Source organism: Streptomyces regalis (genome assembly GCF_001509475.1).
Lineage (GTDB): Bacteria > Actinomycetota > Actinomycetes > Streptomycetales > Streptomycetaceae > Streptomyces > Streptomyces regalis.
The window spans coordinates 1-57,671 of record NZ_LLZG01000312.1; the positions used below are offsets into that span (position 1 = coordinate 1).

The 57,671-nt window shown below is 70.8% G+C and carries 42 protein-coding genes, 1 other RNA gene and 1 pseudogene; 21 read left to right on the forward strand and 23 right to left on the reverse strand.

The features are described from left to right. Positions 1–224: 224 nt before the first annotated feature. From ADL12_RS27355 to ADL12_RS27370, 4 genes are all read right to left on the reverse strand, one after another. Complete coding sequence (locus ADL12_RS27355) at positions 225–1,886, reverse strand: glycosyltransferase family 2 protein (protein WP_062706366.1); 1,662 nt, start codon at positions 1,884–1,886, stop codon at positions 225–227. Then, the gene (locus ADL12_RS27360; RefSeq protein WP_062706370.1) at positions 1,883–4,102 is read right to left on the reverse strand and encodes a CDP-glycerol glycerophosphotransferase family protein; all 2,220 of its coding nucleotides are present in this window, start codon (positions 4,100–4,102) and stop codon (positions 1,883–1,885) included. Before ADL12_RS27360 ends, ADL12_RS27355 begins: the two co-directional genes overlap by 4 nt. A 107-nt stretch (positions 4,103–4,209) precedes the next feature. Beyond that, complete coding sequence (locus ADL12_RS27365) at positions 4,210–5,061, reverse strand: ABC transporter ATP-binding protein (RefSeq protein ID WP_244188071.1); 852 nt, start codon at positions 5,059–5,061, stop codon at positions 4,210–4,212. Continuing rightward, positions 5,054–5,974: an ABC transporter permease gene (locus tag ADL12_RS27370; protein WP_062706373.1), complete on the reverse strand. Its 921-nt coding sequence runs from the start codon at positions 5,972–5,974 to the stop codon at positions 5,054–5,056. The genes ADL12_RS27365 and ADL12_RS27370 overlap by 8 nt, the downstream gene beginning before the upstream one ends. Positions 5,975–6,203: 229 nt before the next feature. On the opposite strand from ADL12_RS27370, the gene ADL12_RS27375 reads away from it, so the two are divergent. From ADL12_RS27375 to ADL12_RS54280, 3 genes are all read left to right on the forward strand, one after another. Continuing rightward, entirely contained in the window at positions 6,204–6,842 is a 639-nt protein-coding gene (locus ADL12_RS27375) for a TetR/AcrR family transcriptional regulator (RefSeq protein ID WP_063806741.1), read from the forward strand. Between the two features lie 82 nt (positions 6,843–6,924). Then, entirely contained in the window at positions 6,925–7,569 is a 645-nt protein-coding gene (locus ADL12_RS27380; RefSeq protein ID WP_062706376.1) for a response regulator, read from the forward strand. 150 nt (positions 7,570–7,719) lie between these two features. Further along, positions 7,720–8,004, forward strand: a complete 285-nt coding sequence (locus ADL12_RS54280; protein ID WP_159053314.1) for a hypothetical protein — start codon at positions 7,720–7,722, stop codon at positions 8,002–8,004. 342 nt (positions 8,005–8,346) lie between these two features. Here ADL12_RS54280 and ADL12_RS51070 read toward each other — a convergent pair. The 3 genes and pseudogenes from ADL12_RS51070 to ADL12_RS27390 form a co-directional block, all read right to left on the reverse strand. Next, positions 8,347–8,779: pseudogene (locus ADL12_RS51070) on the reverse strand (ADP-ribosylglycohydrolase family protein); the annotation flags it as partial. Further along, entirely contained in the window at positions 8,776–8,982 is a 207-nt protein-coding gene (locus tag ADL12_RS27385) for a DUF397 domain-containing protein (RefSeq protein WP_062706379.1), read from the reverse strand. The pseudogene ADL12_RS51070 and the gene ADL12_RS27385, both read right to left, overlap by 4 nt. A gap of 12 nt (positions 8,983–8,994) precedes the next feature. Beyond that, a complete protein-coding gene (locus ADL12_RS27390; protein ID WP_062706382.1) occupies positions 8,995–9,846 on the reverse strand; it encodes a DUF5753 domain-containing protein in 852 nt (283 codons plus the stop codon). Between the two features lie 206 nt (positions 9,847–10,052). Here ADL12_RS27390 and ADL12_RS27395 point away from each other — a divergent pair, with 206 nt between their 5' ends. Together ADL12_RS27395 and ADL12_RS27400 are read left to right on the forward strand one after the other, a co-directional pair. Further along, positions 10,053–10,481, forward strand: coding sequence for an ATP-binding protein (locus ADL12_RS27395; protein ID WP_062706452.1), 429 nt, complete (start codon positions 10,053–10,055; stop codon positions 10,479–10,481). An 86-nt stretch (positions 10,482–10,567) separates the two neighbouring features. Then, positions 10,568–11,020: a GNAT family N-acetyltransferase gene (locus ADL12_RS27400; RefSeq protein WP_062706454.1), complete on the forward strand. Its 453-nt coding sequence runs from the start codon at positions 10,568–10,570 to the stop codon at positions 11,018–11,020. Positions 11,021–11,054: 34 nt separating this feature from the next. Here ADL12_RS27400 and galE read toward each other — a convergent pair whose 3' ends face one another. The 3 genes from galE to ADL12_RS27415 form a co-directional block, all read right to left on the reverse strand. Continuing rightward, positions 11,055–12,035 carry a UDP-glucose 4-epimerase GalE gene (galE, locus tag ADL12_RS27405; RefSeq protein WP_062706385.1) on the reverse strand — a complete coding sequence of 327 codons (981 nt, stop codon included), beginning with the start codon at positions 12,033–12,035 and terminating at the stop codon, positions 11,055–11,057. A 25-nt stretch (positions 12,036–12,060) separates the two neighbouring features. Beyond that, a complete protein-coding gene (locus tag ADL12_RS27410) occupies positions 12,061–13,680 on the reverse strand; it encodes a glycosyltransferase family 2 protein (RefSeq protein WP_425265156.1) in 1,620 nt (539 codons plus the stop codon). A 497-nt stretch (positions 13,681–14,177) separates the two neighbouring features. Continuing rightward, a complete protein-coding gene (locus ADL12_RS27415; RefSeq protein ID WP_062706390.1) occupies positions 14,178–14,678 on the reverse strand; it encodes a MarR family winged helix-turn-helix transcriptional regulator in 501 nt (166 codons plus the stop codon). A 121-nt stretch (positions 14,679–14,799) separates the two neighbouring features. Here ADL12_RS27415 and ADL12_RS27420 point away from each other — a divergent pair, with 121 nt between their 5' ends. Further along, positions 14,800–15,213, forward strand: coding sequence for an organic hydroperoxide resistance protein (locus ADL12_RS27420; RefSeq protein ID WP_062706392.1), 414 nt, complete (start codon positions 14,800–14,802; stop codon positions 15,211–15,213). A 10-nt stretch (positions 15,214–15,223) separates the two neighbouring features. Here the strand turns inward: ADL12_RS27420 and ADL12_RS27425 are convergent, their stop codons facing one another. The 8 genes from ADL12_RS27425 to ADL12_RS27460 form a co-directional block, all read right to left on the reverse strand. Then, entirely contained in the window at positions 15,224–16,819 is a 1,596-nt protein-coding gene (locus tag ADL12_RS27425) for a hypothetical protein (RefSeq protein WP_062706394.1), read from the reverse strand. Positions 16,820–16,869: 50 nt separating this feature from the next. Continuing rightward, positions 16,870–19,101, reverse strand: coding sequence for a bifunctional glycosyltransferase/CDP-glycerol:glycerophosphate glycerophosphotransferase (locus tag ADL12_RS27430; RefSeq protein WP_062706396.1), 2,232 nt, complete (start codon positions 19,099–19,101; stop codon positions 16,870–16,872). 1 nt (position 19,102) lies between these two features. After that, on the reverse strand, positions 19,103–21,304 hold the full coding sequence (locus ADL12_RS27435) for a CDP-glycerol glycerophosphotransferase family protein (protein WP_062706397.1): 2,202 nt from the start codon (positions 21,302–21,304) through the stop codon (positions 19,103–19,105). Positions 21,305–21,493: 189 nt separating this feature from the next. After that, complete coding sequence (locus ADL12_RS27440; RefSeq protein ID WP_062706398.1) at positions 21,494–23,755, reverse strand: bifunctional glycosyltransferase/CDP-glycerol:glycerophosphate glycerophosphotransferase; 2,262 nt, start codon at positions 23,753–23,755, stop codon at positions 21,494–21,496. 203 nt (positions 23,756–23,958) lie between these two features. Further along, positions 23,959–24,873, reverse strand: coding sequence for a carbohydrate ABC transporter permease (locus ADL12_RS27445; RefSeq protein WP_062706399.1), 915 nt, complete (start codon positions 24,871–24,873; stop codon positions 23,959–23,961). Then, a complete protein-coding gene (locus ADL12_RS27450) occupies positions 24,870–26,216 on the reverse strand; it encodes a carbohydrate ABC transporter permease (protein ID WP_425265157.1) in 1,347 nt (448 codons plus the stop codon). The genes ADL12_RS27445 and ADL12_RS27450 overlap by 4 nt, the downstream gene beginning before the upstream one ends. A gap of 4 nt (positions 26,217–26,220) precedes the next feature. After that, positions 26,221–27,597 (reverse strand): ABC transporter substrate-binding protein, encoded by a 1,377-nt coding sequence (locus ADL12_RS27455; protein WP_062706401.1) that lies wholly within the window; start codon positions 27,595–27,597, stop codon positions 26,221–26,223. Between the two features lie 284 nt (positions 27,598–27,881). Next, complete coding sequence (locus ADL12_RS27460) at positions 27,882–31,514, reverse strand: FHA domain-containing protein (RefSeq protein ID WP_062706403.1); 3,633 nt, start codon at positions 31,512–31,514, stop codon at positions 27,882–27,884. A gap of 360 nt (positions 31,515–31,874) precedes the next feature. Between ADL12_RS27460 and ADL12_RS27465 the strand changes: the two genes are divergently transcribed. From ADL12_RS27465 to ADL12_RS27480, 4 genes are all read left to right on the forward strand, one after another. Next, on the forward strand, positions 31,875–33,509 hold the full coding sequence (locus ADL12_RS27465) for a serine/threonine-protein kinase (protein ID WP_062706406.1): 1,635 nt from the start codon (positions 31,875–31,877) through the stop codon (positions 33,507–33,509). Positions 33,510–33,725: 216 nt separating this feature from the next. After that, positions 33,726–34,967, forward strand: a complete 1,242-nt coding sequence (locus tag ADL12_RS27470; protein ID WP_062706409.1) for a serine/threonine-protein kinase — start codon at positions 33,726–33,728, stop codon at positions 34,965–34,967. 105 nt (positions 34,968–35,072) lie between these two features. Beyond that, on the forward strand, positions 35,073–36,179 hold the full coding sequence (gene prfB, locus ADL12_RS27475) for a peptide chain release factor 2 (protein WP_062706412.1): 1,107 nt from the start codon (positions 35,073–35,075) through the stop codon (positions 36,177–36,179). Positions 36,180–36,478: 299 nt separating this feature from the next. Further along, positions 36,479–37,117 carry an LPXTG cell wall anchor domain-containing protein gene (locus ADL12_RS27480; protein WP_062706414.1) on the forward strand — a complete coding sequence of 213 codons (639 nt, stop codon included), beginning with the start codon at positions 36,479–36,481 and terminating at the stop codon, positions 37,115–37,117. A gap of 108 nt (positions 37,118–37,225) precedes the next feature. On the opposite strand, the gene ADL12_RS27485 is transcribed toward ADL12_RS27480, so the two are convergent. Further along, positions 37,226–37,417 carry a hypothetical protein gene (locus ADL12_RS27485; protein WP_062706416.1) on the reverse strand — a complete coding sequence of 64 codons (192 nt, stop codon included), beginning with the start codon at positions 37,415–37,417 and terminating at the stop codon, positions 37,226–37,228. A 337-nt stretch (positions 37,418–37,754) separates the two neighbouring features. On the opposite strand from ADL12_RS27485, the gene ftsE reads away from it, so the two are divergent. From ftsE to dacB, 9 genes are all read left to right on the forward strand, one after another. Beyond that, positions 37,755–38,444 (forward strand): cell division ATP-binding protein FtsE, encoded by a 690-nt coding sequence (gene ftsE / locus ADL12_RS27490; RefSeq protein ID WP_062706418.1) that lies wholly within the window; start codon positions 37,755–37,757, stop codon positions 38,442–38,444. A 36-nt stretch (positions 38,445–38,480) separates the two neighbouring features. After that, positions 38,481–39,398 (forward strand): permease-like cell division protein FtsX, encoded by a 918-nt coding sequence (ftsX, locus tag ADL12_RS27495; protein ID WP_062706420.1) that lies wholly within the window; start codon positions 38,481–38,483, stop codon positions 39,396–39,398. Positions 39,399–39,465: 67 nt separating this feature from the next. Beyond that, a complete protein-coding gene (locus ADL12_RS27500) occupies positions 39,466–40,632 on the forward strand; it encodes a S41 family peptidase (protein ID WP_079052313.1) in 1,167 nt (388 codons plus the stop codon). Positions 40,633–40,691: 59 nt separating this feature from the next. After that, positions 40,692–41,234 (forward strand): SsrA-binding protein SmpB, encoded by a 543-nt coding sequence (gene smpB / locus ADL12_RS27505; protein WP_062706426.1) that lies wholly within the window; start codon positions 40,692–40,694, stop codon positions 41,232–41,234. 118 nt (positions 41,235–41,352) lie between these two features. Beyond that, positions 41,353–41,721, forward strand: a transfer-messenger RNA (tmRNA) gene (gene ssrA / locus ADL12_RS27510). 154 nt (positions 41,722–41,875) lie between these two features. After that, positions 41,876–42,910 (forward strand): DUF4232 domain-containing protein, encoded by a 1,035-nt coding sequence (locus tag ADL12_RS27515; RefSeq protein ID WP_062706428.1) that lies wholly within the window; start codon positions 41,876–41,878, stop codon positions 42,908–42,910. Next, a complete protein-coding gene (locus ADL12_RS27520; protein WP_062706430.1) occupies positions 42,907–43,473 on the forward strand; it encodes a hypothetical protein in 567 nt (188 codons plus the stop codon). Before ADL12_RS27515 ends, ADL12_RS27520 begins: the two co-directional genes overlap by 4 nt. A 77-nt stretch (positions 43,474–43,550) precedes the next feature. Continuing rightward, positions 43,551–44,573 (forward strand): extracellular catalytic domain type 1 short-chain-length polyhydroxyalkanoate depolymerase, encoded by a 1,023-nt coding sequence (locus ADL12_RS27525; RefSeq protein ID WP_244188072.1) that lies wholly within the window; start codon positions 43,551–43,553, stop codon positions 44,571–44,573. Between the two features lie 49 nt (positions 44,574–44,622). Further along, on the forward strand, positions 44,623–46,215 hold the full coding sequence (dacB, locus tag ADL12_RS27530; protein WP_062706432.1) for a D-alanyl-D-alanine carboxypeptidase/D-alanyl-D-alanine endopeptidase: 1,593 nt from the start codon (positions 44,623–44,625) through the stop codon (positions 46,213–46,215). 538 nt (positions 46,216–46,753) lie between these two features. Here dacB and ADL12_RS27535 read toward each other — a convergent pair. Continuing rightward, the gene (locus ADL12_RS27535) at positions 46,754–47,764 is read right to left on the reverse strand and encodes a LacI family DNA-binding transcriptional regulator (protein WP_062706434.1); all 1,011 of its coding nucleotides are present in this window, start codon (positions 47,762–47,764) and stop codon (positions 46,754–46,756) included. Further along, entirely contained in the window at positions 47,764–50,016 is a 2,253-nt protein-coding gene (gene yicI, locus ADL12_RS27540; protein ID WP_062706436.1) for an alpha-xylosidase, read from the reverse strand. Before yicI ends, ADL12_RS27535 begins: the two co-directional genes overlap by 1 nt. Positions 50,017–50,168: 152 nt before the next feature. Between yicI and ADL12_RS27545 the strand changes: the two genes are divergently transcribed. After that, the gene (locus tag ADL12_RS27545; RefSeq protein ID WP_341846383.1) at positions 50,169–51,104 is read left to right on the forward strand and encodes a cytochrome P450; all 936 of its coding nucleotides are present in this window, start codon (positions 50,169–50,171) and stop codon (positions 51,102–51,104) included. A gap of 353 nt (positions 51,105–51,457) precedes the next feature. On the opposite strand, the gene ADL12_RS27550 is transcribed toward ADL12_RS27545, so the two are convergent. After that, entirely contained in the window at positions 51,458–52,810 is a 1,353-nt protein-coding gene (locus ADL12_RS27550) for an MFS transporter (protein ID WP_244188073.1), read from the reverse strand. 83 nt (positions 52,811–52,893) lie between these two features. Between ADL12_RS27550 and ADL12_RS27555 the strand changes: the two genes are divergently transcribed. Further along, a complete protein-coding gene (locus ADL12_RS27555) occupies positions 52,894–53,868 on the forward strand; it encodes a LysR family transcriptional regulator (protein WP_062706438.1) in 975 nt (324 codons plus the stop codon). Positions 53,869–53,948: 80 nt separating this feature from the next. Here the strand turns inward: ADL12_RS27555 and ADL12_RS27560 are convergent, their stop codons facing one another. Next, positions 53,949–57,437: a DNRLRE domain-containing protein gene (locus ADL12_RS27560; RefSeq protein WP_062706440.1), complete on the reverse strand. Its 3,489-nt coding sequence runs from the start codon at positions 57,435–57,437 to the stop codon at positions 53,949–53,951. Positions 57,438–57,671: the final 234 nt, after the last annotated feature.

Genomic DNA, 57,671 nt, shown 5'->3' on the forward strand with positions numbered 1-57,671 from the left:
GGGCACGCCGGGGGGCGTGCGCCGGGGGATCGTGGAGGCGTATCGGGTGCGGTGTGTGGTGGATCGGGCCGTGGCAGTGGGCGGCGGGGCGGGGGAGTCGGGGTTGCGGGTGGTGGCTCGGGGGCCGGGTGGGCAGGTGCTGTACGAGGTGGTGCGGTGAGGATTCCTCAGCCCCCGCTCGGCATGCCGCCAGGCTCTTGCTAGAAGTGACCGTCGGCGCGCGCCTACCGCATCGCGCTCCTCAGCAGCCGGGCCGCTCTTCTCACCCTCCGGCCCGCCACGCGCCGTACCACCGGCCGTACCAACCTCGCCGTCACGCCCACCGGCTCCCACCGCACCTGCAGGCGGCCCGGGCCGCGGCCCTCCGGTTCGATCGTGACCCGGTGCGGCGCCGTGCCGGTGTGGTAGTCGATGCGGGCCGTCAGGGGCGGGAAGGACAGGGGCGCCAGGAGTACGGCCGTATGGGACAGGCCCTGGTGCTCGATGCGCAGGAGCGGGTGGCGGACGCCGGCGAAACCGTGGTGGGGGACGGGGGCCGACGACAGGTCCAGGTGGACGTGGCCTTCGAAGATGCCGGGGCGGACGGGGGAGAGACGGAAGGCGGTCGTGAGGCGGTGTCGGCCCGGGCGGATGAGGAGGCTCGCGCGGTGGGGACCCACCGGGAGGCGCAGGCCGGGGTCGTAGGTCCGGATGGTGAGGTCGACCGAGGCGCCCGGGCCGCGCGTGAGCTCCGTGATCTCGTGCCGGAACTGGGCGCTGCGGAACGGCCGGGTGTCCAGCTCCAGGTCGGCGACGTCCAGTTCGCTGCGGGCCCAGTCCGTGGTGGGGAGGCTGTCGCCCCAGTACGTGTGGCCGTCGGCGTCCGGTGTCACCTGCCTCGGCGCCACCCCGTGGCCCAGCCCCCGCGCCGCCAGCCGGGCCTCGGCGAAACGGCGTTCGCGGATCAGCTGCAGGACCACTCGTTCCGGGCGGGGCAGGCGGGCGTAGGCCGTGGGGGACAGGGTTTCCAGATAGGGGGTCATGATGTCCGCGAAGCCGGTCAGCCACTCCTCTTCGCGGTACGGCAGGTCCCCGGCGTACATCCGGAAGTCGTGCTTGAGGAACTTGTAGTCCTTGTCCTCGCGCAGCACCCCGTGCCCGCTCTCGGCGAGGAAGCCGTCGATGAGGCGCTGGACCTCGACGCGGTCGCGGACGTTGTCGAGCCGGTGGCGCTGGTTGGAGATCGATGCGGCGTCCGTGGCCGCGTACGGCGCGATGTACCAGCGGTACACCGGCTCGGGGATGATCGTGAACTCCTTGGCCAGACAGTACGCCTGCGTCGTGAACAGCTGGTCCTCGTAGTGGATGCCCTCCGGGAACCGCAGGTCGTGCCGGTCCAGGAACGCGCGGGCGTACATCTTGCTCGTCGACAGGTGCTCGAAGAGCAGCCGGGGTTCGGACTCGATGCCGACCACGGTGCGGCGCTCGGCGACCAGGTGCGGCATCCACTTCGTACGGCGTCCGCTGTCCTCCCGGATCCGCACCACCGCGCCCATCGCGAAGTCGATCTCCCGCTCACGGTGGGCGGCGAGCAGCAACTCCACGGCGTCGTCGGGAAGCTCGTCGTCGCTGTCCAGGAACATCACGTACGGCGCCCGGGCGATCTCCAGGGCACGGTTGCGCGGGGCGCTGCAGCCGCCGCTGTTCTCCGGCAGTCGGAGGTGGCGGATGCGGGGATCCTGGGCCGCCAACTCCCTTGCCACGTCCGGTGTTTCGTCCGTCGAGTGGTCGTCGCTGATGATGATCTCGATGTTGGCGTGGGTCTGCCGGCGTACCGATTCCACGGCACGGGGGAGGCGTGCCGGGTCGTTGTAGACGATCACAGTGACCGTGACGTCCGGTTTCATACCGCCTCCCGGGGGCTCGGCGCCGGCGTGCGTTCCTCCAGCGGGATCACCGGCGGCAGGGCGTCTTCGCTCTCGCCCAGGAACACGCGGCGTACGACCCGTTCGGCGGCACGTCCGTCGTCGTACTCGCAGAAGCGGCGCCGAAAGGCCGCCCGGGCCTTCGTTGCGCCCTCGTCCTGCCATGCCTCGGTGGTGAGGATGTCCGCCAGTTCCCGCTGGGTGCGGGCCACCTGGCCGGGTGGCTCGGCCGGCAGGTCGAAGTAGACGCCGCGGGTGGAGCGGTAGGTCTCCCAGTCGTCGGCGTAGACGACGATCGGACGGTCGAGGTTGGCGTAGTCGAACATGATGGACGAGTAGTCCGTGACCAGCGCGTCGGCGGCCAGGCACAGGTCCTCGACCGGGTCGTAGGCGGAGACGTCGATGATCCGGCCCGTGCGGCGCAGGGCGGTCAGCGGGGACGGCCTGCCGTCGTAGAAGTAGTGGCCGCGGATCAGCAGGACCGTGTCCTCGCCGAGCTGGTCGGCGAGGGTGGCGAGGTCGAGGCGGGGGGTCCAGCCGGCCTCGTAGTCGCGGTGGGTGGGGGCGTAGAGGATCGCGCGGTGGGCCGGGGGGATGCCCAGGCGGTCGCGTACGGCGCGGATGTCGGCGGCGGTGGCCGTGTAGTAGACGTCGTTGCGCGGATAGCCGTAGTCGAGGGAGACGAAGCGGGAGGGATACGCCCGCTCCCACATCCGGGTGGAGTGGCTGTTCGCCGAGACGCTGTAGTCCCACTTGTCGATACGGGCGAGCAGCGCCTGGAAGTCGAGGCCCTTGGCGGCGGCCGGGAACTCCAGCTGGTCCACGCCCATGCGCTTGAGCGGGGTGCCGTGATGGGTCTGGAGATGGACCGCGTCCGGGCGTTTCACCACCGCGTTGGGGAAGTTGACGTTGTTGACCAGGTACTTCGCCGTGGCCAGCACCTCGCGGCAGCGGCGGGTGCCGGGGAGTACATGGTCGGTGTGGGGTGGGAGGAGAGGGGCGTTCTCCGGCGTCACCACCCACACCGGGTGGATCTGCGGGGCGAGTTCGGTGAGCTTGGCGGCGATCGCCGCCGGGTTGCAGGCCACTCCGCGGTTCCAGTACGCCGCGAAGACGGCCAGGTTGGGGTTGACCGGGCGGGACAGGGACGTGCGGTAGTGGTGGTCTCCGAGGGCGGCGGCGACCTGGCGTCCACGGCTTCGTACGGCCGCCTTCGCGGCGCGGCGGGCGCGGTTGGCGGCCTGGAAGGCGCGGTACCTGGTGTACGCGTCCTCTTCGAGGAGGGCGCGGCGGATGGCCTCGGGGCCGGAGGGGGGACGGTGCCCGGGCGGGCGGTGCCGGACGGCCGCTTCGCCGGCTCGGCGGAAGAACTCCCTGGCCACCGCGTCCGGCATAGCGGTGCGGGCGAAGGTGCGCAGGCAGTCCTGGACCATGACGTCGTACAGGACGGCGTCGGGGGCGGGGCCGGCGGTGGGGCGGGCGGCGGGGCGGTTCCGGGCGAGGACGAGGAGCGTTTCGTAGCGGTCGATCAGGGCGTAGCGCTCCTCCGGGGTGACCGGGGGGAGGCTCTCGGGGCGCAGCTCGCGGTGCTCGTACGCCACTTGGTTCAGGGCGGCGATGTGGTCGGCGAGGAGGAGGGACGCGTAGGCGGCGTACGGCTCGTCGGGGGTGGTGAGTTGGTGTTCGTGCGCCTGCCAGAAGGGGGTGCGCAGCGCGCGGTTGCCGAGCAGCGGGGTGATGCGGAGGGCGGTGCGGGCGATGCCGTCGAGGGGGTGGGCGGCGCGGCCCGCGCGGGCCAGGCGGGGGCCATCCTCGGAGGGGAGGCCGGAGGCCTCCCAGGTGGAGCGGACATGGTCGAAGAGGAGGACGTCGACCTCATCCGGCAGATCCGCGACACGCTCGGCGACCGTGCGCGGGGCCCCGGCGGGCAGGCCGTCCTTGGCGTGCACGAAGTGCAGCCAGCGGCCACAGGCCCGGGACGCCCCCGCCGAACGGGCCGCGGCGTCCGCCGTCCCGTCCGGCAGGGGCAACACCAGCATCTCGGAGGCGTACGCCCCAGCCGCCTCCTGCGCCCAGGCGCCGACCGCGGCCACGATCACCTCGACCTCGGGGTGGGGGTGCGCGGCCAGGGAGGCGAGGAGTCCGGTCAGGCGGTCCTGGGTGTTGGGCCCGTGGACGATGACGCTGAGCTCGGGCATCGCGGGGGCTCCTTCACCTTCGTCATCACTCCGGGGACCCTGTGTCCGTCATAGTGGCACCAATAGGATGAAAGGGGCGCCCGGAGTTGCGCCTGACGGGGGAGACCTCAGGCGGGAGCAGGAGCCTTCGGCTTCGGCTTGGCCGGCTTGTCACCCGTGAAGGCCTCGTACTCCTTCAGCACCTCGTCCGTCGGCCCGTCCATGCGCAGCTCGCCGCGCTCCAGCCACAGGACGCGGTCACATGTGTCGCGGATCGACTTGTTGTTGTGGCTGACCAGGAACACCGTGCCCGCATGCTTGCGCAGCTCGCGGATCCGGGCCTCGGAACGCTTCTGGAAGGAACGGTCGCCGGTCGCGAGGGCCTCGTCGATGAGCAGGACGTCGTGGTCCTTGGCGGCGGCGATGGAGAACCGCAGGCGGGCCGCCATGCCGGAGGAGTACGTGCGCATGGGGAGGGTGATGAAGTCGCCCTTCTCGTTGATGCCGGAGAAGTCGACGATCTCCTGGTAGCGCTCCTTGACCTGCTCGCGGGACATGCCCATCGCGAGGCCGCCGAGGTGGACGTTGCGCTCGCCGGTGAGGTCGTTCATCAGGGCCGCGTTCACGCCGAGGAGGGAGGGCTGGCCGTCGGTGTGGATACGGCCGTTCTCGACCGGGAGCAGGCCCGCGACCGCCTTGAGCAGGGTCGACTTGCCGGAGCCGTTGGTGCCGATGAGGCCGATGGCCTCGCCGCGGTAGGCGACGAAGGAGACGTTCTTCACGGCGTGCACCTTGCGCACGCCCGCCGCCTTCTCGGACTGCTTGCGGCGCAGGATGCGGTTGAGGGCGGCGGTGGCGGAGCCGCGGCCGCCGCCCGTGCCGTTGACGCGGTAGACGATGTCGACGCCGTCGGCGACGACGGTGGGGATGCGGTCGTTGTGGTTGTTGCGGTCGTCTGTGATCTTCGCGTTGTCATCCACGGCCGTACGTCTCCTCAGCCTTCCAGAAGTAGATGAAGCCGCCGACGCCGGCGAGCAGCGCCCAGCCCGTCGCGATCGCCCACACGTGCGGCGGGAGCTGTTTCGCGTGGAAGCTGTCGATGAGTGCGAAGCGCATCAGGTCGATGTAGACGGCGGCGGGGTTGACCTGGAGGGCCGAGGTCACCCAGGACGGCGTGTGCGTGTGCTTGCTCATCATGTGGGCGATGCTGAACATCACGCCCGACGCGTACATCCAGGTGCGCAGCACGAACGGCATCAGCTGGGCGATGTCCGGCGTCTTCGCACCCATCCGGGCCACGATCATCGCGACGCCGGCGTTGAAGATGGACTGCAGTACCAGTGCCGGGACCGCCAGCACCCAGGAGGCGGCCACCGGGATGCCGAAGCAGAGCAGGATCACGACCAGGGCCGCCATTGAGAACAGGAGTTGCTGGAGCTGTTGCAGCGCGAAGGAGATCGGCAGCGCGGCCCGCGGGAAGTGCAGGGCCCGGACCAGGCCGAGGTTGCCGGAGATCGCGCGGGTGCCCGCCATGATCGAGCTCTGTGTGAACGTCCAGACGAACACCCCGGTCACCAGGAACGGGACGAAGTCCGGCACGCCGCGGCTGGTGCCCATCAGCTTGCCGAAGATGAAGTAGTACACCGCCGCGTTCAGCAACGGCGTCAGCACCTGCCAGACCTGGCCGAGCTTCGCCTGGCTGTACTGGGCGGTGAGCTTGGCGGTGGAGAACGCGGCGATGAAGTGCCGGCGCGCCCACAGCCGGCGGATGTACTCGGGCAGGGAGGGGCGGGCGCCGCTGACCGAGAGTCCGTGCCGGGCGGCGAGGGCCGCGAGGTCGACCGGGGCCGGGGCGGGTGTCGTCGGGGGCGGTGTGTCGAGGACCTGGCTCACATCCGCTGCTTTCGTTCGTGGGGGATGGGGCGCACGACGTTTTCTTACGTGGCTCTTCACGTCTTCTTACGTCGGGACGGGGCCGTATCGTCGCAACGTGAGCGTAGGTCGAATGGACGTCGGAACGCAACCGTTTCGTCGTGACGTGATGCGTGGGGAATACGTGGGGACGAGACCGTTTCGTCGTGACGGAATGCGTGGGGACGGGACCGTATCGTCGCTACGCCCTATGCTGGTCCGTATGACGACCAACGCCGACCAGCCCCAGACGCGTCCGCGCCGTCGGAGCCCTGCTGGGGCGGCTGTACTCCGGGAGGACGTGACGGAAGCCATCCGGGCAGCCGTCTTCGAAGAGCTCGCGGCCGTCGGCTATGCACGGATGTCGATAGAGGGCATCGCGCGCCGCGCGGGCGTCGGCAAGACCGCGGTGTACCGGCGCTGGCGTTCCAAGCTGCACTTGGTGCTCGACGTGGTGTCCGCGGTCGCGGTGATGGGTCTGCCCGCGCCGGACACGGGCTCTCTGGAGGGCGACCTGCGCTTGCTTTACGAGGTCACCTCCCGCGCCCTGCGCCACCCCGTGGCCTCGCAGATCCTCCCGGACCTCCAGGCCGAGGCGGCCCGCAACCCCGAGATCGCCGAGGCGCTGCAGAAGGCGCTGGAGCAGGGGCAGGAGGGAGTCGCCAGCGGGATCGTGAAGGCTGCGGAGCAGCGCGGCGAGCTGCGCGCAGGCGTCGACGACGAGCTGGCCCTCGACATCATCTCTGGCCCTCTGTACTGGCGCTCGGTGGTGGTCCGCAGCCCGAAGCTACCCAAGGGCTACCTGGACTCCCTGGCGCGGGCCACCGCCGAGGCCCTGAAGGCGCTGTGAGTAGGCTGCGCGCAGCGACCGCCGGTTGAGCGAGGCGGCGTCACCGCGCGCGTGCGGTGACCGGAGTAGAGGCGGAACTGCCGTGAGAGTCGTGATCGCCGAGGACAACGCCCTGCTGCGCGAGGGCCTGGTCCTCCTGCTGACGTCGGCCGGACACGACGTCGTGGCCGTCGCCACCACCGGCCCCGAGATCCTGCCCGCGCTGCTGGAGCACCGCCCCGACGCCGCCGTGCTCGACGTACGGATGCCGCCCGACTTCCGCGATGAGGGCCTGCGCGCCGCACTCGCCGCGCGCAAGGAGATGCCCGGGCTGCCGGTGCTGGTGCTCTCCCAGTACGTCGAGGAGTCGTACGCCGCCGAACTCCTCGCCGGCGGCGCGAGCGGCCTCGGCTACCTGCTGAAGGACCGGGTCGGCCGGGTCGACGAGTTCCTCGACGCGCTGGAACGGATCGCGGCCGGCGGCACGGCGCTGGACCCCGAGGTCGTCACCGAGCTGCTGACCCGCCGCCGCGACTCCCCGCTCGACTCGCTCACCCCGCGCGAGCGCGAGGTCCTGGCGCTGATGGCCGAGGGCCACGACAACGCGACCATCGCCAAGACGCTCGTCGTGACGGAACGCGCCGTCCACAAGCACATCGGCAACGTCTTCCTCAAGCTGGGGCTGCCGCAGAGTGACAGTGGGCATCGGAGGGTGCTGGCTGTGCTGACGTACTTGAACAACGCGTAGCCGGCGCTCAGCGGGTGTTCTGGCGAGCGCTGGCCGGCGCCGGATGGGTGGAGGGGTGAGAAGGTGAGAGTTCGCTATTTGGGTTCTCCGGATTCACCGCCCAATCCCGTCGACGGCAGGTACCACCTCACCCCCGGCCGGGAGTACGTCGTGCTCGAACTGCATGTGAGTAGCGACGGTTCTTCCTCGCTGCGAATTGAGGACTCGCCGGGTGAACTCGCTGGCCTGTACAGTGGGAAGTGCTTTGATCAAGTGTCGGACGTCATCCCTTCCCAGTGGAGTGTGGAGATCAACCGCCGAGGTGGTTTGATCCTCGGGCCGAGGGAATGGATTGCAGGCGACTTCTGGGAACGCATGATGGAACGTGACCCAGAAGCGGAGTCCAGTTTCGAAGTAATTCGAGACGCGATTCTGGCAGAGGATCCCGGCACGTAATCGCTGCCCTCATAACTCCTGTCACAGTCGGCCACCACCCAGACTGAACACCCCCGACACGGGATTCTCGGAGGACATTCTTGGCAACAAGTTCTCCCGGCCCGGCGGCACCGCCATCATGAGCGACGGCCGGTTCTTCTGGCGGCTCGACGCGGCTGACTACGTAGAGCACTACGGGATTGAACTGCCAGCCGAGTTCATTGCTCGCGGAAATTTTCGGCAGTGGATTTCCCTGGTCCTTTCCCGGGAAGATGTGGCAGCCGTTGACCATCACGAAGATGTGGCAGCCGTTGACCATCACCTCGGCCACCTGAGGAAGACCGGGGCCCTCTGAGGCCTCCCTTTGTGGCCGTGGCGGGCGAAGTGGACGGCCGACGTGGCTGCGCGCATCAATGCGCCGTTCCCCGCTGCCCGTTGGCTGATCCGCGGCCGTGTCCCAGGAGTCGCCGCTGGCTAGTACGGCTTCCGTCTGCAGGCCGATGTCCTTCGGGTCGGCCGCTGCCCAGCGCTGGAAGCGCCGGAAGACGTCCGGGAGTTCGAGCCCGCCGCACTCCAGCAGCGACTCGCCGACGAGTACGGCCATCTGCGTGTCGTCGGTCGCCTCGCCGGGGTCCCAGCCGCCGCCCCCGCACATCTCGCCGCCGTGGCCGGGTTTGGGGAAGCGGGCGGAGAAGGCGCCTTCGGGCCCGAACTCGAAGGGAGCGCCCAGGGCGTCGCCGACAGCAGAACCGATGACGGTGCCGAGGACGCGGTTCGTTCGGGAGGGGGTGCTCATCCGGGCAGGTCGTTGCCGTTCTTGAGTGTGGCCAGGAGGGCGTGCAGGGCGGTGGGGGTGGTGGTGAGGACGGTGGCGGGGGTGTCGCCTTCGCGGAGGTGTATGGAGGTGGGGGATGTGGTGCGGGCGGCGAGTTCGACGCAGCTGTCGCCTGTGCCGCCGCCTGAGAAGGACGACTTCTGCCAAGTGAGGGGTGTGATCACGGAGGGTGCCTTTCAAAGTTCCTGGAGCATATGGACGATGAAGTCCCGGGATTCGACCGGGTTCAGGGCTGAGCCTGCCACCCTGTCGTACCGCTTGCGGTATTGCTTGAGTAGCGGCTCGGCATCGAAGAAGACGCTGCTGTGACCGGTCTCGGTCAGCGCGGTGTCCAGTTGGGGAGCGGGGCCGTGCAGATAGTCCATCGAGTGCCCGGCGCCGGCGAAGTCCTCGGCGGCGAACGGCAGGACGCGTAGGGTCACATGGTCCAGCTCCGAGCGCTCAAGGATGCGCTCCAACTGTGCGTGGGCTGTTTTGCGGCCGCCGACGAGGATGCGCAGGGCAGCCTCGTGGATGATGGCTTCATACGGCGTCGCCGGTGACTCCGTGATGACGTGCTGGCGGCGGAGGCGGAACGCCACATACGCTTCCAGGTCCTGAGGCGTCAGCTCCGGCGATGCGTACCGGAACGCGGCTCGCATGTGATCCTCGGTCTGCAACAGGCCTGGAATGTGCGGCATTTGAAATGTCTGGATGCGCACAGCGCGGTGCTCCAGCTCCGCCAGGTCGAGCCCGACAGGGACGACAATGCCGCGGTACTCCTCCCACCAACCCTTGCCCCGCTCCAGAGCCATGCCCACCAGTGCGTCGACGTACGCGGAGTCGTCACAGGCACAGTGCCTGGCCAGGCGTCGGATGCGGTCCTCGCTGATGCCGCTGCGGCCGTTCTCGATGTGGCTTTGGCGCATGGGACTTGAACTGAGCAGCGCGGCGGCGGCTCGGGCGGTGATGCCCGCACGTTCGCGCATCTTGCGCAGCTCGACCCCCAACCGCTGCTGGCGATAAGTGGGGTTGCTCCTGAGCGGCATCTCTGACGTCCCTCTGGTCTTCCAGCGTGCAAGTGTGCCGAGCAAGCATGGCACGGGTCACACGGAGGGCTGGCATGTTCCGTGTATAGGTTGCCCCGGCTATAGCTTGCCCCCTACCTTCAGTGATGCAGGCGGCACCCTCCGTTGTGCACGGCCTCCCGCCTGCTCAACTCACCTCTGCCTACGGCGACTTGGAGCTGACCCCCATGCCCGAATACAGCCTCCGCATCCCCTCCCACGTCACCTCCCCCCACATCGCCCGCGACTTCGTCACCTCCGTCCTGCAAGCGCAGCGACTCGGCGGCATCGTGGACGACGCGGCGCTCTGCGTCTCGGAGCTGGTCACCAACTCCTGCGTCCACGCAGCCGGAACCGGAACCGGCGCCGGGCTCCTCCTCGTCACCAACCCGGCCGGCATGCGCGCGACGGTCTTCGACACGGACGTAACCCTGCCCGTCATGAAGGAGGGGTACGACGCCGAGAGTGGGCGTGGGCTGTGGATCCTCGACTCGCTCACCGAGGGGCGATGGGGAGCCGAGCGGGGTGGGTGGCGGACGGGGCAAAGGGGCGGTGAGGGCGGGAAAGGGGTCTGGTTCGAACTTGGAGCGCCGGACCCGTCCCGGCCTGGACGATGACCGCTTGGCTGCGCTCCCGCACTTCTCGACATCGCCCTCGGGAAAAGAACTTGGCCCAGGCTGGGGCGCCTTGAAGAATGACGGCCATGCGGATTCGACAGGCGCGGCCTGATGACGCATCAGCCGTCGCTGGTGTCCATGTGTGCTCCTGGCAGGCGGCCTTCGCCGGTCTTGTTCCGCAGCCCTACCTCGACGCCATGGATCCAGTCCGTGTACTGGTGGCCGAGACCGAGGTGGGAATCGTCGGATTCACCAGTTTCGGCCCGTCACAGGAGAGCCCCGGCATCGCCGAGATCGGCACTCTCTATGCGGTGCCGGAGGTCTGGAGCACTGGGGTCGGCAAGCAGTTGATGTCGGCCACGTGGGCGGCTCTGAGGCAGGCCGACTACGCGCTCGCCACCTTGTGGGTGCTGGAGGACAATGAACGCGCCAGGCGCTTCTACGAGGCCCACGGCTGGCGCGCAGACGGTACTGCCGTGGAAGACACCACCGGCGGGGCCTCGCTCAACAAGTTGCGTTACCGCCGTTCTCTTGGCTGACCCGCTGACCCGCTGACCCACTGACGGCGGAGGCTCAACTCCGCGCCGCCCCCGGATGCATCCGCACCCACCCCTCCCAAGCCGAAGCGATCATGTCCCGCACATCGTGCTTGGCCTTCCAGCCCAGTTCGGCGGTGATGCGGTCGGCGGAGGCGACGACTCGGGCCGGGTCGCCGGGGCGGCGGGGGGTGGTGGTCGGGGGGCGGTCGTAGCCGGTGATGGTGTTGATGAGGTCGATCATCTCGCGGACCGATACGCCCTCGCCGCGGCCGATGTTGAGGGTGAGGTCGCGGCCGGGGGAGGACCGCAGGGCGCGGGCGGCGGCCACGTGGGCCTCGGCCAGGTCCACGACGTGGATGTAGTCGCGCACGCACGTCCCGTCCGGCGTCGGGTAGTCGTCGCCGAAGATGCGCGGGGGCGCGTCCTCCGTCAGCTTCTCGAAGACCATGGGGACGAGGTTGAAAACGCCGACGTCGGCGAGCTCCGGGGCTGCCGCGCCGGCCACGTTGAAGTAGCGCAGCGATGCCGTGGACAGGCCCGTGGCGCGGCCCGTCGCGCGGACCAGCCACTCGCCCGCCAGCTTGGTCTCGCCGTACGGCGACATCGGCACGCACGGCGTCTCCTCCGTCACCAGGTCCACGTCCGGCATGCCGTACACCGCGGCCGAGGAGGAGAAGACGAAGGACGGAACGTCCGCCGCCGTCACGGCTTCCAGGAGGACGCGCAGGCCCTCGACGTTCTCCCGGTAGTAGTGCAGGGGGAGGTCGACCGACTCGCCGACCTGTTTCTTCGCCGCGAGATGGACGACACCGGTGATCCGGTGGGCCGCGATGGCGAGGGCGACGCGATCGCGGTCCAGCGTCGAGCCGACGACCAGCGGGACGTTGTCCGGCACGCGGTCGGGGATCCCGGTGGACAGGTCGTCGTACACCACCGCGTGCTCGCCCGCCTCGGTCATCGCCCGTACGACGTGCGCTCCGATGTAACCGGCGCCGCCGGTGATCAGCCAGGTCATGTGCGGCCGTCCCCTCGTCAGTGTGTCAGTGACAGTGAAGCAGGCGGCGGAGTCTGCCGTGGACCACTGACATGGCCGCGCGTAAGCCGGGGGCTACGCGTAGTGCCAGCGCTCCGGAGTGGGTGGCGTACGGGTGTGCGAGTACGACGACGTGGCGGGCGCTGACCACGGCGCGACGGCTACGGCGCAGCAGCCCGGCGCTCGTGAGGGCGTGCGCCGTGACCTCGCGGTACGCGCCGCCCTGGAAGCGCACGCGCAGCCGCAGATCCCACGTGCCCGCCCCCCGACTGCCCGGGTTCCCGAACGCCGCCCAGTGGATCACCGTCTCGGCCGACCAGACGCCGTCGCCCGAGGGCGTCAGCGTCACCGTCGTACGCGTCCCCGCCGCACGCCCCGTCTCCCGGCACCGCCACTCCACCTCCAGCGCTTCCGGCCCGGCCTGTGCCACCCGGCCGTACAGCTCGTGCAGGCGCAGCCGGAGGAGGGCGGTACGCGCGCGTGGGCGCAGTTCCGCGTCGACGGCGAGGGGGAGGAGGCGGACGGGGCGGGTCAGTAGCGGCTCCAGGGTGACCTCGGGCAGGTCGGCCGACCAGACGGGGGTGCCGTCGGGGGAGTGGGCGTACGGAGGGAGAAGGCGGGCCGGGCGGGAGGCCAGGTCCCTCAGACGGGGCAGGTCGCGGGGGTCGGGGGAGGCCAGGACGACGCGGCCGATCAGGCGGCCGGGCGCGGTGGGGTTGTGGGCCCAGTCGGACGCGTCGTACTCCGCGAGGTACGCGCGCGTGTGCGTCCACCACGCACGCTGGTAGTGCGCGTCGTGCAACCCCAACTCGCGTCCGTATATCCGCAGCTCGTGGTCGAGGAACTTGGCGCGCGCCGCCCGCGCGAGCTCCTTCTGCCCGGCGCCCAGCAGGATCTCGTACGCCAGCCGGCTCGCCTCCGTGCGCGCCCGCCAGTTGGCGATGTCGGCTCGGTCCAGGGAGATCGACAGCCGGTCGGCCGAGCGGCGTACGTGCCAGACGTACACCCGGTCGGGGACGAGGGCGATGCGCGGCCGGGCGGCGAGCACGCGCGCGGTGAAGACGAAGTCCTCGTAGGGGAAGCGTCCTTCGGGGAAGCGGATGCCGTGGTCGCGCAGGAAGTCCGTGCGGTAGAGCTTGTTCACGCAGAGCGTGTCGTGGACCAGGCGCGGGCGCTGAGCGGGGCGCTCGAACACGGCGTGTGTGGAGTAGAGAGGCGCCTGCCACGGCACCTCGCGCCGTCCCGGCAGCTCCCGCCGCACACACAGACCGCCCGCCACCTCCGCGCCCGCCCCCGTCGCCGCCGCGAGCAGCGCGTCCACCGCACCCGGCGGCAGTACGTCGTCGCTGTCCAGGAACATCACATAGGGCGAGGTCACCCGGTCGAGTCCGGTGTTGCGCGGACTGCCGCAGCCGCCGCTGTTCACTCGGCGCCGCACCACCTTCAGGCGCGGTTCGGTCGCGGCGAGGCGGGCCAGCAGATCCGCACTGTCGTCCGTCGAGTAGTCGTCGACGGCGACGACCTCACGGACGGCGGGGCCCTGCGCCAGCGCCGAGCGGACCGCGGTCGTCACGTGGGCGGCGTCGTTGTAGCCGATGACGATGACGCCGACCTGTGGGCAGCGCATGGTGTGGGGAGCGTGAGGGGGCATGGGGGGGCCACGATCCGGAATCGCAGGAATGAGGGGTAATCACTCGTGAAGCGGGACTTGGGCCCGTTCCGCAAGACGGCCGGAGCATGAGACCGGTTCACTCACGGGCAGCGGCATTTCAGGGGGTGCACGGGCCGATCGTATGCCGGGTGAATGCCGTATTAGCGGTGATACGCCGTCAATAACCAGTAAGTATCTGTTAATAGCACAAACTCGGCCCTGTGCTGAACGGGGAACGGGAGCCGAGGAGCTGCGGCGCAGGCTCGACTCGGTCGACCGGCTCCGGGTCGTCGCCGAACCGTAGGCGCTGAACTCGCCCTGGTATCCGCGCAGCCCCACCGAGCGCGCCAAGCTCGATATCGTGGGCGAGGAATTCCAGCCCCATCCCGCCCGGCAGCCCCAGGGCCCGCTACGGCTGTACGTCCGCCGCCCGCCTGTCCGGCAACCCCACCCGCCTGTGCGCCCCGCCCCGCCTAAGCACCCCGCCCCGGCGACTCCGCCGCCGCGTTCACCGCCGCCTCCTCCACCGCCGCCGCGTCCAGCGCCTCGGTGAGCTGATCCAGCCGGGCCCGCAGCGCGCGGATCTCGTCCACGTCGAAGCCCGTCGCCGTGGCGATCCGGCGCGGCACCTGCAGGGCCCGTTCGCGCATCGCGGCGCCCTCCTCCGTCAGCCGCACCTCCACCGAGCGCTCGTCGCGCGCGCTGCGCTCCCGGCGTACCAGACCGGCCGCCTCCAGCCGCTTGAGCAGCGGCGACAGCGTGCCGGAGTCGAGGCGCAGGTGTTCGCCGAGCTTCTTCACGGGCAGGTCGCCGTGCTCCCACAGCACCAGCATCACCAGGTACTGCGGATACGTGAGCCCCAGGTCCTTCAGCACCACGCGGTACACGCCGCCGAAGGCGCGCGACGCGGCGTTCAGGGAGAAGCAGATCTGCTGGTCGAGGCGGAGCCAGTCGGCCGTGGGCGTGGTCGTCATGCCTCCAGGGTAACTCGTGCCCGTCATTTAGTTGTAGGCAATTGAATTGTGTGCTCTACTTGTGGTCGTGCGGCGGCCGCCATCAGAGCCGCCGGAACATGACTTGAGAGGGATGGTTCCCATGGACGCGCTCTACACCGCTGTCGCCACCGCCACCCACGGCCGCGAGGGCCGCACCGTCAGCAACGACGGCAAGATCGACCTCGAGCTGGCCATGCCGGTGGAGCTCGGCGGCAACGGCCAGGGCACGAACCCGGAGCAGCTGTTCGCCGCCGGCTACGCCGCCTGCTTCGGCAGCGCCCTCGGCCTCGTCGGCCGCCAGGCGAAGGTCGACGTCAGCGAGGCCGCCGTCACCGCCGAGGTCGGCATAGGCAAGCAGGGCGAGGGCTTCGCTCTGAAGGTGACGCTGCGCGTGGAGCTCCCCGACACCCTGGACGATGCGACCGGCCGCAAGCTCGTCGAGCAGGCCCACCAGGTCTGCCCCTACTCCAACGCCACCCGCGGCAACATCGACGTCGACCTCGTCGTCGAGTAACCGGCACAGGTCACCCGATCCGCGCCAGCACCTCCCCCGTCCGTCGGCTCCACGCCACCACCACCGCCTCCTCCGGCACCTTCTTCCACCGCGTCAGCAGCAGCCAGCGCGCGTGGTACCGCCGGGCGACGGCCGTGCGTTCGGCGCGGGCCGACCTGTCGGAGAGATAGGCGCGGACATCGGCGAGCCGGCGCTCCCGCTCCCGCTCGTCCAGGGCGGGGTCGGGCCAGATCGGCGCGGCGAGGTTCGGCCCGTACCCGGGGATCGAGCGGGGTGCGAAGTGCCCGTCGGAGATCACCACCTCGCCCTTCCCGACGTGCCGTGCCGCCCAGACGTACGACGGCCAGCGCGATGGCTGCTCGAGGCCGATCGGATCCAGTGCGCGCGGCACCACCGCCCCGCCCTGCACGGTGAGGAACCCGACGCAGGCCCCGACGGCCGCCGCCCCGCCCAGCACCTGCCGCGCCCTGCGCCACGGCCGGGGCGCCGCCAGCTCCACCGCGAGCGCGAACTGCAGCGGGACCAGGGTGAGCCCGAGGATCCTGCCGTAGGTGTAGCGGCCGCTGACCCAGCCGTACGCCACGAACAGGCAGTCGAGGGCGAACAGCAGCACCAGCGGATCCCGCCAGGAACCCCGCCGCCACCGCAGCCACAGCGCCGGCAGCCCCAGCAGCGCCAGCCAGAACTGGCCGCCGAGATGCTCGTACAGCCGCCGGTGCATCCAGTCCACGCTCTCGTCCCCGGCCAGCGCGAACACGTCGAAGAACGGCCACCACCCGGCGACCAGCCCCGCCCCCCCCGCCGTCACCCCCCACCGCACGACCACGGCGGCCCTCCACCCCCGCTGCCACCCGGCGACGAACGCCACCGCCCCCAGCACCGCCGCCGCCGCGCTGATCGGATGGATCAGCAGGATCAGCCCGTACAGCGCGCCGAGCCCCGCATGCCCGGCGAACCCCGGCAGCCCGCTCGGCCCGACGTACCGGACGAGCCCCTCCCCGCGCGCCCGCGCCCCCGTGAGCGCCCACGCCCAGAACGTGAGCCCGATGGCGAAGGCCGACGGATAGCCGAGGTTCCCCGTCATCGACATCAGGCTCAGGTATCCGCTCCACCAGGCCCGCTCGGTCCCCCACAGCAGGGTCATCGCCCCCAGCGCGAGCACCGGCGCCCACGGCCTCGGCGTCAGCACTCGCACGAAGCGGCCGAGGCCGGTCAGCAGCACCAGCAGGTTCAGCGGCCCGGCCAGCCGCACCACCTCCCAGCCGCCCAGCCCGGTCAGCCGGGCGAACGCGCCCTGCGCGACCGCGTACGGCGAGTAGTACGGGCTGCCCGCGCCCGGCAGGTCCGCCATCGGATGACGGGGGTGGAGCAGGTTCGCCTTGAGGCGTTCTACGACCGCCGCATGCTGGCCCGCGTCGCAGCACAGCGGCACGGCCCAGTACGCCAGCAGCATCACCAGGAAAAACAGAAAGCCGAAGACCTGATACGGCGTCGGACGCCAACTGCGGCCGCCGCGCAGGGCACTCGCGCCGCGCACGGTCCTCCGGACGAGGACACCTACAGCGCCGGCAGTGCTGGTCGTTGAGGTTGTGTGGGTTTGAGGCATTTGCCGTATGTTCCCGATCGAGCCGGTCGGGTAATCGGCTTTACCTCACGTCACCTCATCGAGTGAGCCCTCGGGTCCGCCGGAGCCGGCACCCTCACCCCGCTCGCACGCTCCGGCATCGACTCACCCAGCAGCAACGTCCGTACGACCCGTTCCGCGGCCAACCCGTCGTCGAACTCGCAGAACCGCTCCCGGAACCCGGCCCGCAACCGCGCCGACTCCTCGTCCTGCCACGTCCCGGACGCGAACAGCCACGCCAACTCCCGGTAGGAACGGGACACATGACCCGGCGCGTCGGCCGTGATGTCGAAGTAGGTGCCCCGGCTCGCCGCGTACGCCCCCCAGTCGTCGGCGTGGATCACGATCGGCCGGTCCAGGTTGGTGTAGTCGAACATCAGGGCCGAGTAGTCGGTGACCAGCACATCGGCGGCGAGCAGCACATCCTCGACGTGCGGCTCGTCCGTCGCGTCGATCAGCACGCCCCGCCGGTGCAGATCGGCCAGGCCCATCCCGCGTGCCGTGCCCTGCGCCAGCGACGGATGCAGGCGTACGACGAGCGTGTGGCCCGCGCCGAGATCCTCGGCGAACCGGGCGAGATCGATCCGGTCGACATGGCCGCCCCGGCGGTACTCGCGGCGGGTCGGCGCGTACAGCACGACGGTGTCACCGGCGGGCACGCCGAGCCGCGCACGGGCGGCCGCACCGGCCTCCGGCCCCGCGTTGACCAGCACGTCATTGCGCGGACTCCCCGTCCGCAGCGAAGTGAAGTGACACGGATACGCCCGCTCCCACGCCAGCTCCGAGTGCCGGTTGGCCACCAGGCTGTAGTCCCAGCGGTCGGCCCGCCACAGCATCTTCGGCACGTCGACGCCGTGCCGCGCGCCGGGCTTGGTCAGCAGGTCGGCCGCCATGTACTTGAGCGGGGTGCCCTGGTGGGTCTGCACGTGCACGCTGCCGGGGCGCTTGGCCAGGGTGCCGGGCCAGTTGACGTTGTTCACCCAGAACGTGGCCCGCGCCATGACCTCGTGATAGCGCCGCGAGCCCGGCGTCACGAAGTCGGTGCCGGGCGGCAGCGCGTCCACCGCGTCCTCCTGCACCACCCACACGCCCCTGATGTGCGGGGCGATCTCGCGGGCCTTGGCGTGGATCGCCGCCGGATCACCCAGCACCCCGCGATGCGAGAACGCCGAGTAGACGGCCAGGTGCGGATCGAGCGGGAGCTTCGACTGGGCCGCGTACCAGACCCGTTGGGCCCGCTGCGACGCCGCCTGCGCCACCCGCCGCTTGCCGTTCCCCGCCCCCCTGCGCAGGTCACGCAGGCCGCGTGCCACGGCATACGACGCATACGGCGCCGTCGCCAGCAGCCGCATCTCCTTGCCGCGCCAGCCGTCGGGCGGGGTGAAGCCCTCCGGGACGTGGCGGGCGTGGAAGGAGCGGATCCGGCGGTAGAAGTCCGGGCGGTCCTTCGGCATCACCCGGTCCTCCCGGGCGAGCACGAACAGCATGTGATCCAGAGCCCGTTCGAACAGCAGCGGGCGCGCCCACGCCAGGTCCGGGCGCGATTCGAGGAACGCGAACAGGCCCTCGTACTGCGGGAAGATGTCGAAGTGCCGCCGCCCCGGCGTCTTGGTGATCGCGCCCTGCCTGCGCTGCCGGTACTCGACCCCGATCCGCTCCAGGCAGGCGATGCGGTCGGCCAGCACCATCGAGCGGTAGGTGACGGGCGCGTCCTCGTACAGGCCCGGCGCGTAGCGCAGCTCGTGCTTGAGGAAGAAGTCACGCCGGTAGGCCTTGTTCCAGGCGACCAGGAACAGGTGCAGGTACTCCGGGCTCTCACGGACGCTGAACGTGTCCGTGCCGGCCGCGGCCAGCAGGTCCGCCGCCGTGCTCCGGCCGCCGCGTCCCCACCAGTGGGTGCGCACGTGGTCGAAGACCAGGATGTCCGGCTCCTCGGCCTCCTCCAGACGTGCGGCGACGGCGGCCAGCAGGCCGGGCGTGTAGTGGTCGTCGCTGTCGAGGAAGAGGACGTAGTCGCCGCTCGCCTGCTCCAGACCGGCGTTGCGGGCCCGGCCGAGGCCCACGTTCTCCGGCAGGTGCAGCACACGCACGCGTGCGTCGCGTTCGGCGTAGGCGTCCAGGATGGCGGGGCAGCCGTCGGGGGAGCGGTCGTCGACGGCGATCACCTCGAAGTCGGTGTACGACTGCCCGAGCACCGAGTCCAGGCACTCCCGCAGAAAGCCCTGCACCTTGAAGACGGGGACGATGATGCTGAAGCGGGGCACGTCAGTTCCTCACGAGGGTCGTCGCGGCGGGGGCGGGGATGCGCTCGGCGAGGGGGATCACCGGTTCGATCGCCTCGGGCGGCTCACCCAGCAGCACCCGGCGTACGACACGCTCGGCGGCGCGCCCGTCGTCGAACTGGCAGAACCGCTCCCGGAACGCGGCGCGCAGGGCCCTGGCCTCCTCGTCCGCCCACGAGCCGTCACGGAAGACGGCCGCCAGCTCCCCCGGCGTGCGGGCCACCCGGCCCGGCGGAGCTGCCATCAGGTCGAAGTAGACACCCCTCAGCTCCCGGTAGACGTCCCAGTCGTCCGCGTACACGACGATCGGCCGGTCCAGGTTGGCGTAGTCGAACATGATCGAGGAGTAGTCGGTGATCAGCGCGTCGGCGGCCAGGCACACGTCCTCCGACGAGCGGTGCCCGGTGACGTCGATGATCCGGCCGGTGCCGCGCGCGGCGCCCTGGTCGTAGAAGTAGTGGGCGCGCAGCAGCACCACGTACTCGTCGCCGATCTCCTCGCACAGCGCCCGAAGGTCGAGCCCCGGCTCGAAGCCGGTGGCGTGGTCGCGGTGCGTGGGCGCGTAGAGCAGGGCCTTCTTGCCCTCGGGTACGCCGAGTTCGCGGCGGACGCGGGCGACGTCGGCGGCGGTCGACGTGTAGTAGGCGTCGTTGCGCGGATAGCCGTACTCGACGGTCTCGTGCGCGGCGGGGAAGGCGCTCTCCCACATCTGAGTGGAGTGCCGGTTGGAGGTGAGGTTGTAGTCCCAGCGGTCCACGCGGGCCAGCAGCTTGGCGAAGCTGCCGGTCGCGGCTGCCACCACGGGGTACGTCGCCTGGTCGGCGCCCATCTTCTTCAGCGGGGTGCCGTGCTGGGTCGACAGATGCACGCTGCCCCTGCGCTTGACGACGGCGTCCGCGAAGTTGGCGTTGTTGACCAGGTACTTGGCGCGGGCCAGCACGTCCCAGTACTTACGGCTGCCGATGACGGCGTACTCCACGTCCTTCGGCACGGTGTGCGCCTGGTCCGCCTCGACCACGAACACCGAGCGGATGTGCGGGGCGAGCTCGCGGGCCTTGGCGTGGATCGCGGCCGGATTGCAGACATAGCCGCGCCCCCAGTACGCGCAGTACACGGCGAGGTTCCGATCCAGCGGGCGCCGCAGCTGAAGCCGGTACCGCAGCCGCGTGCGCAGCCCGCGCGGACGCGGCACACCCGAAGCCGCCCTCGCCGCCGCCTGGTTGGCCCGGCGCAGCGCCCGGAACGCCGCATACGCCCCGCTCGCCAGCAGCCGGTGCTGCACCCCGAGACTGCCGCCCGGCGTCCGGAACCCGGCGGGGCGGTAGCGCCGGTAGAGCCGGCCGGCCCGCCGGAAGAAGGCCCGGCGCCCGCGCGGCAGCCGACGCGGATGAGCGGCCGTCTTCAGTACGGCGGCGAAGAGCTGCTCGAACAGCGCCGCACGCCGCTCCTCGGACAGCCCCTGCTCGGCCGCCAGCGTCAGCACCAGCTCGGCCTGGTCCAGCAGCTCGAAGTGATGCTCCCCCGGCAGGCCCAGCCGGCTGCCCTGCCGCCGCAGCAGATGCCGTACGACGACCTGGCGCAGCACCGCCATGCGCTCGGCGCCCAGCACGACCAGACCGCCGAAGCCGACATCGGTGAAGTGGCCGTCGGGAAAGGCGAGGTGGCGCTCGGCGAGGAAGGTCCGCCGGTAGGCCGCACTCCACGCCGGGAACTGGACCCCCGTCAGCTCGACAGCCTCCCCGGGCGAGAAGACCCCGCCCGGTGTCCGTGCCAGCAGCAGCGCGGCCGGGTTGGTCGGCTCACCCACCCACCACGGGGTCCGCTCGTGCTCGAAGTGCAGGACATCCACGTCACCGGTCTCGCCCAGCCGGGCGTCCAGCGCCGCCAGCGCGCCCGGCACCAGCACGTCGTCGCCGTCCAGGAACAGCACCCAGTCACCGATCGCCGCCCGCAGCCCGGCATTGCGCGCCCCGGCCAGCCCGGCCGTCGGCGGCGAGCTCACGGGCGCCACCCGGCAGTCCCGCTCGGCGTACCCGGCGACGACGTGCGCCGCCGGGGAGTCGGGGGCGTCGCAGACCGGGATCAGCTCGAAGTCGCCGAACGGCTGGGCGAGGACCGAGTCCAGCGCCTGGGACAGCCGGCCGGCGACCCCATGGGACGGAACGATGATGCTGAAGCGGGGCATACTGCTCTTTCTGTCGATGGGCTGGCGGCCGGGTTCTTCAGGGGGCCGGAGTCGGCCTCACTCGGTGCGACGGCGGCCGGGCCGCCCGGCCGGACGCCAGGTGTGCGGCCGGCTCGGCGTGGGCCGCGACGGGCTGGAGGGCATGCGACTCCTTTTCTGGCTCCTCTTCCGTTTCCGTGAGAACGGCGTTCAGAGGCTCTCGGTGACGGTCCGGGTGCCGGTGGGCTGCGGCACGGTGGCGAGCGGGGAGTGGGCGAGCGACGCGGCCGGCGACGGTACGGGGTGGCGTTTGTCGAGCGGTACGACGGACGGTCGGACGGTCTCGCCCAGCACGACATGGCGCACGACCCGCTCGGCGGCGCGTCCGTCGCCGTACGGGCAGAAACGCTCGCGGAACGCCGCCCGCAGCTGCGCGGAGCGCGAGCCGCGCCAGTGCCCTGTGGTGAAGATGTCGATCAGCTCGTCCTCGCTGCGCGACACCGCGCCCGGCGGGAAGGAGCGCAGGTCGAAGTAGGTGCCACGGGCCGCCTCGTACGCCTCCCGGTCGTCCGCGTGGATCACGATCGGCCGGTCCAGGTCGGCGTAGTCGAACATGAGGGACGAGTAGTCGGTGACCAGGGCGTCCGAGGCGAGGCACAGCGACTCGACGCTCGGGTGGTCGGTGACGTCGATGACCTGGCCCGCGGTGGGGGCGAGCGGGCCGCCGTGCCGGGGGTGCGCGCGGGCCAGGACGACGAAGCGAGGGCCCAGGCGGCGCAGGACGTGGTGCAGGTCGAGGGTGGTGCGCTGGGTGCGGCGGTAGTCGCGGTGGGTGGGTGCGTAGAGGATCACGACCACGCCCTGGGGGATGCCGAGCGACTCCCGGATCCGGGCCACGTCCGCCGAAGTGGCCTGCTGGAAGACGTCATTGCGCGGGTTGCCGTATTCGAGGGTGGTGTAGCCGCCCGGGTAGACGCGCTCCCAGATCAGGGTGGAGTGGCGGTTGGCGGACAGGACGTAGTCCCACTTGTCGACGTCGTCGAGGAGTTCGTCGAAGTCCGTGTCCCCCGCGGCTGCCGGGCGTTCGCGCAGGTCAAGGCCCATGTGCTTGAGCGGGGTGCCCTGCCGGGTCTGCACGAGGACCTGGCCGCGGCGCTTGACCAGGCGGCGGTCGAAGTCGGCGTTGTGGACGAAGTACTTGGAGCGGGCGAGGGCCGTCCAGTAGGCGGCCGTGTCGGGGCGCAGCCGGCGGGTGCCGTCGGGGACGGAGTCGTGCTGCTCGGCCTCGGCGATCCAGGCCGTGCGGATGCCCGGGGCGTGCGTGCGGAACGCCCGCTCCAGGGCGCCGGGGTTGCAGCCGTGGCCGCGCACGCCCTGAGCGGCGAAGACGGCACGGTCGGCGCGCAGCGGGAGGCGCCGCTGGATGCGGTAGTGCAGGCGCAGGGCGGTGGAGCGCAGGCCCTTCATCAGGCGGTTGGTGAACTTGGCGCTGCGGCGGACCAGGGCCGCCGCCAGGTGCAGGGCGCGGTAGGTGCGGTGCAGGCCCAGGCGGACCAGGGTGTGATGGACCCGGGTGCGCGGGGGGACCGGCGCGCCCGGGGAGCGGTAGCGGCGGTAGTAGGTGCGGGCCGTGCGCAGGAACTCCGCGCGGCTGCGGCGCGGCAGGCGGTCGCGGCGGGCGAACACCACGACCAGGTGGTCGACCATCCGGCGGAACAACAGCGGCCGCCAGCGGGCGAGTTCGGGGTTCTGCTCGACGTACGCGAAGACACGGTCGTACTGCTCGAAGATGTCGAAGTGCCGCGGGCTGACCGTGCCGAGGATGCCGCCCCGGCGCCGCTGCCGGTAGTGCACGCACACCCGGTCCAGGGTCGCGATCGACTCCGCCGTCATCAGGACCGGGTACGTCCAGGGCGTGTCCTCGTAGTAGCCGGACGGGAAGGCGAAGCCCTCCTCCGTCACGAACTCCCGCCGGTACGCCTTGTTCCAGGCGACCATCAGCAGGCGCAGCAGCCCCGGCCGGTCCGCCAGCCGGAAGGGCGCCGGGCCCTCTTCGGTGAGCTGGGCCGCGGCCTGGTTGCGGACCGTCTCGCCGGTCCAGTAGGTGCGCGCGTAGTCGTAGACCAGGACGTCCGGCTGGCCGGTCTCCTTCAGCCGGTCGGCGATCGCCTGCAGGGCGTCGGGGGTGAGACTGTCGTCGCTGTCGAGAAAGATCAGGTAGTCGCCGGTGGCCTCGGCCATACCGGCGTTGCGGGCGGGCCCCAGACCCCCGTTCTCGGCGAGGTGCACGGGGCGCACGCGCGCGTCGCGGGCCGCGAACTCGTCGATGATGGCGCCGGACGCGTCCGGCGAGCAGTCGTCGACGGCGATCAGTTCGAGATCGGGGTACGACTGCGAGAGTACCGATTCCAGGCATTCGTGCAGGTACGCCTGAACCTTGTACGCGGGGACAATGACACTGAACCTGGGCAAAAGACATCCACTGGGTCGGCCGGGACGGTAGGCGCTGTCGCCGTAGCGCCTTGCCCGGGAACGGCCAATGGAGTGACTTGGTTACGGGACCTGAGGCATACGAGGGACCGTAGGTGCTGCGTTTTCTGGGGGACGACCCCCAGACCCCCGGCGAAGGGGCGGACCGATGACGGCCCGCCCCTTCAGGCACGGTGCGCTTGCGCCTACTTGACCGCGCCCGCCATCACACCGGACACGAACTGCCGCTGGAACGCGAAGAACACGACCAGCGGGATCACCATGGAGATGAACGCGCCGGGTGCCAGGATGTCGATGTTGTTGCCGAACTGGCGAACCTGTGTCTGCAGGGCGACCGTGATCGGCTGACTTCCGGAGTCCGTGAAGATCAGCGCGACCAGCATGTCGTTCCACACCCACAGGAACTGGAAGATGCCGAGCGCGGCGATCGCCGGACCGCCGAGCGGCATCACGACGCGGAAGAACAGGCGCAGTTCACCGGCGCCGTCCAGGCGGGCCGCCTCCAGCAGCTCCCGTGGGATCTCCGCGAAGAAGTTCCGCAGCAGGAACACCGCGAACGGCAGCCCGAACCCGACGTGGAAGAGGACCACGCCGATCAGGGACCCGAAGATGCCGATGTTGCCGAACAGTTCGGCGATCGGGATCAGCGCCACCTGCACCGGCACCACCAACAGGCCGACCACACCCAGGAACCACCAGTCGCGGCCCGGGAACTCCATCCACGCGAACGCGTAGCCCGCGAGCGAGCCGATGACGACGACGAGGACCGTCGCCGGAACCGTGATCAGCACGGTGTTGAGGATCGAGTCGGTGATGTCGCTGTTGCTCAGGAGCTTGTCGTAGCTGTCGAAGGTGAGTTGGGACGGCTTGCTGAAGACCTCCCACCAGCCGCTCGCGGTCATCTCCTCCGGCGGGCGGAGAGACGACAGCAGCAGCCCGATCGTCGGCACCAGCCAGAACAGGCCCACGACGATCAGGAACACCCGCACGAGCCCCCCGCTGACGCCGGAGGCGAGCCGGGCGCCGAGGGACTCCTTGACGTTGACGGTCGTGAGCGGCTCGGGCGTCCCCTTGGTGAGCCCGCCGGCGTCCGCACTCATCGCCGCACCTCCCGCCTCAGCCTGCGGATGTTGAACCACATGACCGGGATGACCAGCAGCAGCAGGAACACCGCGATCGCGCTGGCGATGCCCGGCTGGTCCTCGGAGAAGCCCTTGCGGTACAGCTCCAGCGCGAGGACGTTCGCGTCGTCCTGGGAGGAGCCCGGGGCGATGATGAAGACCAGGTCGAAGACCTTCAGGACATTGATCATCAGGGTGACGGTGACCACCGCGAGGACGGGCGCCAGCAGGGGCACCGTGACCCTGCGGAACACCTGCCACTCGTTGGCGCCGTCCACTCGGGCCGCCTCCAGCAGATCCCGGGGGATGCCCGCGAGCCCGGCCGCGATCAGCACCATCGCGAAACCGGCCCACATCCAGATGTACGACCCGATGATGGCCGGCGTGACGAGGGACGGGCCGAGCCAGTCCACGCCGTTGTACGGCTCCTTGAAGTTGTCCGGCGGGAGCCGCAGCCGGGCCCCGTCGGCGGCGGCCGGCAGCGTGAACGTGCCGTCGTCGGCCGCCTCCGCGCGGGCCACGACCTTGCCGTCCTTGACCGCCTCGATGGTCATCCCGGCATAGCCCAGCTCGGACGCGTCGACCCCGCCGAGCGTGCCGACGCCCTTGCCGCGCGTGAAGTCCTGCCAGGTCGTGCCGGTGACCTCGTCCGGATCGGCCTTCGCTTCCACGGCGGTCTTGGCGCTGCCGGGCATCTGGTCGGGGGCGACGCCCACGAGGGGCAGGGTGACCGGGGTGCCGGCGCTGACGGTGGCCTTGGTGATGAAGCCGCCGCCCGATACCGCCTCCAGGGGCGACTCGCGCCCCGGGTGCGCCTTCGGGAACGCGGACGCCTGCGCGAAGGTGTCGTGGACGCCCACCCACACCGCGTTCGCGACGCCCTTGTCCGGGTCCTGGTCGTAGACGAGCCGGAAGATGATGCCCGCCGCCAGCATCGAGATCGCCATCGGCATGAAGACGACCAGCTTGAACGCCGTACCCCAGCGCACCCGTTCGGTCAGCACCGCGAAGATCAGACCGAGCGCGGTGGCGACCGTCGGGGCGAACACCACCCAGATGACGTTGTTCTTCAGGGCGGTGCGGATGCCGTCGTCGGTGAACAGGGCCTCGTAGTTGTCGAATCCGGCGAAGCCGTCGCCGGACTGGTCGTAGAAGCTGCGGATGACGGAGTACCCGATCGGGTAGACCACGAGCGCGCCGAGCAGCACGAGAGCGGGCAGCAGGAACAGCGCTGCCACCGTCCTGCGCGTGCCGGTCACGCTCTTGCGCGACTTGGGTGCGGCAGGGGGCCCAGAGCCCCCTGCCGCTTCCGCCGACGCCATGGCGTCAGTTTCCGTACGCCGCGGCCGCGTCGGCTTCCAGCTTCTGCTGGGTGCCCGCGATGTCCGAGGGGTTCTTCAGGAAGTCCTGCAGCGCCTTCCACTCGCCCTTGCCGGGCGTGCCGCCGAAGGCCTGCGGTGCCTGGTCGGACATGTCGAAGCGGAAGTCGTCGCCCGAGTCGATCAGGGACTTGGCGATCTTCTGCTGCACGGCGTTCGGGTACGCCGAGTTGTCCACGTTCTTGTTCGGCGAGAGGTAACCGCCCAGCTTCGCCTGGATGGTCGCCGCGTCCGGGGAGGCCAGGAAGGTGGCCAGGGCCTGCGCGGCCTTGGAGTCCTGCAGGATCACGGCCGCGTCGCCGCCGGACACCACGGGAGCGGTGTCGCCCACGGCCGGGAACGGGAACACCTTCGCGTCCGTGCCGACCTCCGCCTTGGCCTGCGTGATGTTGACCTGCGCGAAGTCACCCTCGTAGACCATGGCGGCCTTCGGCTGGTCGCCGCCGGTGAAGGTCTGGGTGACCGACGCCGGGAAGTCGGTCTGCAGCGCGCCGTTCGCGCCGCCCGCCACATAGTCCTTCTTGCCCCAGACCTGGGCGAGCGTGGTGAGCGCGTCCTTCACGGACGGGTCGGTCCACTTGATCTCGTGCTTCGCCAACTGGTCGTACTTCTCGGGACCGGCCTGGGAGAGGTAGATGTTCTCGAACCAGTCGGTGAGGGTCCAGCCCTCGGCGCCGCCCACCGAGAACGGCGTGACGCCGGAGTCGTAGACGGTCTGGGCCGTGGTGAGCAACTCGTCCCACGTCTTGGGCTCGGTGGCCCCCGCGTTCTCGAAGACCTTGGCGTTGTACCAGATCAGGGACTTGTTGGCGGCCTTGTAGTAGACGCCGTACTGCTTGTCGTCGACCTTGCCGATGTCCTGCCAGCCCTGCGAGTAGTTCTCCTGCAGCTCGTTGATCGCCTCGGCGCCGAGGGGCTTGGCCCACTTCTTGTCGACGGCCTGCTTGATGGCGCCCGGCTGCGGAAGCATCGCGATGTCCGGCGGCTGGCCGCCCGCGACCTTCGAGCCGAGGAAGTTGATGATCGGGTCCTGGGCGGGCACGAAGGTCACCTTGGCGCCGGTGCGCTTCTCGAACTCCGCGAGGACCTTCTTGAAGTTCTCCTGCTCGGCACCGGTCCAGACGGCGGCGACCTCGAGGGACTCGCCGTTCAGCTTGGGAAGGGTGACGGTGCCGGCGGTCTCCTGGTCGTTTCCGCCCTGTTCGTTGCCGCTGTCGTTGTCATCGCCTCCGCATGCGGTGAGCGAGAGTGCGAGGGCGCCCGCGGCTGCGGCTGCCGCGGCCCTGGCGGCCCTGCTTGTCCGGTTCCTGCTCGTGCTGCGCATCACTGCCCCGTTCTTCGTGCCTCGTCGAACGTTCGAGCGCTGTCCCGTGCGATCTGGTCTACGCCCTGGTATGGGGGGCGGCAAGACCGCGTCCGCTGTCAAGTGGGCGATCGTGACCGCCTCGTGACCAGCGTCTCCGACGGTTGGGCCGAAGATCGTGCGGCTGCGCGGTGGCTCGCGTCCCTGGGGGCTGCGCCCCCAGACCCCCTATCGGCCTGAACGGCCTCGTCCTCAATCTCCCCCAGAGGGGGTACCCCCAGACGGGCTGAATTTGCCGACCGGCGTTACAGGAGTGACGGCACCTCGGTCGCCGCGACCTCCCGCGCAGCCCTCTCCAACGCACTGGCCAGCAACGCCAGATCCGTCGGCCCGTTGCCCAGCTCGCGGACGGGGCGTCGGGTCGGCGGATCGCCCATGCGGTGCCACTCCAACGGCACGACCGTGGGCCGCAGCGTCGCCGTCCGCGGAATACGTCCCGTGACCCGCCCGCCCTGGAACGGCACCGCTCTTCCGTCCGCCCAGGCCAGCCGCCCCCGCCCCGGCGCCGGTTCGTCCGGCCCCGCCGCCACGGCGTCCAGCGTCACCCGCAACGTCGCCAGCCGCGCCGGCTCCGACTCCGCCGTACGGCCACCGATCCCCGCGGCGGCCACGAGATGCACCCCGAGCCGCTCGCCCTCCCGCGCCACGGCCTCCAGCGCGCGTATCACCGAGCCCGCCGCGGGCCGGCCCGTGGACCCGAGGGCGGGCGAGATCAGTGCGTCCAGGTCGTCGACGACCACGACGAGCCGGGGCAACGGCGGCACAGCCTCGGCCTCGGCCTGCCGACGGGCCGCCCCCGGCCGCAGCCGGATCGTGGAGCTGGGCGGCGTGTCGAGATCTCCCGTGTGGTCAACGGCACCGGCACCTGCCCCGGCGCTTTTCCCCGCCGCTCGTTGCGCGACCATCCGGCCCGACAGCTCACGCCCCGTGTGCCACTCGGCGAAGTCGGACCGCCCCAGCAACTCCGCGCGCCGCTTCAGCTCGGCGCTCAGCGACTGGGCGAACTCCCGCATCCGGACCGGGTCGTTGGCGGTGAGGTGGGTGGTCACATGGGGTACGTCCGTGCAGACCCGCAGTCCGTCGCCGTGCCCGCCGCCCGCGCCGACGCTGTCCCGGCCGTCGATCAGCACGATGCCCAGCCGGTCCGGCCGCTCGGCCGCCGCCAGCGACGCGACCACGGCCCGCAGCAGCTCCGTACGCCCGCTGCCGGGCGGCCCCTCGATCAGCAGGTGCGGCCCGTCGGCGCCGAGGTCCGCGGTGACCGGCCCGCGCGGCCCGGCCCCGAGCACGGCACACACCCGGCCGCCGAGGGCCTCTCCGTCATCGGCCGCGTCGGCCCAACGCGCCATCAGCGACGCCGGGGTGGCCCGGGCCAGCCCCAGCTCGTCCAGCAGCCGCGCCGACTGAGGCAACGGCACGGACACCCGCGCGTGCCGCTCTCCGACGCCGCCCTCCGTACGCAACGGCGCCAGAGCCCGCGCGAACCGCTCCGCCCAGGCGAGGGAGACGGCGTCCACGGCGGCCATGGTGCCGTGACCGACGGGACCGTGGCTGGGGGCGGGAGCGGGGCCGGCGGAGGCAGGGGAGCCGTGTCCGCCGGGTCCGGCGGTGCTGTGGCCCACGGGGCCGTGTGCGCCTGAGCTGTGGCCGACCGTGTCGTGATCCGCGGAGTAGTGGCCGCCGGTGCCTTGATCGGCGGCACCCGCGCGGGATGCGTCCGCCACGCGCGGGTCGGTCTCCGCTCCGCTTCCGGCGGCCCCGGCCCGGGCCACCCGCATCAGCCGCAGTGCCGTCGCCACATCACCGCTCAGCAGCGCGACCGCACCGCAGTCCCGGAACACCGGCGACACCGTGCACGCCGCCTCGTAGGTCTCCGTCACCGGCGACGCGGGCGACGCCGAAGCCGTCTCGGCCAGGCACACGACGTGGATGCCGGCCCGCGGCCCCTCCAGCGCCAGCCGCGCCACCGCCTCGCGCACGTCGGCGCCCCCGGGGTCGCCGTCCACGACGACCACGGTGTACGGCCCCGCGAATCCGTCCGCCCCGTCGGCCGGGTCGTCGTCCCGCGCCCAGGAGGGCCGCCGAACGGCATGCCCCTCCGGGACGGCGGAGGCTGCGCCGGTGGTCCGCACCTCCGCAGAGCTCCCCCCGGCGCCCGCGCCCCGCGTCTGCGGCGACAAGTCCTCCAGGCGCCGCAGCAGTTCCTCGGTGCGGGCCGTGGCCTGTTCGCGGTCGTAGGCCAGCAGGAGGCGGCAGTCCTGGGCGTGTCCGGGGCGGACATGCGGCAGCCAGCCCAGCCAGGCCCATTCGGCGGTGCGCTCCTCCAGCGGACGGGAGCGGTCCGCACTGATCAGCACCAGCTCCAGGGCGTCGGGCGAGTGCAGCGCGGCGAGCTGGGCGAGCACCGCGCGGGCCAGCCCGGCGAGCCGCTCGCGCGGACCGGCCAGACCCAGCGCGCCCACCTCACGCAGATCGGCGGTCACCGGCACCGCGGGCAGCAGCCCCGAACCGTCGGGCGCCGCCCGGTCGGCGGTGCCGAGCCGCACCGTGAGCGCCTCCGGGTGACGCGGCGCGCGCTCCCACAGCCGGGGCCCGGGACCCAGGGCCGTCAGCAGCAGGGACGCCGGATCCGGCCAGGCCTCCGGCAGCCTGGGGCCGTTCGCCGCCGAGGGGAGCTCGGTCGCCTCGGGCAGCTCGTCATCGTCGTACGTCCCACGCCGGGCCGTCGCCTCCTGCTCCCCACGCCCGCCGGCCAGCCGCCGCGCCCACGCCGTGAGCCCTCCGCGCCTGCGCACGCCCTGCGGTACGTCGGTGCCCCGGAGCGGGGTGCCTTTACGGCTGCTGCCGTTCGCCGGGGTGCCGTCGGGGCCGCCGTCGCTCGAAGCGGGGTCGGTGCCCGCGCCGCCGTGCCCCCCGTCCAGCGGGCCCACCTCGAAGCCCGCGCCGTGCGTCTCGCCTCCGCGCGGTCGCGGAACCGCCCGCTGGGACCCGCCGTGGCTTTCGATCCGCGGCGCCCTGCCCTGCACCGGCACGACGGGCGGCTCGACCGGACCGTGTTCCTGAGCGGCCGACCGGCCTCCGGAGGCCGCGGCCGCGTCGCCCCCATCGGCCACGCGCGCGTGAGACACCGCCACGCCGGCCCTCGGGGGGCTGTCCGCACCGACACCCGACACTGCCCGCCCGTCACTGCGCGCCCCGGCGTCGCCGTCCCGTCCCGGGTCGCCCCCGGCAGGGACCCGCACATGCCCCTCCCCGTCCGGCTCCGTCCGCACCCGCGCCCCCGGCCCCCCGGCCGGAGCCAGCCGCAGCGCCGACTCGCCGATCCGCAGCAACGCCCCCGGCGCGAACCGCACCGGGCGGGCGGTCACGCGGGCGCCGTCCAGCGTGGTGCCGTTCGTGGAGTCGAGGTCGGTGACCGAGACGCGGCCGTCGGCGGCGACCGTGACCGCGCAGTGCAGCCGGGAGACGTCCGGGTCGTCGAGCGGGACATCGGCGTCGGCGGAACGGCCGATGCGGATCTCGCCGCCGTGCAGCAGGTGGACGCCGCCCGCGTCCGGGCCGGCCACGACATGGAGCTGCGTCGGGGCGTCGTCCAGCTCGGGGTGGGGCTCGGGTGCCGGCGGGGCGCCCAGGGACAGCACCGCGCCGTCTATCAGCGGGGGCTCACCGAGCGTGCTGCGCCGGTCGTCGAGCCGCTCCGCGCCCGCGTACAGCACGACCGGGCCGTCACCCCCGGACACCGCCGAGGCGAGCGCCGACGCCACCGCGGCCAGGGCCGTGCCCGCGGGCGCCGTGACCAGCACGTCGCAGCTCGCGGCGCGGCCTCGCGCCGGGGCAGGCGGGGCCAGCGGGTCTACGACGGTCAGCCGGATCTGCATCGGCGTCAGCGGTCCCTTCTGCGAGGGCGCGGACTTTCCCCACCCCACACGAACACATCGGCCAGTACTCCACGTTCGTCACGCATCCTCGCACCTGCCACTGACAACGCGCCCCCCGCCCGAAGGCAAGTGATCTTGATTGGTCGGCTCTGCCCGCAAAAGTGCCTGACAAGTGCACTGTCGATGATCACTTGAGATCGCTCACGTCCGCTTGCGGCAACCACGAGACAGAGCCGAGCGTCTTTCCTTCGAACATGTACGGGGAGCCGTACGTAAGACGCACAGAATGACGACAGGCCGGTGCCCGGGGGCACGGCACTACAGTGGGTCGGAACGTAGACAAGCAGCAGGGAGCGCGACGTGCGGCCGGTAGGCAGCAAGTACTTCCTCGAGGAGCCGCTCGGTCGCGGCGCCACGGGGACCGTCTGGCGGGCCCGCCAGCGAGAGACCGCGGGCGCCGAGGCGGCCGTGCCGGGGCAGCCCGGCGAGACCGTCGCGATCAAGGTCCTCAAGGAGGAGCTCGCCAGCGACGCGGACATCGTCATGCGGTTCCTGCGCGAGCGGTCCGTCCTGCTGCGCCTGACCCACCCGAACATCGTCCGGGTACGTGACCTGGTCGTCGAGGGCGAGCTGCTGGCCCTGGTCATGGACCTCGTAGAGGGCCCCGACCTGCACCGCTACCTGCGCGAGAACGGCCCCTTCTCCCCGGTCGCCGCCGCCCTGCTCACCGCGCAGATCGCCGACGCGCTGGCCGCCAGTCACGCCGACGGCGTCGTCCACCGCGACCTGAAGCCCGCCAACGTCCTGCTCCAGCAGAACGGCGGCCAGATGCACCCCCTGCTGACCGACTTCGGCATCGCCCGCCTCGCCGACTCCCCGGGCCTGACCCGCACCCATGAGTTCGTCGGCACGCCCGCGTACGTCGCGCCCGAGTCCGCCGAGGGCCGCCCGCAGACGTCCGCCGTCGACATCTACGGCGCCGGCATCCTCCTCTACGAGCTGGTCACCGGACGCCCGCCGTTCGGCGGCGGCTCCGCCCTGGAGGTCCTGCACCAGCACCTGAGCGCCGAGCCGCGCCGCCCGTCCACGGTCCCCGACCCCCTGTGGACGGTCATAGAACGCTGCCTGCGCAAGAACCCCGACGAACGGCCCAGCGCCGAGAACCTCGCCCGCGGCCTGCGCGTCGTCGCCGAGGGCATCGGCGTGCACGCGAACTCGGCGCAGATCGCGGCGGCCGAGGGCGTCGCCGCCCTGCTCGCCCCCGACCCCGCGCCGGCCACCGTGCCGGGCTCGGCCGACCCGACCCAGGTCCTGCCGCACGGCACGGCCCCCGGGATGTACGACCCGAACGGCGCGACCAGCGTCCTGCCGCACACCGGCGCCGCCGACCCCACGGCCGTCATGCCGCCGATGCCGCAGGGACAGCCCGGCGGGCAGCCCGGTCAGCCCGGCCCCGAGGAGCCGCACCCCTGGCAGAACCAGCTGCGCGCCGCCCGGGACCGCAACGAGCAGACGCAGGTCCAGTACCTCGACCCCAACCAGGACCCGCTGCGCCGCCGCCCCCAGCGCCAGGTCGCCCGCCCGCAGCAGCCGCCGCCGCAGCCGCAGCAGCAGCGGCCTCCGCAGGGCCGGCAGCAGGGCTACGGCCATCCCCAGCAGCACCAGCCGCAGCCGTACGCCCCACCGCGCCAGCCGCAGCAGCAGCCGCAGCGGTACACCCCGCCGCCCGCGCCGGAGCCGCAGCGGCCCCAGCGCGAGCCGCGTGAGCCGCGCCGGCGCAGCGCCAACCCGATGCGGATCCCCGGGCTCGGCTGCCTCAAGGGGTGCCTGTTCACGATCGTCATCCTGTTCGTCGCGGGCTGGCTCATCTGGGAGCTGAGCCCGCTGCAGGAGTGGATCGGCACGGGCAAGAGCTACTGGGACCAGCTCTCCGACTGGTTCACCACCGTGTCCGGGTGGATCGGGGACCTGGGCGGCAGCTCGGGCACCAACTGACCGGAGGCGGCGCAGACCGCCTCGGGACCCTGCCGTCGCGGCGACTGGTTTGGCTATTTGTCGACATCTGGCGGGTGATTTCCGCCTCCGCGGTGAAGGTTGGCTCGCTGGGCGCGTAGTTTTGTCGACCGGGGGTCCCGGTTCTGTCGGCTGGGGGGTCCGGGGGTCGGCCTCCGGAATGACGCAGCGCGACACCACGCGTCGGTAGGAGCAGTCTTGGCACGGAAGATCGGCAGCCGGTACACCGCCAACCAGATCCTGGGGCGGGGCAGCGCCGGCACGGTGTGGCTGGGCGAGGGGCCCGAGGGGCCCGTCGCCGTCAAGCTGCTGCGCGAGGACCTCGCGTCCGACCAGGAACTCGTCGGCCGCTTCGTGCAGGAGCGCACGGCGCTGCTCGGCCTCGAGCACCCGAACGTGGTCTCCGTACGCGACCTGGTGGTCGACGGCAACGACCTCGCGCTGGTCATGGACCTCGTCCGCGGCACCGACCTGCGCACCCGGCTCGACCGCGACCGGCGGCTCTCGCCCGAGGCGGCGGTGGCGATCGTGGCGGACATCGCGGACGGGCTGGCGGCCGCGCATGCGGCCGGGGTCGTGCACCGGGACGTGAAGCCGGAGAACGTGCTGCTCGACATGCAGGGCCCGCTGGGGCCGGGCGGCTCGCATCCGGCCCTGCTGACGGACTTCGGTGTGGCGAAACTCATCGACTCCCCGCGCCGCACCCGCGCCACGAAGATCATCGGGACGCCGGACTACCTGGCGCCGGAGATCGTGGAGGGCCTGCCGCCACGGGCGGCGGTCGACATCTACGCCCTCGCCACGGTGCTGTACGAGCTGCTGGCGGGCTTCACGCCGTTCGGTGGGGGCCACCCGGGCGCGGTGCTGCGCCGCCACGTCACGGAGTCGGTGGCCCCGCTGCCCGGTATCCCCGACGAGCTGTGGCAGCTGATCGTGCAGTGCCTCGCGAAGGCGCCGGCCTCGCGGTTGCGGGCGTCGGAGCTGGGGGCGCGGCTGCGGGAGCTGCTGCCGCTGGTGGCCGGGATGCCGCCGCTGGACGTGGACGAGCCGGATGCGGAGCCGGCGGAGGAAGAGGCTCCGGCCGCTGAGGAAGCGGCGCCGGCGGGGGAGCGGGTACGGCGGCGCGGTGCGGTGCCGCTGGTGCCGGGCGCCAAGCCGGCCGACTCCAACCGGGACACGCATACGTCGATGAGGGTGCCGGGGCCCGACGAGCTGGCCGGCGGTGCGCGGGGGACGGCCCGGGTGCCGAGGGCGGCGGGTGCGCCCCGTCCCGGCTCCGCCCGGCATCGGGCGGTGGCTCGGCGGCGGCGGGTGGCGTTGGGGGCGGCTGCGGTGGCGTTGGTGGCTGCGGCGGGTGTCGGCACGTGGCTGGCGACCTCGGGTGACGACGCGGATGCGACGCCGCAGGACACGAACAACTCGGCACCGGCGACCCCGTAGCCCCCAGACCCCGCTTCGGCCCTGAACGGGCCTCGTCCTCAAACGCCGGACGGGCCGGAAGGGCGCCCGGACCTCCCCGCTTGGCGGAGCCGTTACGCTGGGGGTGTGGCAGTCGTCGATGTATCCGAAGAGCTCAAGTCCCTCTCCTCGACCATGGAGTCGATCGAGGCCGTTCTGGACCTCGACAAGCTGAGGGCAGACATCGCCGTGCTCGAGGAGCAGGCGGCCGCGCCGTCCCTGTGGGACAACCCGGACGAGGCGCAGAAGATCACCAGCAAGCTGTCCCACCTCCAGGCGGAGGTGAGGAAGGCCGACGCCCTGCGCTCGCGGATCGACGATCTCGCCGTGCTGTTCGAGATGGCCGAGGAGGAGGACGACCCGGACACCCGTGCCGAGGCCGAGTCCGAGCTCACCGCCGTCAAGAAGGCGCTGGACGAGATGGAGGTCCGGACGCTGCTCAGCGGTGAGTACGACTCCCGTGAGGCGCTCGTCAACATCCGCGCGGAGGCGGGCGGCGTCGACGCCGCCGACTTCGCCGAGAAGCTGCAGCGGATGTACCTGCGCTGGGCGGAGCAGAAGGGCTACAAGACCGAGATCTACGAGACGTCGTACGCCGAAGAGGCCGGCATCAAGTCGACGACCTTCGCCGTGCAGGTGCCGTACGCCTACGGGACCCTGTCCGTCGAGCAGGGCACGCACCGGCTCGTGCGGATCTCGCCCTTCGACAACCAGGGCCGCCGCCAGACCTCCTTCGCGGGCGTCGAGGTGCTCCCCGTGGTCGAGCAGACCGACCACATCGAGATCGACGAGTCCGAGCTGCGCGTGGACGTGTACCGGTCCTCGGGCCCCGGCGGCCAGGGCGTGAACACCACCGACTCCGCGGTGCGGCTCACCCACCTCCCCACCGGCATCGTCGTCTCCTGCCAGAACGAGCGGTCGCAGATCCAGAACAAGGCCACCGCGATGAACGTCCTCCAGGCCAAGCTGCTCGAGCGGCGCCGACAGGAGGAGCAGGCCAAGATGGACGCCCTGAAGGGCGACGGCGGCAACTCGTGGGGCAACCAGATGCGGTCCTACGTGCTGCACCCGTACCAGATGGTCAAGGACCTGCGCACGGAGTTCGAAGTCGGCAACCCCGAGGCCGTGTTCAACGGTGAGATCGAGGGATTCCTCGAAGCCGGAATTCGCTGGCGCAAGCAGCAGGAGAAGTAGCGAAGTAACTTTGTCGACAAGGCAACTGCCGTCCTCCCGGCGGCAGTTGCCTTTTTCGTGCCTGCATGTCTGGGTTTTACATCACACTCACAGGCTCCAACCCCAGCCATAACTCCCGTATTTGGACATGGCGCACGTAAACGGCCTTGACGTGTCTTTGAAAAATGGGAAGGGTAAAGCGTGGCATGCGTATCTCTGGGGCGCATGTGAACCGGGGGGCTCAAGTTCAGTTACCTCCGTCGATCACGGCCCCCGAGCGCCGCCTCACTGACGATTGAGCTACTGGGGGTAGCAACCACATGACGAAGAAGACGCGGATCCGCCTCGCGCGCGTCGCGGCCGGTGCCGTGATCGCGGCCGGTGCCTCGCTGACCGCTGCGGGTGCCGCATCTGCCGCCGAGGCGGACGACTGCGTGCTCGGTCTGTTCTGCGGGCCCGAGGACCCGACCGAGCCGCCGACCGACCCGGGCATCCCGACGGACATCCCGACCGACCCGGGCATCCCGACGGACATCCCGACCGACCCGGGCATCCCCACCGAGGAGCCCACGGTCCCGACGGACCCGACGCTCGAGCCGACCGAGCCGACGGACCCCACCGAGGAGCCGTCCGACCCGACCAACCCGGGTGACGGCAACGGGAACGGAAACGGCAACGGGAACGGGAACGGCAACAACGGCGGCGGTAACAACAACACCGACCCCGACGGCGGCACCTCTCCCCAGGAGGAGGGCTCCTCCTCGCTCACCGAGACCACCGGTACCGGCACGGGTACGGGCACCAGCACCTCCGCTCAGGGCGGCGGTGACGAGCTCGCCGAGACCGGCGCCGCTCAGACCACCTTCCTGCTGGTCGGCGCCGCCACGATGATCGCCGGCGGCATCGGCTTCCGCATCCTCCCGCGCCTCGCGGGTGGCCGCGGCGGTGCGGCTGCCTGACGGTAGCCCATCGTTCACACTGCGTAATCAACGCCGTACGGCCGAGGGGCCCGGAGCGCATTTCGCTCCGGGCCCCTCGCCATGTCTGCCTGCGGTTGGCGCTTCGCCCTATGCGGTCTGGTGCGCCAGCAGCGCCACTGCCGCGATCAGTATCGCCAGCAGCATGATCAGCGTCATCGGGTTCAGACCCGCGAACGGGTTCTCCTGCTGCAGCCGCTCACGGTTCGCCCGGCACACGGGGCAGCGGCCCTCACTCACGGGTGCGGCGCAGTTCGCGCACACCAGCCGGTCGTACGTCATGCGCCACCCTCCTAGCGAGTTCCCTCCGGGGGTTCAACGGGTTTGGCCCCGGGAACGTTCCCCCCTCCACAATGCCAGGTTCCTTCGGAAAGGGCTCGGGCGCTCTCGGAGGGGTGGTTTCCATTGTCTCCCGGTGTCTCCTGGCTGCGGGCCCGTATGTGGCTGGTCGCGCGCACGCGGCGGAGCCGCACATCGACACAGCCCCGCGCCCGTGGGGCGTCACCTCAGTCGGCACAAAAAGGCACAAGACCTACGCAACCCCTTCCGGCGACTGCGCTGGCGCACCCGGTTCGCGTATGGTCACGCTCATCTACCCCCGGCGACCCGTGGTGCATCCGTGATCCGATTCGACAATGTCTCCAAGGTCTACCCCAAGCAGAACCGCCCCGCACTCAGGGATGTGTCCCTGGAAGTGGACAAGGGCGAGTTCGTGTTCCTCGTGGGGTCCTCCGGCTCCGGAAAGTCCACCTTCCTGCGGCTGATCCTCCGCGAGGAGCGGTGCAGCCACGGTCAGGTGCACGTTCTGGGCAAGGACCTCGCACGCCTGTCCAACTGGAAGGTGCCGCAGATGCGGCGCCAGCTGGGGACGGTGTTCCAGGACTTCCGGCTGCTGCCGAACAAGACGGTCGCCGAGAACGTGGCCTTCGCACAGGAGGTCATCGGCAAGTCCCGCGGCGAGATCCGCAAGTCCGTGCCGCAGGTGCTCGACCTCGTCGGGCTGGGCGGCAAGGAGGACCGGATGCCCGGTGAGCTCTCCGGTGGTGAGCAGCAGCGGGTGGCGATCGCCCGGGCCTTCGTCAACCGGCCCAAGCTGCTCATCGCCGACGAGCCCACCGGCAACCTCGACCCGCAGACCTCCGTCGGCATCATGAAGCTGCTCGACCGGATCAACCGGACGGGCACCACCGTGGTGATGGCGACGCACGACCAGAACATCGTGGACCAGATGCGCAAGCGCGTCATCGAGCTGGAGAAGGGCCGCCTCGTCCGCGACCAGGCACGCGGCGTCTACGGCTACCAGCACTGACCGCGACCGTCCACGGAAAGGCCTGAAGAAGACGCCATGCGCGCCCAGTTCGTACTGTCCGAGATCGGTGTCGGTCTCCGCCGCAATCTGACGATGACCTTCGCCGTCATCGTCTCCGTCGCCCTGTCGCTCGCCCTGTTCGGCGGGTCGCTCCTGATGAGTGACCAGGTCAACACCATGAAGGGCTACTGGTACGACAAGGTCAACGTCTCGGTCTTCCTCTGCAACAAGAGCGACGCCGAGTCCGACCCCAACTGCGCCAAGGGCGCGGTCACCGAGGACCAGAAGAAGGAGATCGTCGCCGACCTGAAGAAGATGACGGTCGTCGAGAAGGTGGCGTACGAGTCGCAGGACCAGGCGTACAAGCACTACAAGGAGCAGTTCGGCGACTCCCCGCTGGCCGCCTCGCTCACGCCGGACCAGATGCAGGAGTCGTACCGGATCAAGCTGAAGGACCCGGAGAAGTACCAGGTCATCGCGACCGCCTTCGACGGGCGCGACGGCGTGCAGTCGGTGCAGGACCAGAAGGGGATCCTGGACAACCTCTTCGGGCTGCTGAACGGCATGAACTGGGCCGCGCGGGCGATCATGGCGCTGATGCTCGTCGTCGCGCTCATGCTGATCGTCAACACCGTGCGGGTCTCGGCCTTCAGCCGGCGGCGCGAGACCGGGATCATGCGCCTGGTCGGCGCCTCGGGCTTCTACATCCAGGCGCCGTTCATCATGGAGGCCGCGGTCGCCGGGCTGATCGGAGGGACGGTCGCCTGTGCGTTCCTGGTGATGGCGCGGTACTTCATCATCGACCACGGCCTGGCCCTGTCGGAGAAGCTGACACTGATCAACTTCATCGGCTGGGACGCGGTGTTGACGAAGCTGCCGCTCATCCTCGCGACGAGCCTTCTGATGCCCGCGTTGGCGGCGTTCTTCGCGCTGCGCAAGTATCTGAAGGTGTGACCAACGCCAAGGGGGCCGTACGGGCAACGGGCCGTACGGCCCCTTGCGTTGTCCTAGACTCACCGGCATGTCAGGTCGTGACCTGTTCTGTGAGCCCCGCCGCATTCGCCGCGGGGCCGCCCTGACATTGCTCTTCACGAGCGTGCTCGTCGCGGGCGCCGCGACCGGCTCCCTGCCCGGCCCTGACCGGAAATCCTCTGCCGACGCGGCCGGTTCGGCCGCTCCCGCGGGCCGGCACGTCGACGTCGCCGAGGCCGCCGCCGAGGCCGCGGCCGCGGGCAAGTCCCCCATGGAGGCCGCGCAGCGCGCGGTCAGCCGCAGCGGGGACCGCTGGGGTGCCGTCTACTCCGAGGGCGAGTACGAGGAGTTCGAGGAGGCCCTCGACGGTGAGTACACCGGCGTCGGGCTGTGGGCGCGACGTGAGCGGGACGGCCGTATCGAAGTGACCAAGGTGCGGGCGGGGTCGCCCGCGGCGGTCGCCGGGATCCGGGCGGGCGACCGGCTGCGCAGCATCGACGGCGAGAAGGTCGCCGGGCGTCCGGTCACCGAGGTCGTCTCCTTACTGCGCGGGGACGCGACGGACGCGCCCGCCGGTACGGCGGTGAAGGTGGGGCTGGAGCGCGGCACGCGCGCGTGGGATCTCACGCTGCGCCGGGCCACCCTGTCCACCGATTCGGTCACTGTTCGAAAACTCGCCGACGGCATCACCGTCGTCAGGATCGCCTCCTTCACCAAGGGGTCGGGCGACGCCGTCAGTGCCGCCCTGCGGCAGGCCCCGGCCGGCGTCGGCGTCATCCTCGACCTGCGGGGCAACTCCGGCGGCCTGGTCACCGAGGCCGTCACCGCCGCCTCGGTCTTCCTCGACGGCGGCCTCGTCGCCACGTACGACGTCGACGGCGAGCAGCGCGCCCTGCACGCCGAACCCGGCGGCGAGACCCGCAGACCCCTGGTCGCCCTCGTCGACGGCGGCACGATGAGCGCGGCCGAGCTGCTCACCGGCGCCCTGCAGGACCGCGGCCGCGCGGTCGTCGTCGGCAGCCGCACTTTCGGCAAGGGGTCGGTGCAGATGCCGAGCCGCCTTCCCGACGGCTCCGTCGCCGAACTGACCGTCGGGCACTACCGCACCCCCTCGGGCCGAGCCGTCGACGGCAGGGGGATCACCCCTGACCTGGACGCCGACCAGCAGGTGGTGGAGCGGGCCGAGACGGTCCTCAGCGGACTCGGCGAGTCGTAAATCGGCTTTCCGCACACCCCCTTCGTAGTGCGAAAATGGACGGCACTATGAGCAAGGGAATGTACGTACCGAAGGAGTCCCAGCCCAAGCAGGGCGGGACGGCCGCGAAGGCCAGGGACGGCGAGAAGGGCGGCAAGCGCAAGATCGTCGCCCAGAACAAGAAGGCCCGCCACGACTACGCGATCATCGACACCTATGAGGCCGGCCTGGTGCTCATGGGCACCGAGGTCAAGTCGCTGCGTGAGGGTCGGACGTCGCTGACCGACGGCTTCGTCCAGATCGACCGGGGCGAGGCTTGGCTGCACAACGCCCACATCCCGGAGTATCACCAGGGCAGCTGGACCAACCACTCCGCGCGCCGCAAGCGCAAGCTCCTCCTGCACCGCGAGGAGATCGACAAGCTGGAGGCCAAGGCCCAGGAGACGGGTCACACGATCGTGCCCCTCGCCCTGTACTTCAGGGACGGGCGTGCGAAGGCCGAGATCGCTCTCGCGCGAGGCAAGAAGGAGTACGACAAGCGCCAGACCCTGCGGGAGAAGCAGGACCGGCGCGAGTCGGACCGGGCGATCGCGGCGGCGAAGCGGCGGCAGCGGGCCCAGTAGGCGCCTGCCGGGAATACGCTGGCATCGGTGTGCGTTGGTCACGTACGATGGCACTGCACCTCACAGAGGGTGCGCGCCCCTCGCCGGATCTTTCCGGTGGGGATTGAAAAAAGCACATGGGGATGATCGGTTTCGACAGCGGCTGTTGAAGCAGGGGAAGCGTGTCGAGGAAGCGGCAATGATCTCGTAAACCATATGTCGCAAAAAATAATCGCCAACACCAAGCGCGATTCCTTCGCCCTCGCTGCCTAAGTAGCGACTTGCGAAGTGTCAGCCCGGGGCTGTTCCCGACCCGGATCCTGGCATCAGCTAGGGAACTAAACCTTGATCCCGGTCACGGGGTGAAGAGGGAAATCTAACAGTGACTGGGCCCGTCGGCGACTTGTTCGCGTGATCGCCGGGGCCGAGAAAATCACAGCGAACTGCACACGGAGAAGCCCTGATTCTGCACCGTTGGACGCGGGTTCGATTCCCGCCATCTCCACGATCGGGAGGTTTCCGAACCTCCCAACCCATGTGGGCAAAGGCCCCGCCGCCTCCGGGCAGCGGGGCCTTTGTCATGAGTGATCTGTGACAGTGCTGTGACCGGAGGTGTGGGTTCCGCCACAGCCAGGGCGACCGGGCCTTGGTGAGGTGGGCGGATGCCTACCGCCTTACGTGCCGTTCCCGCCGCCCTCGCCGGCGCCCTGCTGCTTGCCGCGTGTGGTTCCGAGAGCGCCTCGCCGGGCGGTGACGACGGCCGGGTCCGGGCCGAGACGCTGTGTCCCTCGGACTTCTCGCAGTACGGTGCTCCGCCGCCCGCCGAATCGTCCGTCGGCCCTTCCGGTACGCCGACTGCGCTACCCCTGCCGTCTGCCGACGGTGCGGCAGAGGACGGCGTGAAGATCACCGCGCTGTACGCCTGGGGGGCGAAGAGCGGCTGCGATGCCGACTACTCCGCCGAGTTCGAGGTCACCAACCGGGGGACCGAGGCGGCCACCTACACCGTCATCGTCGGGTTCCTCTCGGGGGCCGGAGGAGCGGTCGACAACGTCGAGCGGACCGTCGACGCGGTCGCGCCGGGGCGGACCGCCAAGGGGACCGTCGTCATGGGGCAGCTGCCGGGTCACGCGCCCGAAGTGTCGGGCGCGGAGGTGATCCAGGTGCGCAGCGTTCCCGCCGACGAGGCGTCGTCCGCCTCGGGGCCGTGCCCCGCGTCCGGGGTGCGCGTCTACGCGGACGAGGGGGATGCTGCCATGGGGCTGCGCGTGGTCGGCCTGCATCTCGTCAACTGCGGCACCCGGCCCTACCAGCTCAACGGCTACCCGGAGCTCGAACTCCTCGACGACGACCACGACACCGTCGACGGTGTGCGGATCCTCCAGGGGACCGACCAGATCAGCACCGCCACCGGTGGCGGCGGCAGCCCGCAGCCCGTTGCCCTCCGGCCGGGCGAGGCCGCCGAGGCGGTGCTGGCGTGGCGGAACACCACCGAGGCGGGCGTCGGCGACCCGGTGAACGCGCCGTACATCCGGGTGCGGGCGAAGCCCGGGGCCGACCCCGTGATGGTGCTGCCGGAACTCGACCTCGGGACGACGGGGAGGCTCGGCGTCGGACCGTGGAAGAAGGACGAGGCGCACCGGGACCCTGCCGCCACTGCCCCTGCCACCACTGCCCCCGCCACCCAGCGGCCGTGATCACGCTCCTCGTCCTCCTCGGATGCGCGCTCGCCCTGTACCTGCTCGCCCATCCCCGTATCGCACCGGGGTTCAAGGTCCTCGCCCTCACCGCGCCTCCGGTGGCCGCAGTGGTCTGGCTCCTTGCCGTGGTGGTCGAAGAGCCTGCCACCGCCGTCGCCGTCACCGCGGTGTTCGCGGTCGTCCTGATCGCGCTGATCGGGCTCCTCGCCCATCCCCGCCTGCTGACCTGGACGAAGATGACCGTCTTCGTCACGGTTCCGGCCGCGGCGCTGGCCTGGCTGCTGGTCGTCACCGCGGACGACACGCTCAAGGACCCCGGCGAGGACCCGTGCTCCATGTACCACGGCGGCGTCGGCGTCTCCAGGGCGTTTCCCCCGCAGGCGTACTGCCGCTACGACGACGGCAGCACCCACAACCTCGCGGCGGGCGCCCAGTTCGTGTTCTGGGTCTGCTTCGTCAGCAGCCTGCTGCTGCTCGCGGCCGGTCTGTGGGACGTGGCCCGAGACCCGCGGGCGCTCGTGCGGCAGTTCCGTACGGTGGCGAGGCAGCACACTCGATAAGCCCCCATGACGGACGCGCCCGTTGTGTTGTCCCACCCCATATCGACGGATCGTTCACGCTTCTACGGTCCCTCCCCATGACCCAGACCAGAGCCGCAAGTCGTCGTATCTGTCGTATCCCCGCCCTGCGTATCCCCGCCCTGCGTATCCCCGTCCTGGCGACCCTCCTCGTCGCCCTGATCGCCGCCGTCCTCACGCCCGGCCGGGCCGAGGCGGCCTCCCTCCAGGAAGTCACCGGGTTCGGGTCGAACCCCGGTGCCCTGCGTATGTTCCGGTACGTCCCCGACGGGCTGCCCGCAGGCCGGCCCGTGGTCGTCGCGCTGCACGGCTGCACGCAGAACGCCTCCGGTTACGGCACCGGCAGCGGATGGCTCCAGCTCGCCGACCGCTGGGGCTTCTCCGTCGTCCTGCCGCAGCAGCAGAGTGCCAACAACGCCTCGTCCTGCTTCAACTGGTTCCAGAGCGGCGACATCGCCCGCGGCCAGGGCGAGGCCGCGTCCGTCGCGCAGATGGTGGACCGGCAGCTCGCGGATGTCTCCGGTGACGCGTCGCGCGTGTATGTCACCGGGCTGTCCGCCGGGGGCGGGATGAGCGCCGTGATGATGGCGGCGTATCCGGAGAGGTTCGCGGCGGGCGGGATCGTCGCCGGGCTGCCGTACGGGTGCGCGCAGGCCGCCGGGTCGCCGTATGTGTGCATGTACGTCGGTGCCACGCAGACCCCGCGGCAGTGGGGCGACCGGGTGCGCGCCGCCCGGCCGGGGTACACCGGCCCCTGGCCCACGCTGATCGCCTTCCAGGGCACGGCCGACTACACCGTGAAGCCCGTCAACATGACCGACCTGATGCGGCAGTGGACCGATGTGCACGGCGCCGACCAGGCGGCCGACGTGAGTGACACCGTCGCCGGGTATCCGCATCAGGTCTTCCGGGACGCGGGCGGGCGGGCCGTCGTGGAGACGTACAGCATCACCGGGATGGGGCATGGGCAACCCGTCGATCCGGGGAGCGGGAGTGAGCAGTGCGGGAGCGTCGGGGCGTATGTCCTCGACGTGAACCTGTGTGCCGCGTACCGGATGGGGCGGGCCTGGGGGCTGGGCTGAGCCGACGTGCTCTGTCGCCGCGGGCGGTTGTCCGGGATGCTGCTGAGGCATGAGCAGACCCGTGAGCGCTTCCGGAAGACGCCTCAACTCCCGTAGAAGACTGTGGATTTGTCCCGTCGCCGTGGCGCTCGTCGCCGCCGTCCTCGGTCCCGGCGCGCAGGCCGGTGCGGATGCCGGCCGAAGTGGCCTGCCGGAGGCCATCGACACCGTGCTGGGCGATGCGCGGATGGAGGGCGGCGTGGCGAGCGTCGTGGTCGCGGACGCCCGCACCGGCGAGCTCCTCTACCAGCACCTGCCCTCCACCCGCCTTATGCCCGCCTCCAACACCAAGCTCGCCACCTCGGCTGCTGCGATGGAGCTGCTCGGCCCCGGGTACCGGTTCACGACGGATGTGCTGTCGACCGGCCGACGGCAGGGCTCGGTGCTTTACGGTGACCTCTACCTGCGCGGCACCGGCGACCCGACCTTGCTCGCCAAGGACTACGACCGGCTCGCCGCCGACGTCGCCGCGTCCGGCGTCACCCGCGTCGCCGGGCGCCTCGTCGCCGACGACACCCGGTTCGACGACCAGCGGCTCGGCCGTTCCTGGGCCGCCGACGACGAGTCCTCCTACTACTCGGCCCAGATCAGTGCCCTCAGCGTGGCCCCGGACACCGACTACGACACCGGGACCGTGATCGTCACGGTCGCGCCGGGGGAGGAGGCCGGTGACGAACCGGTCGTCACCGTCACGCCCGACACCGACCACGTCGACCTCGACGTGCGGGCCACCACCGTCGCCGCCGGCGGCGCCAACGACCTCACCGTCGAGCGGGAGCACGGCACCAACACCATCGTCGTCAGCGGTACGACACCCGTCGGCGGGGCCGGCGCGAAGGAGTGGGCCACCGTCTGGGAGCCCACCGGATACGCCGCCGCCGTCTTCCGGGACGCGCTCGCGAAGCACGGGGTGAAGGTCGTGGGACCGACCCGCCTGGGCCGCCAGACCCCCGCGACCGCAAGGGAGTTGGCCTCACACGACTCCATGCCCCTCAAGGACCTGCTCGTCCCGTTCATGAAGCTCTCCAACAACATGCACGCCGAGATCCTCACCAAGGCCATGGGCTACGAGGCGTCGAAGCAAGGGAGTTGGAGCGCCGGACTGCGTGCCGTCAGCGGGTACCTCAAGGGCATCGGCGTCGACTCCGGCAAGTTGCGGCAGGTCGACGGCTCCGGGCTCTCCCGGATGAACAACTTCCCGGCCGGACAGCTCGTCGAGCTCCTCCTCGCGGTGCGCGCCGAGCCCTGGTACGCCGACTGGTACCGCGCACTGCCCGTCGCCTGCGCCCCGGACCGGTTCGTCGGGGGCACGCTGCGGACGCGGATGTGCGGTACGGCTGCCGCGCTCAACGCCCGTGCGAAGACCGGGTCGTTGACCGGGGCGTCGGCCCTGTCCGGGTATGTCACGGATGCCGGGGGACGTGAACTCGTCTACGGCATTGTCCTCAACAACTATCTGGCCTCGTCGGTGAAGCCGTTGGAGGACGCGATCGTGGTGACGTTGGCCAAGTCGACCGCGCAGGCGGCGGGTTCGGCGTCGGTGCGTGGGGGCGGGATGAACACCGACATCGAGTGCAGTTGGCGTAAGCCGGATATCTGCTGATTGCGCACAGTAACAGCATGGATACGGTAATCTGACGCCGTGACGCGCCCTTTGGGTGCGTCCTCCCTTCACTCCGGGCCCCACCTCGTCGGGGCCCGGCCCGACGAGAGCGGTCCCGGGACCGTGACAGACCGCCTCACGTCGAAGGGAGGACGCCCCCGCATGGGCTGTCACGAGGAGCAGAAACCGACTCTCGTCATGCGGCTGATCCGGCTCTTGCCGGAGCGAACGGCCAAGCACGCGAGGAGGTGGCTGCTCTGGTGGCTCACCAGGTAGCCGGATATCCCCCACGGAACAGGGGATATCCGACAGGCTCCTAGTGAGCCGGGCCCTGCTCGGAGTAACGGCTCCGGGTGGGGCCCACCTTCATCTGGTGGCTCAGCAGCTGGCCGGATATCCCCACACGGCCTGGGGATATACGGCAGATTCCTGCTGAGCTCGGGCATCCGCCTGGGTAAAGCATCAGGGCCCAGACAGCGCCCTCTGCGTCCAAGTACAGCACACGAGCCCCCCACCCGGCAGCACGATCACCCTCAGTTCACGCCACCGCCCGCCGAGCCGTACTCCCCCTCTCCGTCATCCTCGGCGCCAGCAAAGTCGCCTCCGACACGGCCTTCCCGTCCAGCTTCTTCATCAGCAGCTCCACGGCCCGCGCCCCCACCTCCGCGGCAGGCAACGCGATCGACGTCACCGGCACCCGCAGCGATTCCGCGAGCTCGTCCGGGCAGATCGCGGTGACCGAAAGGTCCCCCGGCACCCGCAGCCCCAGCCCCTCAAAGGCGTCGATCAGCGGCTCCAGGATCGCCTCGTTGTGGACGACGACCCCCGTCAACGCGGGCTGCTCCCGCAGCAGTTGCTCGGCGACCGCGCGTGCCGCCGCGGGCGAAGCCTCGCACGGATGTACGGCGGAGGTGAGCCGCCCCCGGTCGGCGGCGGCCGTGAAGCCCTGCACCATCCGCTGGGCGAACGCCGTCCCCCGCACATACACCTCCGGCGGCGACCCCACCAGCGCCACCACCCGGTGCCCGAGCCGCGCCAGATGCTCCACGCATGCCTCGCCGGCCGCCATGAAGTCGAGGTCGATGCAGGTCAGCCCCTCGGACGAGGCCGGGAACCCGATCATCACCGACGGCCGGTCCAGGCCCCGCAGCAGGGGCAGCCGCGGATCGTTCAGCTGTACGTCCATGACGATCAGCGCGTCCACCAGTGCCGTATCCACGACCCGCCGCAGCCCCACCTCGCCCTCCTCCTGGGTCAGCAGCAGCACGTCATGGCCGTACCGGCGAGCCGTGGTCACCACCGACACCGCGAACTGCATCACCACCGGCACATCGATCCCGGCCCGCAGCGGCACCATCAGCGCCAGGACGTTCGACCTGCTGCTGGCCAGTGCGCGGGCGCCGGCGTGCGGGCGGTAGCCCAGCAGGCGGATGGACTCCTCGACGCGGCGTCGGGTCTCCTCGGAGATCGGGCGTTTGCCGCTGACGACGTAGGAGACCGTGCTGGGGGAGACCCCGGCGTGCCGCGCCACGTCCGTGATCTTCACCATCAGGCCAGCTCCAGGGAGAGAAACCCGGTCCCCGCCTGTGCCCGCACCGCGCGTTCGCCCGCCGCCAGCCCCCAGGGTGCGGACGGGTCGCTGCACGACGCCCGCAGCGTGTCCCCTTCCCGTACGACCGTGAAGGCCACCTCCCCGACCCGCACCGTCACCTGCGCGCCCCGCTCCAGCCCGAACGCCCGCAGCGTGACCCCGTCGGCATGGTCGTAGTCGGGCCGGTCGTCCACCGCGCCCACCGGGATCACCGCACCCGGCCGCACCAGCAGCGGCACGCTCTGGAAGCCGTGCTGCTCGCGCACCCAGCGCGGGCCGGTCACAGTACGTCCGCTGAGGAGGTGGGTCCAGGTGCCCTCGGGGACGTAGTACGAGACGTCTCCCTCGTCGCTGAAGACGGGGGCCACCAGCAGGTCGGACCCGAGCATGTACTGCCGTTCCAGATGCGCGCACCCGGGGTCGTCCGGGAACTCCAGCACCATCGCCCGCATCATCGGCACGCCCTCGGTGTGGGCGGTGCGGGCGGCCTCGTACAGGTAAGGCATGAGCCGCAGCTTCAGGCGGATGAAGTGCCGGGCCACGTCCACGGATTCGTCGTCGAAGTGCCAGGGGACGCGGTACGAGGACGATCCGTGCAGGCGGCTGTGCGAGGACAGCAGGCCGAACGCCAGCCACCGCTTGAACAGCGCGGGCGACGGCGTGCCCTCGAAGCCGCCGATGTCGTGGCTCCAGTACCCGAAGCCGGACAGGCCGAGCGAGAGACCTCCGCGCAGCGACTCCGCCATCGACTCGTACGTCGCCTCGCAGTCGCCGCCCCAGTGCACGGGGAACTGCTGGCTGCCCGCCGTCGCCGACCGAGCGAAGAGCACCGCCTCCTCCTCGCCGCGGTGCTTGCGCAGTACGTCGAAGACGGTGCGGTTGTAGAGGTACGTGTAGTAGTTGTGCATCCGCTCCGGGTCGGAGCCGTCGGACCACGTCACGTCGACCGGTACGCGCTCGCCGAAGTCGGTCTTGAAGCAGTCGACGCCCTGTGCGAGCAGCGCCTCCAGTTTGGCGGCGTACCAGTCGCGGGCGGCGGGGGAGGTGAAGTCGACCAGCGCCATGCCCGGCTGCCACAGGTCCCACTGCCAGATGCTGCCGTCCGGCCGTTTCAGCAGATGCCCGAGCGCCTTGCCCTCCGCGAACAGGGGCGAGCGCTGGGCGATGTACGGGTTGATCCAGACGCAGACCCGCAGGTCCTTCGCCTTCAGCCGGGCCAGCATCCCCTCGGGGTCCGGGAAGACGCGCGGGTCCCACTGGAAGTCGCACCAGTTGAACTCGCGCATCCAGAAGCAGTCGAAGTGGAAGACGGAGAGGGGGAGTTCGCGCTCGCGCATGCCGTCCACGAAGGACGTCACCGTCTCCTCGTCGTACGACGTCGTGAAGGACGTCGACAGCCACAGGCCGAAGGACCAGGCGGGCGGGAGAGCGGGGCGGCCCGTCAGCGCCGTGTACTTGCGGAGGATCTCCTTCGGGGTCGGGCCGTGGATGACGTAGTACGTCAGCTCCTGCGTCTCCGCGCTGAACTGCACCCGGGACACGACCTCCGAGGCCACCTCGAAGGAGACCTTGCCGGGGTGGTCGACGAAGACGCCGTAGCCCGCGTCGGTGAGGAAGAACGGGACGTTCTTGTACGCCTGCTCGCTGCACGTGCCGCCGTCGGCCTGCCAGATGTCGACGACCTGCCCGTTCTTGACCAGCGGGCCGAAGCGCTCGCCGAGGCCGTAGACGGACGTGCCGACGCCGAGGCGCAGCTGCTCGCGCAGGTAGTGCGCCCCGCTCGCGTCCCGCATGATGCCCATGCTCTTGGCGCCGCTCGAGGTGAGGGTGCGGCCGCCGGCCAGGAACTCGACCTGCCAGGGGCCGGTGCGGGCGACCCGGACCGACAGGGCGCCGGAGGTGAGGGTCGCGTGCTCGTCGTCGTAGGAGATCTGCGGGGCGGTCTCCTCCGACCCGGCGAGTTCGAACTCGGGGCCGCGGGGCTGCTCGCCGCTGAAGTGGGTGAGGGTGAGGCCGATGACGTCGGGCATCGGGGTGTGGGCGTTGATCGTCATGACCGGTCCCGTCATCAGGTCGCCGCGGGTGCGGATGGGCCGGGTCGGCGCGTGGATCTCCAGGGCGCCGTCCGACTCGGTGACGTCGAGGACTTCGGCGGGGTGGTCCGCGGTGACTCCCTTGCGCAGGAGCCAGTAGCCGTCCGTGAACTTCATGTGGGGGGTCCTTACTCGACTGCGCCTGAGGTGATGCCGGCTCCGTTCGTCGAATCGGTTCGACGATTTATGTCGAAGCGCTTCGACAAGGTATGGGCGGGCTGAGGGCGCGTCAATGGCTTGCGCGGGTCTGGGGCGGGAATGCGGGCACCATGACGATGACGACGACGGCCGCCCCGGCGCCGATCGTGACGGGAAGCCCCTTGCTCGGCTCGATGAGCGACCTCCTGAACGATCCCCTCGCCGCGTACCTGCGAGCGCGCCGCGACCACGGCGACGTGGTGCGTTTCCGGGCCGGGCCGCCGGGGCTGCGCTCGGACATCTACGCGGTGTTCTCGGCCGAGGGCGCACAGCAGGTGCTGGCGACGCAGGCCGCCAACTTCCGCAAGGACAACGTCTTCTACGAGGAACTGCGCCAGTCGGTCGGCAACGGGCTGCTGACCAGCCAGGACGACGCGTACCTGCGGCAACGACGGCTGGTGCAGCCGCTCTTCACCCGGCGCCGGGTGAACGGCTACGCCTCCCAGGTGGCCGACGAGGCTGCCTCGTTGGCCGCGGTGTGGCGTGAGGCGCCGGGCGGCACCGTGGAACTGGTGGGTGAGATGCACCGGTTCGCGCTGCGCGTCGTCGGCCGCATCCTGTTCGGGACCGACGTGAAGGAGGCGTTCGAGGTGATCGAGCGCACCCTGCCCCCGCTCCAGGAGTACTCCCTCAAGCGGGGCTTCTCCCCGCTCAAGGCACCGCGCACCTGGCCCACCCCCGCCAACCGCCGCGCCGGACGCCTCCAGGCGGAGCTGCACGCGCTGTGCGACGGGATCATCGACAGCCGCCGGGACCGGGATGACCGGGACGACCTGGTCACCCTCCTCGTCCACGCCGAGAACGCCGAGGACGGCAGCCTGGATGCCGACGAACTCCGCGAGCAAGTGCTGATCTTCCTGCTGGCCGGCCATGAGACGACCGCCACCGCACTCGCCTTCGGCCTGCACCTTCTCGCCCGGCACCCGCAGGAACAGCGGCGGGTGCGGGACGAGGTGGACCGGTGCTCGGTGGCCCGGAGGATGGGCACCCGCAGCCGCGGACATTGAGGCGCTTCCGTATCTGACGATGGTCCTGAAGGCCATGCGGCTGTACCCGTTACTCAGAGCCTTAGCGACTCTCAGAAATCCGGGCATTTCTGCTCGGAAGGTCCGTTCCTGGTCCTCTCGGACAAGGGCTACGGTTCACGCTTCACCGCCGACAGCCCGGACAAGTCCAGGTCTTACACCAACTCCACGTGAAGTTTTCGGTCTCCGAGCCACTCCCGGCGACCCGCCTCCCAAGAGGCAGCTTGTTTCGCGTACTGATGCAGGAATCAAGCAGCTGGACGGCTTGGCTTTCGCCGACCGGCAACCGCGACTCTACCAACCCCGGCTGACAAATGCTGACGAATGCCGAGACATCAGCCGGCAGTTGACGACTGTTCGCGCCCGTGATCGGCCGCCGCTCGGTCGCCGACGCGGAGATCGAGCGGCGCGAGCGCGATGAGCAGTGCCATGGCCGCTGCCATGACCGGCACGCCGTACCCCGTCGTCGGCGACAGGTGTTCCGCCATCCAGCCGCCGATCGCGCTGCCGGCCGCGATACCGCCGAGCAGGGCCGTCACCGCGAGGGTCATGCCCTCGTTGAGGCGGCCGTCCGGGGTGCGCTGTTGGACCAGGGCCATGTTGGTGATCATGGTCGGAGCCGTGGCCATGCCGGAGATCAGCAGGGCGAGGGACAGCAGCGGGAGCGAGCCGGTGAGGGACGCGGCGAGCAGGGGCAGCGTCAGCAGGGTCGTCATCGCCGCTATGCACCACGGGTAGCGGTACTCGGCGGGGGCCGAGAGCCTGAGCCGGCCGTACAGCAGGCCCGCCGCGCAGGAGCCGGCCGCCTGGAGTGCGAGCACCGCACCTGCCGCCGTGCGGTGGCCCTCCGCGTCCGCGAACGCGATGGTGACGACCTCCGTCGAGCCGAACACCGCGCCCATGGCGAGGCAGACGGCCAGCAGCGAGGGCATACCGGGGGCGCGCAGCGGCGACTTCACGGCCGTACGTCCCCGAGGCGGCGGCTCGGTCGAGCGCTGCGCCGCGAAGAGCAGGACGCCCGTCACCAGCAGCACCACCCCGACCAGCGTCCCCGCCTCCGGGAAGAACGTCCCGCACAGGAAGGCCGCGAGGACCGGGCCCAGCATGAAGCACAGCTCGTCGGCGGCCTGTTCGAAGGAGTTCGCGGTGTGCAGGGACTCGGCGTCGCCCTTGAGCAGATGGGCCCAGCGGGCGCGGGACATGCCGCCGGTGTTGGGAGTGGTCGCGGTGGCGGCGTACGCGGCGAAGAGGGTCCAGGCGGGGGCGTCGTGGCGCACGCACAGCAGCAGGGCGAGGTTGCCCAGCGCGGCGAAGAGCGTGGCGGGCACGGCGATCCGGGCCTGGCCGTACCGGTCGACCAGCCGCGCGGTCCAGGGGGCGACCAGCGCGGTCGCCGCGAGGCCGGTCGCGGTGACGGCGCCGGCGAGGGCGTACGAACCCCGGGCACCGGCGATCATCAGGACCGCGCTCACGCTGAACATGCCCATGGGAAGGCGGGCGATCAGGTTCCCGACGGTGAAGGCGCGGGCGCCGGGGTGGGCGAAGAGCCGGCGGTACGGGCCGGGCGGGCGGCTCCGCGTGCGCGGTCCGAAGTCGACGGCGATGAGGGCGTCGGCGGTGACGGTGAGCAACGGGGCTTTGGGGGCTTGAGGGTCTTTCGGGGCTTTCCTGGCGGGCTGTTGCGGCATGGATCCACCGTCGCCGAGAGTGGATCAAGGGGTCCAACACCTGTCCGCCGCGGATTCACGCACGTGAGTTGTAAGTTCGCCGCATGCCCGCCCATGCCGCTCACCTCGACCCCCGCCTCCTGCGTGCCTTCCTCGCCGTCGCCGAGGAACTGCACTTCACCCGCGCCGCCGCTCGTCTCTACGTCGCCCAGCAGGCGCTCAGCCGGGACGTACGGCGGCTGGAGCGGGAGTTGGGCACCGAGCTGTTCGTGCGGACGACCCGGCAGGTCACGCTCACGGCCGACGGCGAGCGGCTGGTGCCGTACGCGCGCCGCGCGCTGCAGGCCCAGGACGATCTGCTCGCCGCCTTCGGCCAGGCCCGCCCCCTGCTGGTGGACCTCAACTCCCCAGGCCTGGGCACCCCGCGCCGCGTCCTGCACCGGGCCCGTGAGCTCGCCCCCGACTGCGAGCTGATGGCCCGCTACGAGAGCGGCCTGACGGGCGCGGCCGGCGAGATGGTCGCGGGGCGGCTGGACGCCTCCTTCGGCCGGTTCGCGGGGCTGGACCCGGCGCTGCGGGCGGGCCTCGACCACCAGCCGGTCCGTTACGAGCCGATGGCGATCCTGCTGCCCGAGGACCATCCGCTGGCGGCATCGGAGGCGGTGCCGCTCGCCGCGCTCGAGGGCGGAACCGTCTACGCCGGTGCCGGAAACCCCCGTACGCCGGAGTGGACCGACCTCGCGCACCGGCTGTTCGAGGGGCGGGGCATCGAGGTGGCCCCGCCGGCCCCGCTCGCCGTCGGTGACGAGGAGTTCCAGCGGATCATGGCCAAGATGCGGACCCCCGTCCTCGCCGTCATCGACTTTCCGGCCATGCCCGGGTCCGTGCTGCGCCCCTTGATCGATCCCGTGCCCTTGTCACCCGTGTCACTGGTGTGGCGAAAGGGCCTGGTGCACCCGGCATTCGACGCCCTTCGACGCGCTGCGGCCGAGCTCACGGTCGAGGAGGGCTGGCTGGTGAGGCCTGCCGAGGGATGGATTCCGGCCATCGATGTGGCCACTGGGAGCGTTCACAATTGACACACGATAGACACGAAACGCCAGGTAGGGGAGGAACGGGCCTGGCCGCCAGTTTCGTCAACTGGCGGCCAGGGGCCGCGTCACCCGATGGCGATGCGTGTCTTCCAGTAGCTCGCCGGGGCGATGATCTCTGTGCCGGACCCCGGTACGACGGTGGCCTTGCCTCCAGAGTAGAGGCGTACCGATCCGTCCGACCGCACGCCCCATATGTCCGGGACGGCGTCGCTGTTGGCATCGGGGGTGCCCATCAGCAGCGGGAAGGCGCTGACCGCCCAGCCAGAGGCGCCGTACTCGCCGTCGAGGCCGTCGGCCGAACTTCCGGCGTTGCCCAAGGAAGCGAGGCTGACCCCGCCGCCGGAGGCGGCGATGCCCTTGCGAAGCAAAAGCCTGCCCGAGGTGTCGGACCGGTAGAGGAGGTCGGTGACGCCGTCGCCGCTGATGTCCAGCACGCTGACGATGTCCCGGCTGGTCCAGCCCGAGGTCCACAGTCGGGTCGCCTGGTCGATGGTCGCCCCGTGATAGCCGGTGAAGACCCACAACTCGTCGCCGATGGTGGCGAAGAAGTCGGTCCGGCCGTCCCCGGTGGCGTCGCCCGCCGACACGAACTGGGTCAGGCCGGCGGGGCTGGGGGCGCCGTCGGGGAGGAGGATCTCGCGGCGCTTGTCGATGTTGACGGCGCCGTAGCCATCACCGGGGTACACCCACAGCTTGCCCCCGACGCGCACGACCAGGTCCTGGAGGCCGTCGCCGCCGTAGATGTCGCCGTTGTGGGTGATCAGGGCGCCCTTGAAGTGACCGTTGGGCGCGGGCACATAGGGCGGCAGGTCGTCGCCGTTGGGGTCCTTGTCGGGGTTGTCCCGGTAGGCGCCGGGCATTGAGTAGTTCAGGTCGCCGGTGCCCTTGTTGAGGTCGGTGGAGGTGGACTGCGAGGGATACATGCCCAGGTTGCCGGCCTCGGTGACGACCATCATGTCGGGCAGCTTGTCGCCGGTGAAGTCGCCGGGGGAGTCGGCCTGGTCCCGGGGCGTGACGTAGAAGAAGTACTTCGTCGCCTGCGAGGGGTTGCCCGCGCTGTCCACGGCCCTGACGTAGAGCACGTTGGGCCCGGCCGTCGGCGGTTTGGCGTTCGAGATGGTCGCACTCACGCTGGTGGCCGTGCCGGCGGTGCGGGTGAGGCTGCCGGTGTAGCTGGGCGAGTTGAAGCCGTACTCGTAGCGCACGACGTCGCTGTTGAGCGCGCGCACCGTGAACGACCCGGGTGTGCCGAACTTCTTGGTGGACCAGTTGGCGTCCTCGGCGTCGTTGCCGAAGCCGTTCTCGCTGCCGTCGGCGTTGGGGAAGTCGGTGGAGCTGACCTTCGGCGGCCTGGGCGCGGTGGTGTCGAGGACGAAGCGGCACGGCGTCTTTGCGGGCGCGTAGCTCGAGCTGGCACCCGCGTCGTCGATTGCGCGCACCCGCCAGGAGTAGGTGGTGCCGTTGGTGAGCTTGCTGGTGGAGAAGCCCGTCGTCGTGCGCAGTGCGGTGTCCTTGTCACCGCCGACGGAGACCTTGCCGGTGGAGCCCAGCAGATCGCCCGTGGTCTGCCATTTGCCGTGCGGCCACAGGTCGAAGTCGAGGTGGTCGAGGTTGCTGTCCTTGTCGGAAGCCCGCGCCGTGAACGTCAGGTCGCCCGAGCCCATGCGGACGTACGGCTCGGTGGTGGTGCACCTGCCGTCGGGGCCGAGATCGAGCGACTTGGAGTCGACGGTCGGTTTGCGGTTGTAGACGAGCTCCAGCACGGGCGCGTTGTCCCCGTTGGCCTGGAACTTCTTCCAGGCGTACTGCGAGTGCTCGTCCCGGGCGCGCAGGCCGAAGGTGATGGTGTCCTTGCCTTGATCGGCCCGCTTCTGCGCGGCCGTCCTCACATCGAACGTCTCGTACGCGTCCCGGCAACCGGACTTGTATCCGTGCGCGAAGCTCTTGGTCGCGAACTTGTTGCCGTCGTGGAGCTTGGGGGCGTTCTTCCAGTTGGTCTTCCCGTTGACCGGGCCGGTGAGGTGGACGCTCATCGAACGGGCGCTGCACGACCAGGAGTAGGTCTCCAGCATGCGCAGCTTCGCACTGGTGATCTTCGCGCCCTTGAGGTCCTTGTCGTAGGCGATGTTGAAGTACGAGCGGGAGGTGCCCCAGGTGTCCGACTCGAAGCCGACGCGGGCCTCGTGCGTACCGCCCTTGTTGAAGCCCTTGCCGTTGTAGAACGTGGCGTTGGGGTGGCGGCTGTAGGCGGTGGTCCAGTTCTGGGTGTGCTTCTTCACCGATGGGTCGATGAAGACCGGGTACGTGGTGGCCGGGTCGTCGAGGAACGCCAGGTCGGGGGTGAGCGCCCAGTTCGCTCCGGTCAGGCTGGGCTTCACCAACTCGCCGCGTGAGTCGGGCGAGGGCCCATCGAGCCCGGGAAGGCTGAGCGTGGCCGCCGAGCCGCTCTGCGAGGGTGCGGGCGTCGGCTCGGCCGGGGCGGACGGCAGCGGGGACTCGGACACCGAGGGCTCGGGGCCGTCGGTGGCGGCCGGCAGAGTCTCAGGGGCGGTGTCCGCCTGCTCGTCGGTCTCGATGAGCTCCTCCGTGGGGCTCGGGCTCTCGCTCGGCCCGTCGGTGGCCGACTCGGTCGGTGCGGGGCTCTCCGACGTGGTCGGCTGGGCGCTGGCGCCGACCGATCCGTCGGTCACGGCCGGCTGGCCGCTGTTGTCCCACATCAGCGGGGTCGGCGACATCGCGACCTCTTTGCCGAAGACGTCCTCGGCGGTGAGGACACCCGTGACCGGATCGAGCCGGAAGTTCAGCGTGGTGGAGGTGATGCCGTACGAGATCTGCCGGGCCCGCGGATCGGCCGCGGCCTGCCGGTTCTTGAGGACCAGCAACTGGGCGAACCCGTCGTCGTCGGCCGTCAGTACCAGGTCGGCGCCCGGGAAGATCTCGGGGTACAGGGCGCGTGAGCCGTCGATGATCGGGGCTGGGACCGTGCCCGGCCAGGTGAGCTGGATCTGGTGGCCGTCGACGGTCAGGGTGACCAGGGGGCTCGCGGTCTCTTCATCGGCGGCGCTCTTCAGCCCTTGGACCAGGGAGACTCGGCGCACGGTGGAGCGCGAGGAGCGCTGTCTCCCGTCGCGCGATGCGGAACCGGCCGAGAACACGATCCGCGCGTTCGTGGCCCTGGGCTCCCAACCGGCCTTCGTGCGGTGGAGGTCGTAGTCGATGTCCCTCCATTCGCCGCCCACCTTGGCCCTGACCGGTGACGAGTACAGCTTCTTCGCCATCAGACCGTCGGGCCGCGCCCACGTGGTGGAGCGCGCGGTGCGCAGCGCGGTGACCTCGACGGACTTGCCCGTCTTCGTCGCTCGCGCGATCGCGGCGGCCTCGGTCACGGGCTCCGTCTTCGCCGTCGCCTCTCGATCCGACCCGTCGCGAGAACCCCGGTCATTCAGACCGAGGCCGATGAAGGTGATGCCGGTAGCGGCGAGCGCCGCGGTCAGTACGGCGGCGGTGGTCCGACGTCCGGGCACACGGCGCCAGTTGCGCGTCTTGCGCGTCATCGGGCGAGCTCCCCTTCCCCCCTTGTAACCGGCGCGGGACAGGGCGCGGCCGGGCGAGCAGATGATGACCCATGAGCGGGCTGTCGTCACCCTTCGGATGCGGCGACGGAGTTGAGTCGATCAACCACGCGGGCCGTAAAGGTGATTGGGCACGCACGTCCACAACTGGTCGGAGCAGCACTGGCCTTGGGAGCAAATCATCCCGAACCGCCCTCCAAGTCCCGGAATTGCAGG

Bases quoted from the DNA above. Each gene is read 5' to 3' on its own strand.
- ftsX (WP_062706420.1), top strand. From the start codon at position 38,481: ATGCGCGCCCAGTTCGTACTGTCCGAGATCGGTGTCGGTCTCCGCCGC.
- galE (WP_062706385.1), bottom strand. From the start codon at position 12,035: ATGACCTGGCTGATCACCGGCGGCGCCGGTTACATCGGAGCGCACGTC.
- ADL12_RS27460 (WP_062706403.1), bottom strand. From the start codon at position 31,514: ATGCAGATCCGGCTGACCGTCGTAGACCCGCTGGCCCCGCCTGCCCCG.
- ADL12_RS27420 (WP_062706392.1), top strand. From the start codon at position 14,800: ATGGACGCGCTCTACACCGCTGTCGCCACCGCCACCCACGGCCGCGAG.
- ADL12_RS27375 (WP_063806741.1), top strand. From the start codon at position 6,204: ATGCTGGTCCGTATGACGACCAACGCCGACCAGCCCCAGACGCGTCCG.
- ADL12_RS27425 (WP_062706394.1), bottom strand. From the start codon at position 16,819: ATGCCTCAAACCCACACAACCTCAACGACCAGCACTGCCGGCGCTGTA.
- ADL12_RS27525 (WP_244188072.1), top strand. From the start codon at position 43,551: ATGACCCAGACCAGAGCCGCAAGTCGTCGTATCTGTCGTATCCCCGCC.
- ADL12_RS27500 (WP_079052313.1), top strand. From the start codon at position 39,466: ATGTCAGGTCGTGACCTGTTCTGTGAGCCCCGCCGCATTCGCCGCGGG.
- ADL12_RS27390 (WP_062706382.1), bottom strand. From the start codon at position 9,846: ATGCCGCTCAGGAGCAACCCCACTTATCGCCAGCAGCGGTTGGGGGTC.
- ADL12_RS27455 (WP_062706401.1), bottom strand. From the start codon at position 27,597: ATGCGCAGCACGAGCAGGAACCGGACAAGCAGGGCCGCCAGGGCCGCG.
- ADL12_RS27545 (WP_341846383.1), top strand. From the start codon at position 50,169: ATGACGATGACGACGACGGCCGCCCCGGCGCCGATCGTGACGGGAAGC.
- ADL12_RS27415 (WP_062706390.1), bottom strand. From the start codon at position 14,678: ATGACGACCACGCCCACGGCCGACTGGCTCCGCCTCGACCAGCAGATC.
- ADL12_RS27480 (WP_062706414.1), top strand. From the start codon at position 36,479: ATGACGAAGAAGACGCGGATCCGCCTCGCGCGCGTCGCGGCCGGTGCC.
- ADL12_RS27360 (WP_062706370.1), bottom strand. From the start codon at position 4,102: ATGCCCGAGCTCAGCGTCATCGTCCACGGGCCCAACACCCAGGACCGC.
- ADL12_RS27515 (WP_062706428.1), top strand. From the start codon at position 41,876: ATGCCTACCGCCTTACGTGCCGTTCCCGCCGCCCTCGCCGGCGCCCTG.
- ADL12_RS27400 (WP_062706454.1), top strand. From the start codon at position 10,568: ATGCGGATTCGACAGGCGCGGCCTGATGACGCATCAGCCGTCGCTGGT.
- ADL12_RS27355 (WP_062706366.1), bottom strand. From the start codon at position 1,886: ATGAAACCGGACGTCACGGTCACTGTGATCGTCTACAACGACCCGGCA.
- smpB (WP_062706426.1), top strand. From the start codon at position 40,692: ATGTACGTACCGAAGGAGTCCCAGCCCAAGCAGGGCGGGACGGCCGCG.
- ADL12_RS27535 (WP_062706434.1), bottom strand. From the start codon at position 47,764: ATGGTGAAGATCACGGACGTGGCGCGGCACGCCGGGGTCTCCCCCAGC.
- ADL12_RS27550 (WP_244188073.1), bottom strand. From the start codon at position 52,810: ATGCCGCAACAGCCCGCCAGGAAAGCCCCGAAAGACCCTCAAGCCCCC.
- ADL12_RS27445 (WP_062706399.1), bottom strand. From the start codon at position 24,873: ATGAGTGCGGACGCCGGCGGGCTCACCAAGGGGACGCCCGAGCCGCTC.
- ADL12_RS27555 (WP_062706438.1), top strand. From the start codon at position 52,894: ATGCCCGCCCATGCCGCTCACCTCGACCCCCGCCTCCTGCGTGCCTTC.
- ADL12_RS27410 (WP_425265156.1), bottom strand. From the start codon at position 13,680: ATGCGCTGCCCACAGGTCGGCGTCATCGTCATCGGCTACAACGACGCC.
- yicI (WP_062706436.1), bottom strand. From the start codon at position 50,016: ATGAAGTTCACGGACGGCTACTGGCTCCTGCGCAAGGGAGTCACCGCG.
- ADL12_RS27450 (WP_425265157.1), bottom strand. From the start codon at position 26,216: ATGGCGTCGGCGGAAGCGGCAGGGGGCTCTGGGCCCCCTGCCGCACCC.
- ADL12_RS27395 (WP_062706452.1), top strand. From the start codon at position 10,053: ATGCCCGAATACAGCCTCCGCATCCCCTCCCACGTCACCTCCCCCCAC.
- ADL12_RS27485 (WP_062706416.1), bottom strand. From the start codon at position 37,417: ATGACGTACGACCGGCTGGTGTGCGCGAACTGCGCCGCACCCGTGAGT.
- ADL12_RS27560 (WP_062706440.1), bottom strand. From the start codon at position 57,437: ATGACGCGCAAGACGCGCAACTGGCGCCGTGTGCCCGGACGTCGGACC.
- ADL12_RS27435 (WP_062706397.1), bottom strand. From the start codon at position 21,304: ATGCCCCGCTTCAGCATCATCGTTCCGTCCCATGGGGTCGCCGGCCGG.
- dacB (WP_062706432.1), top strand. From the start codon at position 44,623: ATGAGCAGACCCGTGAGCGCTTCCGGAAGACGCCTCAACTCCCGTAGA.